Genomic DNA, 57,671 nt, shown 5'->3' with positions numbered 1-57,671 from the left:
GCGGCAGCAGGTTCCGCTGCCGGAGCCGGCACCATGGGACCCTCACGCAAAGATTCGATCCGCCGCCGATACTGCACGGCCGCGACCCCTTCTACGCGACGCAATGCTGCCGCTGCTGCCGCCAGATCTTCGTCGGCATCGAAACGGATCGCATACCACAAATGCAGCCCGAAAGCCCGGTGGCGCTCCTCGAAACGCTCCTCGTAAGGAAATATCCGTTCGAAGCGTTCGGCGCCTATCTCACAGAGCACGGCATCCATCGCAGAAACACCCGAACGGGTAAGCCCATCGCCGCTGCGGGTCGCCGCAGCCGCAGCCTCGATCCGCCCGGCCAATTCGTCAGAAACCCGAATCGCCAGACGTCCTGCTACGGCCCCTCGGGGGGGGGCCGCTGCCGTCGTGAAATCTTGAGCAACATCTCCCTCCCGATCGATTCTATCCTCGGCACATGCGGTCAGCGCAAGAAAAGCCGCGCACAGCAAAAGTTTTTTCATAAGTTGCATCTGTTTTTTCATATTCCGAAGCAATACGGAAGCGGATAAAGATAAGAATATTTTACAAATAACCGGACAAAAACGCCGAAAAAATGATTTTGCACCAATAAAAATGCCCCGCGTTTTGATATTTGAAACCGAACTTCTATATTTGTAAAAATAACTTGCAGCCGAAAATCATGGATTGCGACCGATACTTATCTAATATAATGAACAGCATCTGCAAATCCGTCTGCATCGCATGCGCACTTTTGCTCTGCGCCTGCGGAGGCGACCATAAAGCCGACATCGCAGAACCGACACCTCCCCCGCAGCCCGCAGGAAGCATCCAGGCGAAAGATTTCGCCGGAGAATGGCACCTGACGGAATGGTCGGTGGACAAGGAGTTTGCGGCTGAAGTCTATTTGCGGCTGAACGAAGACCTCACGTTCGTGCTCTACCAGAATATCGTATCGCATGGTTTCCAGCAGCTGTCGGGCACTTTCTTGTTCGACGCTGCCACGAGCGCCGTCAGCGGAGAGTACGACGATGGCACCCCTTGGGGCTACTCCTATACGATAACCCTCCTGACCGAGCAGACGATGAAATGGCAGGCCGCAGGCACGAACGACATTTCGATCTATACGCGCACAACCATTCCCGACCTGACGGTCGTCCGGTCTTCGCAGGCCGACAGCAGCTCCGTCATTCCGTTCCTCTGACCTCCGGCACGCAGGGCCTGCCGCCGCCCGCGGGCAGGCGGCAACAAGTGAAGAAACCGATGTACAAATTCACACCCATCCTTAAATCGATGCTCTGGGGCGGCAACAAAATCGCCCCTTACAAAGGAATTGCCGCCGAACAAGAACGGATCGGCGAAAGCTGGGAGCTGTCGGGCGTGGCAGGCAATGTCTCGGTGGTGGCCGAAGGGCCGGATGCCGGCATGACGCTGGAAGAGCTGCTCGCCCGAGAAAAAGAGCGTTTGCTGGGACACAAGAATTTCGAGCGCTTCGGCTGTACGTTTCCGCTTCTGGTCAAATTCATAGATGCGCGTCTCGACCTTTCGATCCAAGTGCACCCCAACGACACGCTGGCCCGCAAACGGCATGGCACCAACGGCAAAACCGAAATGTGGTATGTAATCGCGGCCGACGAAGGTGCGCGTCTCTACTCAGGATTCCGCCGACCGGTCACACCCCAGACATACGAGGCCAGCCTGGCCGCAGACACCCTTACCGAGCTGCTGGCCGCCCACCCGATCGCGGCGGGCGATGTCTTCTACCTGCCGGCCGGGCGCATCCACTCCCTGGGCGCAGGTTCGTTCGTAGCCGAAATACAGCAGACCTCCGACCTGACCTACCGCATCTACGACTACAACCGCCGCGACACCGACGGCAACCTGCGCGAACTCCATACCGAGTTGGCCAAGGAAGCGATAGACTACTCGGCCGAAGCCGAATACCGCACACAGTACGACCGGCGCCAAGAAGGCGAAACCCCATTGGTGGCCTGCCCCCATTTCAGCACCTCGCTCCTCGACCTGACCCGCCCCTATACGCTCGACCGCACGGCTTCGGATTCGTTCCTCGTCGTGATCTGCATCGAGGGGCACGGCATCCTCGCCGACGGCCAGGGACGTCGCATGCTCTTGCACCAAGGCGAAACCATCCTTGTTCCGGCTTCGGCCCGCACGTTGGAAATCACGCCCGAAGTCCCGCTCAAGCTGTTGACAAGCTGGATCGACTGACCGTCGCTCCGCCGCGGCTTCAAAGCTGCCCCCCCGATTCATACAACCGTTTTCGCCGACTCGCTTCCGGCGGGAACGGTTGCAGATTGTTCGAAAACGGCGCCTCATTCCCTCACTATCCCGCACGCAGGAATCAACAAAATGATCGTAAAAGTTTTATTTTTGACTTTTCAACAGACGACATTACGATTCAGCCGCAGTGCCCAAACCGCTCGCAGCGCCTTCCCAGCACACGGAAAACGCTTATTTTTTTAATCGCACCCGCCATTTTCAACGATTTTACGCTAATTTTTTTCTATCCTACCTTTGCCGATCGTGAAAAAAATTTTAAATTTGTAAAGGTGAAATTTTTCTGCATAACACGTCGCCCCCGGCAACAACTGCGGAAAAGAAAGTTACCGACAGAAGAAGCCGCAAAAAGAGATGGGAGTATCGCTCAAAGATATCGCCGAACAGCTGCACTTGTCGAAGACGACCGTCTCGTGGGTGCTCTCGGGACAAGGCAACAAGAAAGGAATCAGTGCCGAAACGCAGCACCGCGTGTTCCGATGCGCCGAAGAGATGGCCTACGAACCCAATCTGTTGGCCCGCAGTCTGAATACCGGCATCTCGAAAACGATCGGGCTGATCCTGCCGTCGATCTCCGATTGTTTCTATGCCCATCTGGCCCAGCGGATCGAAACGGAAGCCGAAAAGGCGGGCTATTCTTTGATGATCGCCGGCTCCAATGCCGAAATCGAGCGCGAGAGCACCATGCTGCGGCTTTTCTGTTCGAAGAAAGTGGACGGCATCATCATCGCACCGACAAAAATCTCGCAACGCGAAATCCTCCGCATGCTCGGCTTGGATTACCCGCTTCTGTTTTTCGACCGCTATTTTCCTGAAATGGAAGCCAACCATGTCATCATCGACAACAAGGAGAGCAGCTATCGACTGGTGTACCATCTCATCGAAAAAGGATTCCGCAAAATCGCCATTCTTACGACCGATCCGCATCTGCTGACGATGAACCTGCGCTACGAAGGCTACGCCGATGCGCTGGCCGATGCCGAAATCCGCATCGATCCCGCACTTTACGGCGAAGTGCCCTCCGCCGACTACCGGACGAACATCGACCGGACGCTCGACCGGATTTTCGAAACGGCACCCGATGTGGAGGGTTTCTTTTTTACCACGCATATCCTGGCCGTCGAGGCCCTGCGCTACTTCCACGACCGCGGCATCGACATCAACAGCGGCAAATACGGATTGGCGTGCATGCACGAAGATTCGCTTTTCCGCATCCTGGCCCCCAAGATGAACATCGCCCGGTTCCCGATCGAAGAAATCGGCCGTCATGCCGTGCGCATGTTGCTGGAACAGATCGAATGCAAGAGCCGCAACGCTACGTTCGTTCCCGAGTCGAAAGTTCTCTCTTGCGAAATCGATTTTCGAGATTCGTGACTTGCCGATTTTTTCGCCCGAGGTCTATACCGAGAGCCTATGCGGGCTTTCGGAGTTGCGCAGAAAATGCCGGCATCGTTTTATCCGCCCGATTCCAGCCCTACACTTTGCCGAACACCCCGAGCACTTGTTTCTACAAGTTCGCCATTCAAACGCACAATGTCGCTCCACGGATGGCATTCCTTTGCTCCCCGCTCGACATCGCCGCATCGGGCCGGATTCCGGAATCGAGGTACTTCTATCCGTAAAACAGGTAACTGCCGGATATGCGAAAATCCGTAACTTTGCAATATACAAAACCGGTCGCAGGCATTCGGAGCAAGAAAAGCCCACCGCATTCGATGCCGGACAGCCGCCGACCGGCACGAAACCCCTCTGAACCACGAAACAGCCGATAAGAACATGACAAATCTTGAATTGACCGCCGACTGGGACAAGACGTTCCCGCAGAGCGATAAAGTGAATCATAGCAAAGTAACTTTTACCAACCGTTACGGCATTACATTAGCCGCCGACCTCTACATGCCGAAAAATGCCGATGGTAAGCTGCCCGCTATCGCCGTCTGCGGGCCGTTCGGGGCTGTCAAAGAACAAGCCGCAGGACTTTACGCCCAGACAATGGCCGAACGCGGCTTCCTGACCCTCGCTTTCGACCCCTCTTACACCGGAGAGAGCGGCGGCGAACCCCGCTATGTGGTGTCGCCCGACATCAATACGGAGGATTTTTCTGCCGCCGTCGATTTTCTTGCGACAAATGACAAGGTCGATCCCGAACAAATCGGTATCATCGGCATCTGCGGCTGGGGCGGACTGGCTATCAATGCAGCAACAGCCGACCCGCGCATCAAAGCGACCGTCGCATCCACGATGTACGACATGAGCCGCGTGAACGCCAACGGCTATTTCGATGCCGATGACAGTGCCGAAGCCCGCAACGCGCTCCGCAAGACCCTTGCCGCACAGCGCACCGAGGATTTCCGTAACGGCTTTCCGAAACCGGGCGGCGGCGTGCCCGATGAACTGCCTGCCGATGCTCCGCAGTTCTTCAAGGACTACCATGCCTACTACAAGACCCCGCGCGGGTATCACAAACGTTCGCTCAACTCCAATCAAGGACGTAATGCAACGGAGGCCATTCCGTTCATCAACTTCCCGTTGATGAGCCGTGCTGACGAAATCGAGAGTGCCGTGCTTATCATTCATGGAGAGAAAGCTCACTCCCGTTATTTCGGCGAGGATGCGTTCAAGAAACTGAAGGGCGATAACAAGGAGATGCTGATTATCCCTGGCGCAAACCATACAGACCTTTATGACAATCTATCAGTGATCCCGTTCGATAAAATAGTAGATTTCTTTCAGAAATACTTGTATTAAGATTCGAGCAATCAGCAATCTCCCGACATTTTCATGCAACGAACGGCCGCAAGGCCGTTTTTTTATTTATTCGCCCGCGCATCGACACACAACGCACTAATAATCATCCGCTTACCGCCAGCCACCGGCAGACCTGCCGCCCGACTACCTCCAAATAGTTGTAAATAAGGCAAATAAGAATCGCAGAATTTTGTGCATCCCCCTTGCATAATTCAACTTAAAATCGTACTTTCGCGATAGTTTAAGCAACTTTTCCGCAGAGATACGGGCAATGGCGAAATCGGCTCCAGAACTTGATCTTTTCGCAAAAACCGCCAACAACTGCTTGATATGCAGATCATTGCACACATCAAGCAGGATTAGTCGATATGGCCATGACTGAACCAAGGAACGACAATTCGCCCGGCCGGCAGGAGACGCCCGCATCAGCAGCCGCGTCCCCGAAAACACTCCCGGCCTCCTGTTGGTTCGTGTTGCGCGATCTGAAAAGAGCCAATGCCAAAATGCCCGCCTACCGGCAGTTGTCGGAAAGTTGCGGATTGCAAGTCTTCATCCCGATGCGGTGGTGCCTTACACAAAAAAAAGGACAGAAAATCCGCGAAGAAGTCCCTTTCATCCGAGATTTGCTTTTCGTCCGCTCCACCAGGGAAGCGCTCGACCCCATCGTCGAACGCATCCGAACATTGCAGTACCGGTATGTGAAAGGCGGGGGTTATTGCCAGCCGCTCGTCGTCAGGGATGACGACATGGATCGTTTCATTGCGGCGGTCGCTGCGTCGCACGCCCCCGAATATTACCTCCCCTCGGAAATCACGCCCGGCATGATCGGCAAGAGAGTCCGCATCATAGGCGGCCCGCTCAACGGACACGAGGGCAACCTGCTGTCCATCCGCGGTCTGCACAAAAAGAAGCTTCTCGTCGACCTTCCCGGACTTCTCGCAGTCAGCGTGGAAGTCAGCCCCGACTACCTGCAACTCCTCTGACCTCGCCCATGGGCGGTTCCGCCTGCCTTGTTCCGGCATCCGGCACTGCCCGCTTCGACTGAGGCCGCAGCACCCGGCCTGCGCCGCAAAAAACGCCCATTCCTGCAAATAAAACTACATAACGATATGGCAAACAAAAAAGTCTACCTCGGCATGGTGGCCGACATCATGCACCCCGGACTGATCAACATCATCAATGAAGGGGCCAAATACGGCGACGTCATCATCGGATTATACACCGACAAAGCCGTTGCCGAGCGCAAACGTCTTCCGTTCTTGACCTACGAGCAGCGCAAAACCGTCATAGAAAACCTGAAAAACGTTTCCGAAATCGTTCCTCAGGACGAATGGAGCTACATCCCGAATCTGAAAAAGCTCAAGCCAGACTACATCATACACGGTGACGACTGGCAAAACGGCATCGACATGGAAGTCCGCGAAGAAGTTTTCAAACTCATGGAGGCACAAGGCGGCCAGGTCATCGAAATACCCTACACCAAGGGCATCAATTCCTCGGCCCTGTTCGACGAGGTAAAAACGATCGGCACGACACCCGAAGTGCGCATGAAGCGTCTCCGCAGGCTCATCGCCGCCAAGCCGATCGTCCGGATCATGGAGGCGCACGACGGTCTTTGCGGCCTGATCATCGAAAACCTCGAAGTCGAAGAAAACGGAAAACACAATGCCTTCGACGGCATGTGGTCGAGTTCGCTGACCGATTCGACGAGCAAAGGCAAGCCCGACATCGAAGCCGTCGACCTTACCACCCGTCTTCAGGATCTGAACAACATCCTGGAGTGCACCACCAAACCCATCATCTTCGACGGGGATACGGGCGGCAAAATCGAGCACTTCGTTTTCACGGTGCGCACGCTCGAACGTCATGGCATTTCAGCCGTCATCATCGAGGACAAAATCGGCCTGAAGAAAAATTCCCTTTTCGGAACCGAAGCTGTTCAGACCCAAGATTCGATCGAACACTTCTGCGAAAAGATCAAGGCCGGCAAGGATGCGCAGGTCACGAAAGACTTCATGATTATCGCCCGCATAGAGAGTCTGATCGCCGGAAAACCCGTAGCCGACGCCCTGGAGCGGGCTTTCGCCTACGTCGATGCCGGAGCGGACGGCGTGATGATCCACAGCAAACACAAATCGGGCGAAGACATCAAGGCGTTCTGCATCGAGTTCCGCAAAGCACATCCCAAGATCCCCATCGTGGTGGTTCCGACCACCTACGACCACATCCGTGAAAGCGAACTGGCCGAATGGGGTGCGAACGTGGTCATCTATGCCAACCACATGCTGCGGGCCGCTTATCCAGCCATGAAAAAGGCTGCCGAGACCATTCTTCGCAACGGTCGGGCCGAAGAGGTACGCCCCTTGTGCATGCCCATCAAGGAAATTCTCGAGCTTATTCCTGGAACCAAATAAAACCAACGTCATGGTATCTGTCGGGAAATTTTACGACCTGCTCCAATCGAACGGCATCTCGTTATTTACGGGCGTGCCCGATTCCTTGCTGAAAGATTTCTGCGCCTATGTGACGGACAATTCGCCGAAAGAGCAGCACATCATTGCCGCCAACGAAGGCGCCGCCGTCGGCATCGCCGCGGGCCATCATCTCGCCACCGGCAAGGTGCCGTTGGTCTACATGCAAAACTCCGGCATAGGCAACGCGGTAAACCCGCTGCTCTCGCTGGCCGACGAGAAGGTCTATTCCATGCCGATCCTGCTCGTCATCGGCTGGCGCGGCGAACCCGGAGGAGGGCACGACGAGCCGCAGCATGTGAAACAAGGCCTGGTTACACTACCCTTGCTGGACACCTTGGGAATACCTTGCCAGGTGCTCGACTCCGACGAAGCTACGGCACTCCGACAGGCATCCGACGTCATCTCATCCTGCAAGGCATCCTCGAAGCCCCACGCGATCGTCATCCGGAAAGGGACTTTCGGGAAGTACAAGCTCCAACGCGAAGCCCGCAACGACTACCCGCTTTCGCGCGAGGAGGCGTTGAAGATCGTGGTTTCCCGTCTGGCAGAAAAGGACATGGCAGTCTCCACCACAGGCAAACTCTCTCGCGAGTTGTTCGAATTGCGGGAGGCTCTGGGCCAGGGGCACGGCAAGGATTTTCTGACAGTCGGTTCAATGGGACACAGCTCCTCCATCGCTTTGGGCATCGCTCTCGAAAAACCCGAAAGACGCATCTGGTGTTTCGACGGCGACGGCGCTTTCATCATGCACATGGGAGCGATCTCCAATATCGGCGCCCTGGCTCCCGGCAACTTCGTGCATGTCGTCTTCAACAATGGTGCGCACGAATCGGTCGGCGGACAACCGACGCTCGGGTTCAACATGAATATTCCCGCGATCGCCCAAAGCTGCGGATATAAAACAGCCGTTACCCTGACCACACAAGAGGAAATCGAGGCGTTCTTCAATCGGCTTCCCGCTCTGCCGGCCCCCGCGTTGGTCGAATTGCGCGTCAGAATCGCATCCCGCGATGATCTGGGACGGCCGACGACCACCCCTATCGAGAACAAGAAAGCTTTCATGCAAAATCTGAAATAATGCCCAGACTGCTGCTCCTGTCCGATATCCATGGCAATCTTTCTGCTCTGAAAGCGGTCGAAAAGGATGCTTTTGCCCGATACCCGATCGACGGAATCGTGCTGCTCGGGGATATCATAAACTACGGAATGCGGCCCAATGAAACGATCGAGGAGATCCGGAAATGGGATCTTCCATTGTACGTCAATCTTTTCGGCAACCACGAAAAAGCCATCATGGACGGCGACACATCCCGTTTTTCCACAGAACGCGGCAGGCGGTTATTGGAATACACAAAAAACAAGCTCGACCAAAATGCGCTCGCGTTCATACAAGAGCGCATGTCCCGATCAGGAATGGCAGAAACAGAATTTTCAGGCAAAAAATTCTTGTTCGTCCACGGCAGTCTCCATGATCCTTATTGGGGTAAAATGGAACAGGAGATCGCACAAAACGCTGACTATGCCCGATACGACTTTGTGCTCTGCGGCCACTCCCACGTTCCGCATCTGACCGAACACTTCTATTCCGTGCAAAATCCGGACTACCGCAACAAAAAAAGAGTCGTCTTCATCAATCCCGGCTCCGTCGGCCAACCTCGGAATCACAATCCCCGCGCCCAATACGCATATTTCGACACCGACACTGAAGCCATACATTTCAATTCCGCAGCATACGACATCGAGTCCGAGCGCTCGCTTTATCCGTCCGACCTGGACGAATTTTACAGCGAGCGACTCGTACGCGGCATATAACCCCCATTATCAAGATGAAAAATCTATATGTAATAAGCGGTGCTACCGGCATGACAGGCAGCGAACTGGTGCATCAGTTCCTCAAGACCGGCGACACGGTGCTCGGTTTCGACAATTTCTTCGCAAGTTCGATCGACACCGTCGAGGATGTTGTCGGAAATCCTGCTTTCGTTTTCCACGAGTGGGACCTCGACAACTCCGAGCATATGGCTTCTCTGAAAAAAGAAGTGCTGTCGCTCAAGGAGCAGCACGGCAAAATCGTCTACATCAATTGCGCCGCAGTCGTCCACACCGAACACTTCTATGAAGTGGAACATACCTACACGACCAATGTCGTTTCGATGCGCGCTTTCCTTCAGCAGGCGGTCGAGGTCGGAGCCGCTACGTTCATCAACTGCTCCACGTCAGAGGTCTATTCCATGCAGTCATGGAACGACCACGGCGGGGTCAAAGAGGACGATTTTCTCGTACTGGCCACGGCCGAGCACAGCCAGCGCACCAGCTATGCTGTCGGAAAGCTCATGACCGAATTTTTCATGAAGGACGCCGTAGACAAAGGCCTAATAAAAGGTTGCTCCATCCGGTTTGCCAACGTATACAGCAAACACGAAAGATTTGCAAAGCATATCATACCCCACATAATCAACCAATTCATCCAAGGGGGGGGGGAACGTTACGCTTCTGGAAAACTCCAAAACGAACAAACGGACGTTCCTTCACAATATCGACAGCTGCAACGCCGTGATCGAATTGATCAATTCACCCGACGCGCTTGACGGTACGGTATACAACGTCGCTACCGACGAAGAAATTTCAATCGTCGACCTTACCCGAACGATCGCAAAAAAAATGGGAATCGAAAAGCCGGAGATCGTTTTCGAAGGTTATCGGGCCTCCGATCCCGAACGGCGTCTGCTGAACACGGACAAATTAAGATCAAGAACGCATTGGAAGCCGCAGGTCTCCCTGAGCCAGGGACTGGATCTGTGCATAGCCAGCATAAAATGAAAAGCCTCATCGTTACCGTGGCCGGAACGGCCACCCGATTCAACCGCGACACCGACGAAGACACGCTCAAATGTCTTTATCATATCGGCTCGCCCCAGAACTCGCTGCTCTATCAGATTCTCGACAAGGCCCGGGATGTCGATCAATACGTGATCGTGGGCGGGTTCCTCTTCGAAAAACTCCAACGCTTCATCAACGAAAATCTCGGAGAATTCGCCTCTGCCCTGAAACTGGTCTACAACCCCGAATACCGTACGCTCGGCTCAGGTTACAGTCTGCAATTGGGCATAGAGGCCGTTGCTCCGGCGGCCGACGAGGTCATTTTCGTCGAGGGCGATCTGTTCTTCAACGCCGCAGACTTCCACCGCATAAAAGAGTGCGCCAAGAACATCCTTACCGTGAATCGGGAACCCATAACGGCGCAAAAAGCGGTTGTCGTGTACGAAACCGCCGAAGGCCGTCTGCAATATCTTTATGACACAGCCCATAAACTTCTGGAAATCGGCGAACCGTTCCGTGCCATCTACAACTCGGGCCAAATCTGGAAATTTACCGATGTTGCCGCACTACGGCGAAAAATGCAGGCTCTGACTCCCGAACAGATCGCAGGCACCAATCTGGAGATCATCCAAAGTTATTTTGGGTCTCTCGACCGATCCGAAATCGAGGTGTTGCCTTTGGAAACTTGGTTCAACTGCAACACCGTCGAAGATTATAAAAAAGTGCACTCAATTCTTGCAAAATGAAATCCCTCGATCAGAAGCTCCAAATTCTGCAAACCAAGCTGCAAAACCCCGATTCCAAGATACGGATCATGATAATCGGTCTGGGAAGCGTCGGATCGTACTTGCTGGATTATCTCGTCAGTACGGCGAATCCGCAACTGGAAATCGTCGTCGTAGGCCGCAACTACGACAAAATGCTTTCCGACGTCAACATCGTGAAAACAGCCGCCGCAATCCGCCGGCAACTTCGATGCGACATCCGAATCGAGGGCGGCTGCAATCTGGAAGAGATCGACAGCATAGCGCATGCGATCCGGAAGTGGGAACCCGACTTCATCATCAACAGCAGCCGCGTATACGCAGGCTTGAAATATGGCACCATTTCGTGGTCGCACCTGCGGGCCTACGGCATATGGACCCCGTTGTCCGTCCGCTTCGCCCGCAACATCATGCTGGCCTATGAACAAGCCGGCTCGGCAGCCATTACGATCAACACTTCCTACTCGGACGCCGTTATCCCTTGGTTGAAATCGGCCGGCATAACCCACTTCGACTTCGGAAGCGGCAACCTCAACCACCTGATTCCGAGAATGAAGTTCCACATCGCGCAAAAATTCGGCATCGCCAACATCAACGACATAGACATTACATTGGCTGTAAGCCATTTCCACGATGTCGTCATCAGCAAGGAAGGGCATGCCGAAGGACAGGATATATTGCTCGACATCAAATATCAAGGCCAGCCCCTCGCATTCGACAAGGCCGAATTGCTCTCGGCATGCAAAATCGCCATGCCGACAGATCAGAAGCGTAACATGATGAACGCATCGAGCAATTTCGACATCATCCACTCGATCCTTACAGCTCTCGAAACCCGTTCCCGCATAAAGATACACACCCCTGGGGTCGACGGCGAAATCGGCGGTTATCCGTTCATCATCGACGGCACAGGGAAAGCCGAAGGCCATATCGACGAATCGGTCTTCACGCTCGAAGCGATGCGCGCCGCAAACCGGAAATCCATCTACCTGGACGGCATCCTCGACGTGCAGCAGGGCGAATTGCAGTATACCCCCGAACTGGTCGGGAAGGTAGCTCAGGAATTCGGAGCCGAGCTGCCCCGAAGCGTCGTTTTCGAGACGCTCGACGCAACTTGCGGCTTCCTCGTCGAACGAATCATCCGGCCCAACATCTGATGCCGGTTTCGCTCATGGCAAAATCTCTCGTCCATAACGTTGTCGCCAAGGGGGTATTGAATCTTTTCAACACCCTGCTTCCGCTCATCGTCACACCCTACATATACCGCATACTGGGGCCGCAGAACATGGGCGACATCGAATATGCCCTGACATTCTTCAGCTACTTCGGCATGTTGGGCATGTTGGGCATCTACCAATACGGACTGCGCGAAATAAGCGCCAACCGGATGAATCCCACCAAAGTCCAGGACATCTATAAAAACCTGTTTTCTATCGGACTGGTCAGCAACACCGCTTGCTTGGGGCTTTACCTGCTTTTCATAACCTTGGTCATCGAAAATCCAGCCATCAAGACGGTTTCCTATATTCTGTGCGGCAACCTCATCTCCCAAATCTTCTATGTCGAATGGGTCAACGAGGCTTTCGAGGAGTTCAGGTTCATTACCTTGAAGACTATCATCATCCGCACCTTGAGCATCATCTTCATTTTCACGCTTATAAAATCGCCCGATGATGCTTTGATTTATGTCATGATAACCGTGGGGGTAGCCATCGTCAACTACCTGGCAAGTTATTTCTACGCCACAAAAACCATCCGCCTATCGTTTAAAGAGACTTTTTCAGGGCTGAACTTCAAGAGCTACATCGTTCCATTGCTCATGATTCTGGTGCTCAACAACACCGGCATCCTTTATACGATCGCCGACCGTACGTTTCTCGGCTACGCTACGGGAACCGAAAATGTCGCTTTCTTCACGATCGGGCAGAAAATCGTGGAACTGACGAAAACACTCCTGCTCTCGATCGTTTTCGCCACCCTGCCCCGCCTGTCATTGTATCTGAAAGAAGACAAACAGCTTTACCAGGCAGGCATACTCAAAATCATGCGGCTGGTGCTCGCGCTGATCATTCCGACCGGCATAGGTCTCTTTCTCTTGTCCGAGCAGATCATCTGGCTGTTCGGCGGCAACGAGTATTACGCCGCCATACCGGCCATGCGCGTTTTCGCCCTCCGCATCATCCTGCTCGGGGTCGACAGCATTCTTTATAGTCAGATCATCTTCCTCCACAACAAGGAAAAGCGCCTGGTGCTCTACAACTTGACTTGCGGCCTGTTGAACGTCTTGCTCAACTGGGCATTCTTGTCGTTCCTGACTCCGTGCATCTCCATCCTCTGTACCTTGGCGAGCGAAATCATATTCACGACTCTTTGCCTGCTTTATATCCGCAAACACCTCAAGGTCAAGGTGGGCATTTTCCAATTTTCCACTTTGAAATACCTCCTCGTCTCCCTGCTCTTCGTGCCTATCGTCTTTACGTTCCGAAGCGTCGGATTGAGCAACCTGTACATGCTCGTCGTCTCGTGTTCGGTCTGCATACTTACTTATTTCCTGGTTCTGGCCATCCAGAAAGACACAGTATATTTGGAATTGAAATCCTATGCGTTCCGCATCTTCAACCGATGACGGAATCCGAAGCCAGCGCCGTCTGCCGAAAGCCGGCGATTCCCCGGTCCTTATCAAATATTAACAAAAGCATATGAATGTAAAACTCTCTCTGTTTGCTTCCCGTCATCACAAGAACAAATTGCTCCGGTTGCTCATAAAACCGCTCTGGAACAAATATGTCAGATACAACAAGAATTGCAGCATCCGCAATCTCCATCAGAACGGGGCCGAGGCCCTGCATATCCTCCACCAGGCTTTCTCCGAGGCCGGCATTACCTATTGGTTGGAGTTCGGCACCCTTTTGGGCGCGATCCGGGAGCACGACTTCATTCCCACCGATGACGACATCGACATCGGCGTTTTCTACTCCGACTGCAAGAAAGTGCAGGAAACCCTGCTGAAAGCCGGCTTCAGATTGAAGCGGGAAATCCGGGTCGAGGACGGGACAAAGGGGTTCGAACAAACATATATGTTCCGAAAAATTCCGATCGACATATTTTTCAACCACAAAACCGAGTCGGACGAATTATTCTTCCATTCTTTCACATTCATAAACGACGGGAAGCATCCCAAAAACGCATGCATTGTGGAAAAAATTACCATCCCCTTTACCGGAGTGATGGAATATCCGTTCAAAAACAAGGTGCTGTCGGTGCCGACCGATTACAAGGCCCATCTTCTTGCCCACTACGGCCCCGACTACATGATCCCCGATCCGGCATTCGACTACACCCAGGTGGCAAAAAACATCCACTACTATCCCATCACGGAGCGAGTGGGTATATACCGCCAATTTTAAACCGCACACCCTGTCATCCATGATCGATCTCTTCACGAAAAAGATAAAAACCAGCTATTTTATTCGCACGCTCTACTATGGAGCCAAACGGATGCAGGATAAAATCAAGTACAGCCGGGGTACTACGATAGCCGACCGCGGCTGTTCCCGGCTGTTCAAAGAGTTCGTCGGCCGCGACAACCGCATCGAGATCGGCGAAGGTTCCTATCTGGTCAAACCCCGCATCAGAATCCACGGCGACCGCAATACGATCCGGATCGGCAACAAAGTATCCATAGGTAAAGGGTGCAGCATCTGGGTCGAGGGCAACGGCATCGAGGTAAACATCGGTTCGTGCACCTCCTTTACCGAAAATGTCCATATCTGCGCACAAGAGGACGGCATGCGGATCGATATAGGCGAAGATTGCATGTTGTCCAACAACATCATAATCCGGACAAGCGATTCCCACCCGATCTACGACCCGGACACCTCTCGCCGCACTAATCCTCCGGCTCCGGTCACCATCGGCAACCATGTATGGATCGCCCCGCATTCGACGATCATGAAAGGCGTCGCGGTGGGCGACGGCGCGATCATCGGATCGCATTCCCTGGTTACCAAAAATCCCCCCCCCACAGTTTATGCGCAGGCATTCCGGCCAAGGTCGTAAGGCAGAACGTCGCATGGAGCAGGGATAAATTGTTCTGAACGCATGGAAAAAACGAGTATCGATATCAGCGTCATCGTTCCGGTCTACAAAGTAGAGAAGTATGTCGAACGATGCGTCCGATCGCTCATGGAGCAGACGTTGAAAGACAACATCGAATTCATCTTCGTCGACGACTGCTCGCCGGACAACAGCCTTGCGATCTTGCAGGAAACCATCCGGCAGTATCCCCAAAGAGAGCCGGCGGTTACCATCCTGCACCACGACCGCAACCAGGGGCTGGCCGCAGCCAGACAAACAGGATTCGCCCGCGCAACCGGGAAATACATCATCCACTGCGACTCCGACGACTGGACGGAACCGCAGCTGTACGAAACCCTTCTGCATGCGGCGGAGCAGCACCAGGCCGATATCGTGGGTTGCGCCTACTATGCCAACTATCCTGCCGAAACGGAAATCGTCGATTATCCGTTCGACGAGGAGACCCTCGACACCATCAACCGCAGCGAACCGTCGCTGCTATATTGCGCAGTTTGGAACAAACTGATAAAAAAAGAGCTGTATACCGTCAATGACATCCGATGGTTCGAAAAGATCAACATGTATGAGGACGTCGGCGTCACGACCCGGCTCAGGGCCATGTCGGCAAAAACGGTATTCGTCCACACGCCGCTTTACCACTATAACCAGGAGAACTGCAACGCCATGACGGCCCGGCTTTCGCCGGCAGCCATTTCGCAGCAGATCGAGTGCGCCGCACTCCTGGAGCGCTGGTTCGACGAACGCGGACTGACCCGATTCAAGCCGCAAATCGACGCGATCAAGTTCTTCAGCAAGCTCGGGTTGCTCGTTGTCTCCGCTTCGGCCGATCCCCGAAAATGGCGGCAGACCTTTCCCGAAACCAACGCGAACGGTTGGCGATACGAATCCATTTCTTTGGTCAACAAAATACTTATTACTTTGGTAAGATACAGGTTGACCGTTCTGTTTAACGCCATCTGCAAATTAAAGCGCATCAGAAGAAAGCAATCATGTTGATTACCATAAAGCATAAGGTACTCTTCAGCACGACCGCATGGTTTTATAGTGCAATGGTTTTCATTGCATTGTTTACCTATTTCTTCCCCATCTCCATCCCCGGCATTCCGGTTACCACCGACCGATTGCTGCAACTTGCCGGCATCGCTTATTTCGTCTTCGTTCTGAAAGGGCGTTTGCCCCGGCCTCTGGCGCTCTTTCTGCTCTATTCTTTCATCATCCTCGTTGCAATATCCGTCTCCTTGGTAATCAACGGAAGTTCCGACGATCAGACGGTCAAGCAGGCATTGAGTTCCATGATGTATGTCTTCGGAGCTTTGATCATCACAGCAGGCCTGCGGAAAATCGCAGGGCAGGATGCTTTCGGCACCCTGCTGAAGTGGGTGCTTATCGTGGCTGCCGTGCAGGCCGGTCTTTCACTGTTCCTGTTTTTCAACAAGGAGCTGCAAGCCTCGGTCATCGCATTCATCGGCGGCGATATGGGAGACCACATGCTCCACTTCAGCGCTGTTCGACTGATCGCCATAGCCAAAGGACAGATGCAATACGGCAACATGGCGGTTTTTTACGGCATCGCATCGTTCATCACGATGCTCTGGATGGGCCGCACATCGAGCATCGTCCCCAAAATTTTGTTTTTCTTGTTTTTCGTCGCCGGCATCTTGTCGGCCCGCTCCTACCTGCTCGTTCTCGGCGTCGGACTCTTCGTGCTGTTTCTCCTCAATGCCAAAAAGAGAGGCATCGCACGCAGTATCTATTATTGCATGATCGGTCTGTTCATCCTGACCGCAGTCACGATCGCCGGAATGAAATACCTCGAAAACAGCGAATACAAGGAGACCTACGAGTGGGCGTTCGAGGTGTTTCTGAACATGGCGGAAAACGGTTCGCTCGAAACCGAGTCGACCGAGGTCATGAAGTCGATGTATGTCTTCCCCGAGAAGGTCTCGACCTGGATCATCGGCGACGGGCGGCTGGCCAATCCCGACGACACGTTCTACATGCACACGGATATCGGGTACTTGAGATACCTCTACTGCTGCGGCATCATCGGCTCGCTGCTCATCTACTACGTGCAGATAAGATATTGCCGCATCGCATCGGCGCTGACCGACAACCGGGACTACAAATACTTGTTCGGCTTCATCCTGCTGTGGGCGTTCATCTATCTGACTAAGGAAATCTACAACACGGCTCAATGGATGACGCTCTTCACTGCTGCGCTGTGTATCGACAAAGAACATAAGAACCCGCTTCCATGTCCGAAATCAATTTCCTGATCGTACTCTATAAAAAGACGCTCGCCGAATCCGAGACCGTCGCTTCGATCGTCGCATGGCCCGACGCCGTAAAGAAGCGCATCACGCGTGTGATCGTGTGGAACAACTCGCCGACGTTGCTTTCCGACGAGGAGAAAAGCGAGTTCAAGGAGTCGTTGAAAAATACGGAGGTCGTCTATTCCGAGGACGGCATCAACCATCCGCTCTCGCAGGTCTACAACTCCGTCGTCGGCATGCTGCCCGACCACGGGCTGCTGGTGCTCTGGGATCACGACTCCCGGATTCCGGAAACTTTCCTGCCGGCACTGATTCAGGCCGAGACCGCGCATCCCGACGTCGCGCTGTTCCTTCCCAAGATATTCTACAACGAGCAGCTCGTCAGCCCGGCCAAACAATATTATTTCTACGGGAAGTACCTGAAGTCGGTGGCCTCCGGATTGTTCAAGAGCCGCTTCACCACAGCCATCAACAGCGGCATGGCCATTCGGTGCAGTTATCTCGCCGCCCGCCATCCGATCTACAACGAGGAGATCAAGTTCTACGGCACCGACAACGATTTCATGTACAAATATTCCCGGGACAACGAATATTTCTTCGTTCTCGACACCGAAATCAAACATACGCTGAATTTCTACGAGCAGGACGACCTGGAGAGCACCGTCCGCAGATACCGGGACATCAAGAACGGCATGCTCAAGCAGATGGCTTCCATCAATCCGGCCGTCTACCTGCTGGCGGTGCTCTACATGATTCTATACACCTTGAAATTGTGTTTCAGATTCAAGACAACCCGCTTTTTCAGATCATGACACCTAAAAAAACGATCGTCATCTCCGCGGTAAACCTCGTATCGGGCGGGCCGCTCACGATCTTGAAAGATTGCCTCGCTTTTCTGAGCGCCAGTTCCTTGTGTTCCGAGTATAGGATCGTCGCGCTCGTACACAAGCGGGAGTTGTGCGACTATCCGCATATCAAGTACATCGAGTTTCCGAACAGCCACAAGCATTGGATCAACCGCATCTACTACGAGTATTTCCATTTCAAGAAGTTGTCCAAGCAACTATCGCCCTATCTTTGGCTGTCGCTGCACGATATGACCCCCGACGTCCTCTCCGAGCGCCAGGCCGTCTACATGCACAATCCGTCGATCGTCAATCGGATCAAGTGGAGGGATTTCAAGTTCGACAAAACTTACATTCTGTTCGCGCTGTTCTATAAATACCTCTATCGGATCAACATCAAGCGAAACAATTATTGCATCGTCCAACAGAATTGGTTCAAGGAGGTATGCAGCGATTTGTTCTCTCTGCCCCGCTCAAGGTTCATCGTCGCCCGGCCCAACGTCCGCATAGCATACAAAACTGACGATGTCCGCAAGGAACGGTGCCGCACTTTCTTTTTCCCGTCTTTGCCGCGGCCGTTCAAGAATTTCGAAACCGTCTGCGAGGCGGCCCGGATTCTCGAATCGAAAGGGATCGACGACCTGCAAGTCGTCATGACCTTGAGCGCCGACCAGAATTCCTATGCCAAGCATGTCGTAGAAAAATATAAGGATGTCGCCGCTCTGCAATTCGTAGGATTGCTTTCACAGCCCGAAATGCAACAGCATTACGAATCCGCCGACTGCCTGATCTTCCCCTCCCGGCTCGAAACCTGGGGGCTTCCGATCTCCGAATTCATCGCCTACAACAAGCCCATGATCGTTGCCGACGAAGCCTATGCCCACGAAACGGCGCAGGGCGGCAACGCCGTCTCGTTTTTCAGCACGCACAATGCTTCGGACTTGGCCGCACGCATGGAGGAGGCCTGGCGGGGCGACTTCCGCAACTTCCACGAGGTAGTGCGCGAAGCCTTGCAATACCCCTTCGCAAGCGACTACGACGAATTGTTCGGCATTCTCCTGGGTGGCGACAAAATGATGCACAACCGAATAGCCAACAAATATTCTTTCGCCGACAAGATCAAGCTGGGCTTTCAATGGCTCGGCACCAAATTGTTCTATCCCGGGCAGCGCATCATCAGGCGTCCGTTCTCGTTGAGGGGGGGGGAATGATCGACCTCGGAAAACAGCTCACGACGGGAACCGGATGCCGCATCGAAGCATTCCTGACCGGCAACGACGGACATAAAAAAATCAAATTCGGCAACCGGGTGCAAATCAACGATTACGTCCACCTGTCCGCCCTCGATTCCATAGAAATAGGCGACGACGTGCTCATCGCGTCCCATGTCTACATATCCGACAACACCCACGGCTCCTATTCGGGCGACACATACGACACGCCTCCGGACGTTCCGCCGACCGAAAGGCCCTATGCGACAGCTCCGGTAAGGATCGGAGACCGGGTGTGGATCGGCGAAGGGGTCATCGTCATGCCCGGCACGACGATAGGCAGCGGTTCGATCATCGGCGCCCATTCGGTCGTAAAGGGAGTCATTCCCGCCGACACGATCGCCGCAGGTACGCCGGCAAGACCCATCAAGCGATGGAACCGCGAGTCCGAGCAATGGGAACGAATAATTTAAAATTCTGAACTTCCATGATTACAGGTTCGATAGTCACTTTTCATACCGACCGTTCGGAGCTGCAACGGTTGATCGGCTGCGTGATGCAGTCCGACATCGCACTGCTTTTCATCATCGACAATTCGAGCAACGACGAGTTGCGCGACTTCGTGGGGTGCGATCCCCGGATAAAATACATCCACAGCCTCAACCTCGGCTACGGCGCCGGGCACAACATCGCCCTGCGGCGCGCCATCGAAATGGGCGCCGACTATCACGCGGTGCTCAATCCCGACATCTGGTGGGACGGCGACGTGATCGGCGAACTCGCCCGTTTCATGGACTCCGATCCGGAAGTCGGACAAGTCATGCCCAAAATCGTCTACCCCACAGGCCGGACGCAATATTTGTGCAAGCTCCTGCCCACGCCCATGGACTTGATCATCCGGCGGTTCGTGCCGTTCGAAGGCTACCGGCGCCGGCGCGACGACCGCTACGAACTCCGCCGGAGCGGCTACGACAAGATCATGGAGGTACCCTCGTTGTCGGGATGTTTCATGTTTCTGCGCTGTTCCGTGCTCAAGCGAGTCGGTCTCTTCGACCAGCGCTACTTCATGTATGCCGAAGACCTCGATCTTTGCAGAAGAATCGGCGAGGTCTCGAAAACGGTCTTCTACCCCGGCGTTGAGGTAACGCACGAATATGAGAAAGGATCGTACAAAAACAAAAAGCTGCTCAACTATCACATCCGTTCGATCATAAAATATTTCAACAAGTGGGGTTGGTTCTTCGATCCGAAGCGCAAGGCGAAAAACCGGTCTTGCCTCCGGGAAATCGGCTCCGCAGCGAACAACTGAAATCCATTGATAAAGCACCGTTCACTTCAAGGCAAATGAAAGGAATCGTTCTGGCAGGCGGATCGGGCACACGGCTTTACCCGATTACCAAAGGAGTCAGCAAACAGCTGCTGCCCATCTACGACAAGCCCATGGTCTATTATCCGATTTCGGCACTCATGCTGGCCGGGATCCGGGAAATACTCATCATTTCCACGCCGCAGGACCTGCCGGGCTTCAGGCGCCTGCTCGGCGACGGCTCCGACTACGGCGTACGCTTCGAATATGCCGAGCAGCCCTCGCCCGACGGACTGACGCAGGCTTTCATCATCGGCAAGGAGTTCATCGGCGGCGATTCGGCATGCCTGGTGCTGGGCGACAACATCTTCCACGGCGCAGGATTCTCCGGGCTGCTGAAAACCGCCGTCCACGACGCCGAGCACAACGGCAAGGCGACCGTCTTCGGTTATCGGGTGGACGATCCGGAACGTTACGGCGTGGCCGAGTTCGACACCGAGGGCAACTGCCTTTCGATCGAGGAGAAACCCGAGCATCCCAAGTCCGACTACGCCGTCGTGGGTCTCTATTTCTACCCCAACAAGGTCGTGGAGGTCGCCTCCTCCATCAAGCCGTCGGCACGCGGCGAGCTGGAGATTACCACCGTCAACCAAACGTTCCTCCAGGCCGGACAGCTCAAGGTGCAGACCTTGCCGCGCGGCTTCGCCTGGCTCGACACCGGCACCCACGACTCCCTGGCCGAGGCATCCATCTATGTCGAGGTGCTCGAAAAACGGCAGGGGTTGAAAATCGCCTGTCTGGAGGGCATCGCCTACCGGCACGGATGGATTTCGCGCGAAAAGATGCTCGAACTCGCCCGGCCGATGCTCAAGAACCAGTACGGACAATATCTGATGAAAGTTATCGACGAACTCGACCGCTCGGGTCGCAATGCAGAATAAAAAACATGGAAGCGATCAAAACCGCCATCGAAGGCGTCGTCATCATCGAGCCACGGCTTTTCAAGGATGCCCGAGGCTATTTTTTCGAAAGCTATTCCAAACGCGAATTCGACGAAAAGGTGCAGCCCGTCGACTTCGTGCAGGACAACGAGTCGATGTCGGCCTACGGCGTGATCCGCGGGCTGCATTTCCAGCGGCCGCCCTTTACCCAGAGCAAACTCGTCCGCTGCGTCAAGGGACGGGTGCTCGACGTAGCGGTCGACCTCCGCAAAGGCTCCCCCACGTTCGGACAGCACGTCGCCGTCGAACTCTCCGAAGACAACCATCGCCAGTTCTTCGTGCCGCGGGGATTCGCTCACGGCTTCGCCGTGCTCTCCGATGTGGCGGTCTTCCAGTACAAGTGCGACAACTACTACGCGCCCCAGGCCGACGGAGGCATCTCGATCGCCGACGCCTCGCTGGGCATCGACTGGCAGATCGACCCGGCCCGGGCCATCCTTTCGGAGAAGGATACCAATCATCCGCTTCTCAAGGATTTCGATTCGCCGTTCGAATACTGACAAGCCATCTTTGTTCCCATCAGCATAGCAAAACCATGAACATTCTCGTTACCGGAGCCAACGGCCAGCTGGGCAGCAGCCTGCGCAACGCCGCCCGCAACTCCAACGACAATTATCTTTTTACCGACGTCGCCGACCTCGACATTACCGACCCCCAGGCCGTGGAGGAGATGGTGGCCGGCAACGGCATCCGGGTTGTCATCAATTGTGCCGCTTATACCAACGTCGACAAGGCCGAAGACGACCGCGACTTCGCCGAAGCGCTCAATGCCGGCGCCGTACGCAACCTCGCCCGCGCCGTCAAGGCCAACAACGGCACCCTCATCCACATATCCACCGACTATGTTTTCGGCGGCTCGCTCGGCAACACGCCCCGCACGGAGAGCGAGCCGGCCAACCCGACCGGCGTCTACGGCATTACCAAACTCCACGGCGAGGAAGCCTTGCTGTCCAGCGGGTGTTCCTGTCTGATCTTCCGCACCGCGTGGCTCTATTCCCAATACGGCAAGAACTTCGTCAAAACCATGCTCGACCTCACGGCGACCCGTCCGGAGCTGAAAGTAGTCTTCGACCAAGCCGGCACCCCGACCTACGCCCAGGATCTGGCCGACGCCCTCGTACGCATCGTCGCCGACCGCAAGTTCGAGGGCCGCGAGGGCATCTACCACTACTCCAACGAGGGGGTTTGCTCCTGGTACGACTTCACCAAGATGATCGCCTCGCTGGCCGGCAACGCCTCCTGCATCATCCGGCCCTGCCACTCGGACGAATTCCCCTCCAAGGTCGTGCGCCCCTCCTACTCCGTGCTCGACAAAACCAAGTTCAAGGAGACTTTCGGTCTCGAAATTCCCTATTGGGTCGATTCATTGAAAACCTGCATCGCAAATTTACAGAATCATGAAGCGTAACATCCTCATCACGGGCGGCGCCGGCTTCATCGGCAGCCATGTCGTACGTCTTTTCGTCAATAAATACCCCGACTGCCGCATCGTCAATCTCGACAAGCTGACCTACGCCGGGAACCTCGAAAACCTCAAAGACATCGAGGGTAAAGCCAACTATACGTTCGTCAAGGCCGACATCGCCGATCTGGATACGATCCGCCGCGTCTTCCAAGAGTACCGGATCGACGGCGTGATCCACCTGGCTGCCGAAAGCCACGTCGACCGTTCGATCAAAGACCCGTTCTGCTTCGCCCATACCAACGTCATGGGCACGCTCTCCCTGTTGCAGGCCGCCAAGGAGTATTGGGAATCGTGTCCCGAGCGTTACGAGGGCAAACTTTTCTATCACATTTCCACCGACGAAGTATACGGTGCGCTGGAACTTACCGATCCCGAAGGCATCGAGTCGCCGTTCGCTACGGCCGCTTCGTCATCCGAACACCACCTGGCTTTCGGATCGGAATTCTTTCTGGAGACCACCAAATACAATCCCCACAGCCCTTATTCGGCCTCCAAGGCGGCAAGCGACCACTTCGTACGCGCCTATCACGACACCTACGGCATGCCGACGCTGGTTACCAACTGCTCCAACAACTACGGGCCATATCAGTTTCCCGAAAAGTTGATTCCGCTCTTCATCAACAACATCCGCCACGGCAAGCCCCTGCCCGTATACGGCAAAGGCGAGAACGTCCGCGACTGGCTTTTCGTCGAGGATCACGCCCGCGCCATCGACCTGATCTTCCACAAGGGAAAGGTCGCCGACACCTACAACATCGGCGGGTTCAACGAGTGGAAGAACATCGACCTGATCAAGGTCGTCATCCGCACCGTCGACCGGCTGCTGGGCAATCCCGAGGGGCACTCCGAGCGGCTCATTACCTATGTGACCGACCGTCCCGGCCACGACATGCGCTACGCCATCGACTCCCGCAAGCTCCAGCGCGAGCTGGGTTGGGAACCCTCCCTGCAATTCGAGGAAGGCATCGAAAAGACCGTGCGCTGGTATCTCGACCACCAAGACTGGATGGACCACATCACTTCCGGGGCCTACGAAAACTATTACAACGACATGTACGCCGGACGATAAGTTCAATATATTTTCTCATTTTTAATTATTTAATTGCTATCTTTGGCTACGCCCAAGATACTCCCGCTCGGCAAAATGCAAGCGAGCTTGCTTTTGCGCTCGCTTATTCGTATCTTTAATGCAGTGGAGAATAATTGCTTGACTGCAAGCGATATAAGAAAATCATCGTGAAAAAAGGCAACGGATAAGTAAGTCGTAAAGTGTGTAAGATCACTTTATTTTCACGATTTCAAACAACTTTTTATCCTATTGCAAAAGTAATCCTTTTTGCAGAATCTGTAATATAGTATCACGAATTTATTTATCTTTTACGGCTTTGATTTGCTCGATTTCTTAGGCTGTCAATGCTCGTTTGGCATTGAGCCGCGACACGATCTTTTGCTTGTTTGAACCTTCATCCTATAAAGCACGTTAACCTACACGAATAGTCTCCGGCATCAACACTCTGAGGCTGAAGTCGCAACCTTCTGCCAAAGGTCGAGGTTGAGTGTAGGCAAATGGACATTGCATGCTGTAATACGCTATTCAAAACCCTTCGGGTTCTCCCCAAAGTGAGACTGTCGGAATATGGCAAAATGTCTTTCAATCGCTCAAACGGACTAAAAAAGTAGCCCGAAAAGTATTTGCCATTGCAGGATGCGAAGCTTTTCCTCCGAAGTTGGGAACCCCGTATTGCTATAAGCATGTTTATAGCAACGAATCATTAATGCCAAAATTTACAACTGTAAATTACATCATTCATAAGGATTCTTATAAACTTAATTATCGAATTAGCAATGGATATCGATAAAAAATGCTAACTTTGCATTGAATAAACAATGCGTTAAGGGCCTGAAATAAAATATTAACAACAGGATAGAAAAACACTTTCACTGTCTGATAGGCTTTGGTCGGCCTCGCAAAGATAGCGAAGGTGTTTTGTTTAATATACGAAATAAGTAATGGGCGCATTTAGTGAAGATAGCAGAGTAAAGTTCCCCACGCTTATACATCTTATAGGAATGGGGTATAAATACATATCTCAAAAGGGACTGTTCACTAAGTATGTGACAATTCCGAAAACGGAATCCGATGCTCTTACGAACATCTTGCTACAACCATTTTCGGAAGCTTATTTGCGGCTGAATCCTCTGTCTACACAAGAAGATGCAGACGTTATGCTTCATAGTATTCAGAAGTCGCTCAACAACGACGATCTTGGCAGGCAGTTTTATAAAGAATTGCTGCTTGACACCACAAACAAAATAATCGACTTATCTTCTTCCACGAACTTCATTCGCAACAACACGTTCCAAGTGGCAACCGAAATGACTTGTGGCGATCTGTCAAGCGACAACTTCCGTCCCGACATAACCATTTTCGTCAATGGCTTGCCTCTGGCTTTTATTGAAGTGAAAAAGGAAAACAATCATGAAGGAATCGATGCCGAGCGCAACCGTATGAAGGCAAGGTTTGCCAATCCCTGTTTCCGCCGTTATCTGAATATCACGCAAATTATGGTATTCAGCAACGATATGGAATACGACGAACAACTGAAACAGGGAGCTTATTACGCTACTATCGGCAAAACCGATACCCTCTATAATTGCTTTCGAGAGGAAGGACAAGATAGTTTCCCTATTCAGAAAAGATATAACACTGTTTCTCCCGAAGACGAGGAGATATTGCTGCGTGACAACAATGTGCCTCAATATAAAAACAATAGCGAGTACAAAACGAATTGCAAAGTCGAGACACCGACCAAGCGCATTTGTGAGAGTTTGTTCAGTTTTGAGCGTTTCTATTTCTTCTTGCGCTACGGAATAGCTTACGTAGACCATCCCAATGGATTGCAAAAGCATATTATGCGCTATCCGCAAGTATTCGCGACAAAAGCGATTGAACGACACCTTGATAAAGAGGAACGTAAAGGTATTATTTGGCATACTCAAGGCAGCGGCAAGACTGCGCTTGCGTATTTTAATGTCAAATACCTGACCGATTATTATTCTCGCCAAGGCATAGTCCCGCAGTTCTTCTTTATTGTAGATCGTATCGATCTTTTGGAGCAGGCACAAAAAGAGTTTACTCGTAGAGGTTTGAAAGTCAATTCCGTTCAAAGCAAAGAGGATTTTGTCAATCTGATAAAGGCTGGTGTGACTACTCAAAACCAAGAGGGCAGATTGGAAATAACTGTTATCAATATCCAAAAGTTCTCCAAAGACAGTCGGGCACTCGCTAAAAATGCGTATAACGTCAAGGTGAAGCGCATTTATTTTATTGATGAGGCGCACCGTAATTATAACCCAGAAGGCAGTTTTTTGAAAAATTTGATTGCGAGCGACGAGAATGCAATCAAAATAGCGTTGACGGGCACACCCATAATCGGCGAAGGATATAATACCAAAGATATTTTCGGCGATTACATCCACACATATTATTACAACGCCTCTATTGCAGATGGTTACACGCTCCGGCTCATACGCGAAGACATCGGGTCAAACTTTAAGATAAGAATGAAAGAAGCCCTTAACAGCATAAGGGTAAAAAAGCAAACTGTTAAAGAAGTCGATGTCTATGCCCATAAGAATTACGTACACCCTTTACTCGACTATATTATCAACGACTTGCAGGAGTTCCGGAGCAAATATTCCGACCCATCATTGGGTGTACTTGCTGTATGCAACAGCAAAGAACAAGCGATAATGATGTATCGGCTGTTTTTGGAAAACTATGCCGATGAATCGGAACTCGACAATTATACGGGCGAGGATGGACAAATAATCTACCGCAGTATCTCGGCTAACGAAATTGAGGTCAAAAAGACCTCACCCCGAAAAGGGCGTTATCGCGCTGCCCTTATCCTCTATGACAGCTTCGATAAATCCACCCGTTCCAAATGGATTGATTTGTTCAAAAACGGAAAAGTCGATCTGCTGATCGTGTTTCAAATGCTGCAAACAGGCTTTGACGCTCCGCGATTGAAGAAATTGTACCTGCACCGTATGGTCAAGGAACATAATCTGCTGCAAACGCTTACGCGCGTCAATCGTCCGTACAAGGCTATGAAGTTCGGGCATGTCGTGGATTTTGCCAATATCGAGGAAGAATACAGCAAGACAAATAAGGACTATCAAGAAGAACTTGAAAAAGAGGTCGGTCAAAAAAACACTTCTTCTATGGATAGGCTGTTTGTTACCATTGAGGAGGCGATGAAAAATGTCGCAGATGCTAAAGTAACTTTGGCAGACTACGACTTGACCAATCCTCAAATCTTTTCTCGCCAGCTCAATTTGGTGGACGACCTTGCCACAGTCCGTTCCGTAAGTAAAAGTTTGGAAATCCTGCGCAGTATGCAGAATATGCTAATTTCACAGGAAAGTCCGGAAGCGAAAGAGATTGTCGATATACCCGAAATATCAAATCTTATCAAAGCGGCACGCAACCGCCTTGACCTTCTCTCGTATGAGCAGAACTCGAACGACCGCGAAAGTGTGAAGCAACTGCTGAATGCCGCATTGGAAAACATACATTTCTCGTTCTATAAGAAAGGGGAAGAGGAACTCGAACTTCAAGAGCAATATAGACAATCGGTGGCTCACACTCGGAACCAATTGAACGCTTGCGTTGACCCCGATGACCCGGAATATCGGTCTATCCTCGCAGACTTCCTCGCACTTTTCAAGAAGAAAGAGATGGAATCGGAAGGTGAATTTAATATGCATGACCGCGTCCAAAACATTAACGGCATACTGAAACGCATTCGCCAAATGAACGAACGCGATGCGTTGCGGGCGATCGCCTATAATGGAGATCCCAAGTTCGTGCGTATCGAAAAACGGTTGACCGAACAGGCGAACAGAGAAGAACGGGAACATACCGAACCTCGCACCTACGCTTGGACAAAAAAGAAAGAGCAGGTGACGGCTGTCTTGCTGCTTATAAAAGAAGATGTAGACGATGCATTCTTCCACAACGAAGCGATTGTCGAAACTCCGGCTTATTTTACCAAAAACATATTGACTTACGTCACCCGCCGTTTCAAGGATGCGCAGATTTCCACGGAGCGTCCGGCTCGTAAATATGTTAGCGATGTTATTTTCAAGGAATATCAAACCATATATTGATTATGAGTATTGACATCATCAAGCAGCAGACAAAAGACCTTATCGACCGTCTGAAAAGTACGACAAACAATATCGGTCTTGGCAATAGCGGAAATGAATATACGGTTATCGTAGAGACGTTTCTATATAAGTTTCTCAATGATAAGTTTATCTATGAGGCAAAACGGACATTGCCAGAACTTGCCGAGGCGAAGGATGTTTACGAGGCATTGGAGCGACTATCCGATGATGAATACGAAGAGATGTGCGATATGATGCTCGACACCATTGTATTGAAAAAAGAGCATCTGATACCATATCTTGCCAAACGTCAGAATGAGGATAATTTTGCCACTCTGTTCGATGCGACATTGGAGGCTATTGCCGATACCAACGAGGAGATTTTCTACATTCTCAACGAGGACGAAACCCGTATTTCCATTATGAAACCGCTCTCGGAGGTAGTGACGGGAGGCTCTGCAAAGAAAAACGGCTTTTGCAAATCGTTAATCGGCGATGTGGCAAGCTTCTCTTTTGAAGCGGCTTTCGCAGCCGGGTATGATTTCTTCTCCACCATATTTGAATACCTGATTAAGGACTACAACTCCAACGGCGGCGGCAACTATGCCGAATACTATACGCCACACGCCATTGCTTCTATTATGGCTCAATTGCTTGTTGACGAGAACGAGGGTATAAAAAGCGTAACTTGCTATGACCCATCGGCCGGGACGGGCACGCTTGTCATTGCACTCGCCCACCAAATTGGAGAGCAAAATTGTACAGTTTTCACACAAGATATTAGTGATAAATCATCTACTATGCTGATGCTGAATCTCATACTGAACAGCATGAGCCATTCTCTGACGCACGTCATACAAGGCAATACGCTGAAACATCCTTATCACAAAGAGGGACACGAATTACGCAAGTTCGACTATATCGTCAGCAACCCGCCTTTCAAGCTCGATTTTTCCGAATATCATTCAGACCTCCAAGCCGACCATTACCGTGGACGTTTCTTTGCGGGTATTCCCAATATACCCAATAAGGATAAGAAAAGTATGGAAATTTACCTCTGCTTCTTTCAGCATTTGCTTTACAGTCTGAAAGAAACGGGCAAGGGTGCTATCGTTGTGCCTACCGGATTTATTACAGCCAAGAGCGGTATTGCGCTCAAAATCCGTAAACACCTCGTAGATAATAAGATTTTAAAAGGTGTAGTAAGTATGCCGAGCAATGTATTCGCAAACACAGGTACGAATGTAAGTGTGGTTTTCGTAGATAAAAATAAGACCGAAAAGCCTGTGTTTATCGATGCAAGCAAACTTGGCGAAACCATCAAAATAGGAAAGAACCAAAAGACCAATCTTCGTCCTGATGAGATAGCACAGATTGTAAATACGTTCCGAAACGAGAAAGCGATAGACCAATTTTCGGTTACTCCATCCTACGAAGAAGTAGCGGAAAAAGGGTATAGCTTCTCTGCCGGACAATATTTCGACATTAAGATTGAATATGTCGATATTACAGAAGAGGAGTTCAACAAGCGTATGGCGGACTACGAAAAGACTCTCACCGAACAATTTGCGGAAAGCCACCGGCTTGAAAAGGAGATAATGGCACAGTTGAAGACATTGAAATTTAACCAATCGTGCGATGCTTGACAGCTTGACTCAATGGGCTACGCTATTAAGTCCTATAATTAGTGTAATTGCTATAATTGTTGCGCTAAATGTTGCCCGCAGTTCTTCGAAAGATGCCCGGCAACAGATTAATGCTATTCGTCACCTGCTCGATGTGTTTGTTGCAGCCAATAATTTGGATATAGTAGAAGCACAACGAAAATATCAGCGACAACTTGCTGAATTAGACAGCCAAATTGAAGATGCTCAAATGGATGTCGATACGGTATATCCTTTTGTTGGCGGAGCAAGAATTGACCATATCATTGCTGCCCAAGAAAAGGCGGAACAAATAGAGGATCTTGCTCAACTTGTGGCAAAGCGAAAAGAGATAGAGGTAAATCTGTCTCTAATACAGGATTATATAAAAAAGGCAACGCGATAAATGGATCTTAAAAAATATAAATTGGGAGAAATTCTTGATGTTACAAGAGGTGCAAGTCTTAGTGGCGAGTATTATGCCGCTGAGGGTAAATATGTTCGCTTAACTTGTGGGAATTTCAACTATCAGAATAACTGCTTTAAAGAGAATAAGTCGAAGGACAATCTTTATTATATCGGAGACTTCAAGCCTCAGTTTTTAATGGAAGAGGGAGATATTATTACACCTTTGACTGAACAAACAATAGGGTTACTTGGCTCTACTGCTATTATTCCCGAAAGCGGTAAATATATTCAAAGCCAAGATGTGGCTAAGATTGTTTGCAAAGAGAACTTGTTAGACAAGGATTTCGCTTTCTATCTCATATCATCACCTATAGTAAAACAACAATTAAGTGTTGCGGCCCAACAAACTAAAATCAGACATACATCACCGGATAAAATCAAAGATTGCACTGTATGGATCCCTGAATTGGTAAAACAAAAACGCATAGGCAAGTTGCTCCGTACTCTTGACCGCAAAATAGAACTTAATCGGCAGATAAATCAGAATTTAGAGGCGATGGCAAAGCAGCTTTACGATTACTGGTTTGTACAGTTTGATTTTCCAAATGAGGAGGGGAAACCGTATAGATCAAGCGGTGGGGAAATGGTTTGGAATGAGAAGCTGAAACGAGAAATACCCAAAGATTGGGAAGTTACAAATATTGGCAATATCTTGGGTAAAGTGATAAGCACTCCTCGGCTTAGTACGAATGAATATCTTGTAGATGGAATATACCCAGTAATTGATCAAACCACGGAGGTTTACTATGCTGGCTTCACAGATAGGAAAGAGGCTGTAGTTGGCCAATATCCAGCAGTCATTTTTGGAGACCATTCCTGCGCTGTTAAATATGTGAATTTTCCTTTTGTTAGAGGTGCAGATGGAACACAGGTAATGTTGTCCAATAACACCAACATCTCCATTGAATATCTGTATTTTGTCGTGAAAAATATAAAGATTGGGAAAGGATATGCCAGACACTATAGTTTCTTAAAGGAACAATTAATCGTTGTTCCATCAAATATGATCGCTGAAAAATTTGAAAAGATTACGCAAAATTTGATGGAACAGATAACTCGAAACAAAAAGGAAAATCAAGCATTGGCTAAGCAGCGCGACGAACTCTTACCGCTTCTGATGAACGGTCAAGTGGCGGTAAATTCTGATTTAACGCACGATTGATTGCTATTTTACGATGAATGCTGTCTAAAACGGCAACCACTTTGTTTTGGCGTATTTTATCAATATCTTCAATAGGAATGGCTTTATATGCGGCTTTTAATTGGAGATTCTTCAATCCAGAGGTTTTGCCCTCAAAATTGAAGAAAACATCATTATTGTAAATATATTGCAAGTAATAGAACACATAGCGAGGATTCCACTTTCCCTTTACCCGAAAGGCAACGCAGAAATTGGAACACACAACAGCTCCCACCGTGTCGATTAATTCTTGCGAGATAAAAACAACGCGACCGGTTGATTGCGTAGGGCTTCCGCCGGATTTCTCCACGACAATATCACCAACTTGCAAGCATTTGGTCTCAAAAGATTGCCGATTGATATAGCGTGTAGGGATATGACTGAAATCGCTGTTATTTATGGGTGCAATATCCGCACCTCGTACGCACGCGACTTTGCAAGGCATACTCTCCGAATAGCTTTCTTCGCCCCAGTCTCCGCTAATGAATAATTCTATGGTATCTATTATGTTCATGCGTTAGCTGCAAGTCTATTTATTTTGCAACTTAAAAAACTCTTTCTGCTGCTCAATCTCGCGGCGCAGTTCTTCCTTGGTCGGCATATAAGTGAGGTATTTCGCCGCAAAAAGATGATCATTGTTATTGAGTATGGAATAATGTGCCACATCCTCGTCCGTATCGGCGCAAAGCAATAGACCTATAGTTGGATTGTGTCCTTCGGGGCGCACCAATTCATCGTACATCCTGACATACATATCCATTTGACCTACATCCTGATGACTCAATTTGGAGGTTTTGAGGTCGATCAGGACAAAACATCTCAGGTGGTAATTATAAAACACAAGATCTATATAATAGTCCTGCTTCTCTGTATGTATATGTTTCTGCCGATCAACTAACGCAAAACCTTTACCCAGCTCCATCAGGAAAGGAATCAGATGGTCGATAATACTCTGCTCCAAAGCATTCTCGGTATAGTCGGTGTTATTCTTGAATCCCAAGAACTCTGCTATAACAGGATTTTTCAGGAACTCCAGCTTGTCTTGCAGCGGCTGAGTGAGTTTGACCATTTCGTCGTGAACAACAGCCTTGTTCTGCGACCGTAGCAGACGATGATAGTATTGCGATGATATATTCCGCTGCAATGTCCGCGTACTCCACATTTCATTGGCCGCCTCGTTCTCATACCATGTACGACCATTTGTTGTAGGTTCTTGCAGAATTATACGATAATGTGTCCACGATAAGCGAATAGACGTTTTTGCAGTCAGTGATTGCAAAATATCAAAGTCCGATGCTGATTTTCCACTCACTGCGTGGAAAATGTTGTCTGGCGATTCGTCTTCTGATTTTCCACTCACTGCGTGGAAAAAGTCTGGCCATGACTGATAGAAAGCAACATAGTTATATAAATTGGTCTTTGTAAAACCTGTTTTGTATTTCTCCGTCAATTTTTTTGCCAGCGTTTTTATAACCTGATCGCCATATCCTGCCCGTTGATCTTTCAAGACCTCATGCTGGATACGCATACCCAACAACCAGTTTCGTTTGATGAGCGTTTCATTGATAGCTAAATACGCAGACTTTTGCGCTTGCTCTATGATGATACAAACGTCATGAACAAGCCCCTCTGCCACTTCCGGTTTTACGATTTCTCCCTTAGCCATTACTGTCCTTCTTTGAATACAAAGGTATTCAAATTCGGGCAATAATGCGTTAAGCGTTTAACTTAAAAATTTCTTATGCGCAATCTTCACGTTATTTTGATTGACAATTGCATAATGAAGAGTCGTATCAATGCGAACATGTCCGAGCAGACGCTGCACCTGCTCAATAGGCATTCCTTTGTCAATAGCCATAGTTGCCAACGTACGACGAAATTTGTGCGGATGTACTTTGGGTATATCCAATCGTCTACCCATTTTCCGAATACGCACCTCTACACCACCTATTGTCAGTCGATTATGCGGAGCAGACAAAGAAACGAATAAAGCTGGATTTATATCCGTTCGTTCATTTAGATACTGTTGAAGATGCAGTTTGGTGCGAGCATTAAAATAGACTACACGCTCTTTATTCCCTTTACCGAAGACAATACATTGTCTTTCGTGAAAATCGATATCCGTTCGGTTTAGCTTCACAAGCTCTCCGACACGAATGCCGGTTGATGCAAGAATTTCAATTATAGCTAAGTCGCGCTTATTGGTGCAGTTGTCGCGTAGTAGTTCTAACTGTTCATCGCTCAGCACCTCTTTCACAAGGGAATCTGTCTTCACCTTATGAATTCTCCGTACAGGGCTTTTGGCTATATAGTCTTCATCTTCGAGCCAAGCAAAGAAGCTGGAAAAAATACGACGCATATTATCAATAGTCACTTTGCTCGATTTGTGTTGTTCTTGATACATAGAGAGATATTGCCTAATATCACTTGTCGTAATATGGTGTATGGCAACATCTACAATATCAAGCAACCGTTCAATGGTATTGCGATAATATATCAGCGTTTTAATAGAGCACCCCTCTATCTTTTTTGCAGAAATAAAAGCCGACAAAAGGTCTTCTGTCTCCTCTTTTCGTTTGGCGGAATCACCGGAACTTTCCGTTATTTCCACATCCTGCAGTTCTTTAATTAGCACAGCTTTGAGTTGTGCTATCTGCCGGCAATCCAAATCACGCTGCATGGCCGCAACAATTGCCCGAATAACATTTTCTTTCATACTTCTCTGATTTAGTGCTCTAATATAATACAAGAACACTAAATCAGAATTTACCGACACTTGACCGGTCATCAAGAGCGGGAGAAGTTCGTCGCGCTGCTTAGTCAAATTTGATATTTCCTCTTGCAACTTCTCTATCTGCTCAAAGATAGGTGATATCAGTTTCTCAAATCTATCCGCAATATCTTTATTATCAGGTATGGCGATTGTGCTTTGTTGTAAATGGTCTTGCGTAATATGTCCCATCGTTGTTTTCCTTGCTTCTGCCATTTTCTTGAATACATCGACATAATCCAAAAGTTGAAAATAGTAGAATGACTTCGGGAAATCATTTGCAGATGTAACCTTAAAGATGTGCTGATTAAGTCCTCCAAGTCCATAAGCCCAGAGCATAACTTCCAGTGATGCTGACCATGAAAATAGCACATCACCATTATACACCTTTACTGACTCTGGTATATTTGACGTTACCTCTTCAGTGTCAACAGAAATACCATCGTGCATTTCTCGTATCTTGATAACAGGCAATGGCACTTCATCATCCTTTGGTCTGAATTTCTGACAAGCCAAACCATTTGTAAAAACAGCAATTTCAAAGAGGTTTCCACAATGCCAGCCAACAGGAATATTGCGTTTCAGCTTTTCATTCCAAACCATTTTACCACCACTACTTTTATACAGTTTCCCCTCCTCATTAGGAAAATCAAACTGCACGAACCAGTAATCATAGAGCAGCTTCGCCATCGCCTCTAAATTCTGATTTAGCATACGAAGGCTTTATCTCTGTTCTGTATTTCAACTCATTAGAAACATATTTCAAGTGCCTAATATTACTTTTATATTTAGAACGAGTGATTTGATAATACAACAACTATGAATTATTGGGAATCGCACGGTTAACAACTATTTTTTCTTGGTTTCTTAAACAATCCGTTAAATATTTAGGTCACTTTTTTATACTGTTCTTGATACATCAAAGTATATAGTTGAGGTTCTATAATAGAAATTCAGTTTGCTTTATAGCATCTATCATTGATTCCTTGGATAGAAGTTCGGACTACCATCGCTTTTGAAACTCTTCGGAAAGAGCGACGATTCGCTGCCCGACAGCCGCCAGTTCTCGGGTCGTATTCTCCAATTTGTAGAGCATGGCGAGTGCTTTCCGCTCCGAGAAATGGGTGTGCAACAGCTTCACGACTTGGTTGTAATTCGTTCCCACGGCTCGGAATTGAGCGTGCAGTTGCGTCAGTTTGGCCACGTATTCCAGCGTTCCGCGATCGGTTTTTATCACCCGGAACACATCGCCGAAGACCCGTGCCTTGATAAAAGCCGCCTTCGACAACAGCCCTGATTGCTCGTACATCGTCAGAAATCGGGCGTGTTCCGCATCGTTGAATCGCACCATGACACAATGCGAAGCGGTATCTGTTTTCGCGGGGCGTCCCCTTCGACCCTTGCGGGTCGGTCTGTTTTTCTCCATAATCGAAATTTTTGAGGTGAGGCTGTCGCCTCGCCGGTTGCTGAAAATTGCGATTCGTTCGTGGCGGAGCCGCCTGTCGAAAAGCGCCGACTTCGGAGGTGCCCCCCCTTGCGGGCAAGCTGTTTTCCGTTACGGAAATAGTTTCGGGTAACGGAAAACACAGCTTGCTATTTGCCCTTTGCAAATACGTTGGCTTTCGCCGTCGTTTTCTCGCCATGGCAGAACCGTGCGAGCACGGCTCTGCTCATTTGGCTTATCGAAAACGTTCCGTCCGCTCATCGGACGGACTATTGAACCGGCCGCCGTAAAAACGGGCAAGGCGGCTTCCATCTACGTCGGAATCGTTACAACGGCACAAAGATACCGACCGATTCAATTCATTGCATAATAGTCGATTGTGCCGTATAGAGCCACTTCGAAGCCACAAGCGACAAAGGGTCGAAACAGGCATGAAGTGTTCGGTCATACAATGATTCGTCCAGTCGGACAAATCATCGTATGGCTGTTTAGAGAGTTAAAATACTGATCAACCGACTGCTTGACTGAATACTTGAGTAAACATACAAATGATTGCATGCGTGTATGACCGATCAAACGATCATACAGTCATACGTTTGACTGCATGGTTAGCCGACTGAATAACCGTATGTTTGTTCATGTAACAGCATGCGTATATACCAGCATCCCAACATAACAATAATTCTGCTCCATTTATGCCAAGCGGAAGGGGACGATTCTGTTTTTCTGTTTCATGAACTTTCAACCGATCGGGAAAAATGGCAAACGAGAACTTCGATTCGTTTATGCCTTAGCGGAGCCGGTATGGATGGATTCTGTTTCAGTAGCTTAAAAGATTCGGGATTAGCTCACGACAAGATTTTTGCAGGAAACACGCTTCGGTCGAAGGACGCAAGGAAGATTTTCCGCCAAACCGCCCGTCAGTCCGATCTTGCATCCTGCAAATCCTCCGAAATACCTGCGCGAACGAAACGGAATCTATCCATACCTAATCCTGTAAAATCTTATATTTGTATTAAAATCGCCACTACAAAGTATGATTTTTGTAGAAAAATCGTCATTGACAAAAAATAATGAGTATATTTGCAAAAAGGATTGATTGAGATATGGAAACGATAAACAGAATACTCCAAGAGAAGATTACGGCACGAATCGCACCCAATAAGGCGGTATTGATTTTCGGCGCCCGGCGTGTGGGCAAAACGGTGATGATGCGCAAAATCGTGGATAGCTACCCGGGGCGGACGATGATGCTTAACGGCGAGGATTACGATACGTTGGCTTTGTTGGAAAATCGCTCGGTCGCCAATTATAGGCATTTGTTGGAGGGCATCGACCTATTGGCTATTGACGAAGCTCAGAATATCCCTCAAATCGGCAGTATCCTGAAACTGATCGTCGATGAAATACCGGGTATAAGCGTATTGGCCAGCGGGTCGTCCTCATTCGATCTGCTGAACAAGACGGGCGAGCCGCTGGTCGGTCGCAGTACGCAATTCTTGCTGACGCCCTTCTCCCAACGGGAAATCGCGCAAACGGAAACGGCGCTTGAAACCCGTCAGAACCTCGAAGCGCGCTTGATTTACGGCTCCTATCCGGAGGTGGTGATGATGGACAACTATGAGCGTAAGACCGATTATCTGCGCGATATTGTCGGGGCATATTTGCTGAAAGATATTTTGGCGATCGACGGCTTGAAGAATTCGAGCAAGATGCGCGACCTATTGCGGCTTATCGCCTTTCAGTTAGGAAGCGAGGTCTCTTACGAAGAGTTGGGTAAACAGCTTGGCATGAGTAAAACGACCGTTGAAAAATACCTCGATTTGTTGGAGAAAGTCTTTGTCGTCTATCGTTTGGGAGCTTACTCGCGGAATCTCCGCAAGGAGGTTACGAAAGCCGGGAAGTGGTATTTCTACGACAATGGAATCCGCAATGCGATTATCGGAGCATTTTCTCCGCTGGCCATTCGGCAGGATGTCGGTGCGCTGTGGGAAAACTACATCATCGGAGAACGGCGCAAGGCGAATTTCAACGAAGGGCTGCATAAGGAGTTCTACTTTTGGAGAACCTACGACAAGCAGGAAATCGACCTGATTGAGGAGAGTGCAGATAGTCTGACTGCGTTAGAATTCAAATGGGGCAACAAGATGCCCAATGTCCCGAAGGTGTTTCAAGAAGCATATCCCCATGCTGAGTTCCATGTCGTGAATAGGGATAACTATTTGGAGTTCGTATAACATTCAAAATATAGAAGCATGTATTTAAGCTGTTTGCACATCAGTAAATTCCGGGTATTCGATGATATTACCCTGTATTTCAAGAATGGAATAAATATTCTGATAGGAGAAAATAATTCAGGTAAGACTGCAATTATAGATGCTTTGCGCATATGTCTCGGATGTGGGAAACCAGACAATTATATCTATATTCAAGAAAGCGATTTACATGTCAATCCCATAGACCCAACAGAAAACAATACGACAATACAATTTGACTTAATATTTGAATTCGGCGATGCGTCAATCGAAAAAGAATGTTTCTATGATTTCATATCACAAGATAAAAACGATCCGGACAAGCAAACAATGCAGTTGCATCTGAAATTCATTCAAGAAAATAATGGAAAGAAAAAATATTTCAAACGAATAATATGGGGCGGAGATAATGAAGGGCAGCAAGTTACATATGAATCACTGCAAGAAATTTTCTATACTTATTTAAGCCCATTGAGAGATGCCGTAAGCTGTCTGCGTCCTTATTCTTACGACAATAAAACATCTCAATTATTTAATCAACTTACAAAATACAATAAAGGCGAAGAAGAAATTGAGTTAAATGAAGAAAGGAAAGATTTGCTCGCAAAAAACTTGTACCATGTTTTTGAAGATGATGCTTCGGACTGGAAACATATTCTAACAACAGGAAAAAGTAAGGTCAATGCCCATCTTGAAGGGACGGGAATAACTCGTAAACATCCCAATATAGAAATGCGTTACGTTGGACGGAAATTTTCCGATGTGGTACGAGGTGTCGAATTAAAATGTCCGGTCTACAAAACGGTCGAGGATGGTCAAGAACAAAAGTATTTTGAATTGTATCAAAATGGATTGGGCGAAAATAATCTGATTTTTACGTCTGTTGTGTTGGGTGATCTTATTAATAGATGTGAAGATAATGCATTGGAAATCTATAATGCCTTGCTGGTGGAAGAACCCGAAGCGCACTTGCATCCACAGTATCAGAATACCTTCTTCGAATATATGAATGAACTCCAAAGCAAAGGACTTCAAGTATTTGTAACGTCGCACTCTCCGACGATTACGGCAAAATCGAATGTCGATAATATTTCCGTTTTGCAACGGAAACAAAATATCGTACAATCATTTTCATTTGGCAAATTAACGGAACGTGATTATCCGGTTGAGAGCAAACGTCATTTACGAAAGTTCTTAGATACAACAAAAGCCCAGTTATTTTTTGCTAATGGCGTGTTGCTGGTAGAAGGTGTAGCGGAAGCGATTATTATACCGATTCTTGCAAAGAAATTCTTGGATCAAGAAATAGACTTATGTAAATGTGGAATCGAATTAGTTAATATCGGAGGTGTCGCATTTAATCATTTTGGGTTATTATTCAACAATGATGATGAGAGAAAGCGACTATTGTCGAAATGTGCGATTATTACAGACAGCGATCCCAAAGAAGATAAAGACAAATCCGACAGAGCGCAAAAAGCAAAGGATTTAGAGAAACATAACCTAAAAGTATGTTTGGCTCCACACACTCTTGAGCATGATTTATTCGAACAATCTGAGCGCAATAAGACTATAATGCGAGAGGTATATCGTAAGCTTCATCCTCGAACAGATGTATTGAAATCTGAATTTGATGCACAGACTTTAATGCAATATTTGGAACGGAATAATGATAAGGCTGAATTTGCATTGCAGCTTTATGACCGGTTAGAAAACGAAAGAGCATTTGATGTGCCTGATTATATCAAGGAGGCTATTTTGTTTGTAGTACCAACAAAATAATAGTATGGATATTCAATTATCAGCGCAACAACAGGCTGTTGTAGATTGCAACGAGCCGAGAATTGTCGTGAAAGCCTGTCCGGGAAGTGGAAAGACTTTCTCTGTGGCCGCACGTATGGCAAAACTTTTAGGCGAGAATAATCTGTCGAGACATCAAGGAATAGCTGCCCTATCTTTTACCAACACAGCGTGTGAGGTTATACAAAAAGAACTTAAAGAAACATTCGGTTATGCAAACATAGGCTATCCATCATTTATTGGAACGATCGACAGTTTTATAAATACGTACATATTTCTGCCTTATGCTCATTTAGTTATGGGATGCGATTGTCGTCCTGAGATCGTAGGAACCGAGTTTAATAAATGGGATGATTATGATTCGACCCAAACAAGACATATTAGAGATAAGTCCGGTAGAAATATTATTGTGTCTCGTGATGCCAATTACTATTTCGATCTTATATCGTTTGGGCTTAATGACCAATTATTGCGATTGGCCCCATATCAGGCATATCATTTCGGAAAAGCAGATTGGGATAATCCCAATAAGAAAGATGGTTCACCCAAAAAGATTATATCTGAATTGAAAGAAATGAAATGGAAACATTTCAATGCAGGCAAGGTCAATCAGGCAGATGTAATATATTTTACATTCAGAATATTAGATAAATATCCTTCAATAGCACAAAATATTGTTCGTCGATTCCCGATCTTGATAATTGATGAAGCTCAAGACACAACAGAGTTGCAAATGGCTATAATTGATAAATTTTCTCAATATGGAGCAAACTCTATTATGTTGATCGGAGATCCAGACCAAGCTATTTTTGAATGGAATACTGCCAATCCACATTTATTTATGGAGAAATATAGTAGTCCGGATTGGTATTCATTGGACTTGTCGGAAAATAGACGTAGTTCCGAGAAAATATGTCAATTGGCTAATCGTTTCTCTGGAAATGCAATGAGTTCGATAGCCAGCAATAAAGATTATATTGAAAAGCCATGTCTGAAAAGTCATCTCAGCACGCCGGAATCAGTCAATCAAATTGCTGATAACTTCATCGAAAAATGCAAAGAGATAGGGTTGAATGAATCCGAATATGCAATTGTATTTAGGGGACAAAGTTTTGGGGCAACTTATTTCGGATTAGCAAACAATGATAATTCAGATGTTGCAAGACAAAGTAGTCCGTGGAAAAATGGGCACTACGGTGTTCGAGATATTGTGTATGGGAAATATCTGATTGATCTGGGAAAATACTCGGATGGATTGGCTCTTATTGAAAAAGGTTACTACAAAACAAAAAAGCAAGTACGATATGTTCCTACAAGTATTATACGAAAAGAAATAGCAGATATGGGGTTTAGATGTTATCGAAAAAAAATGCTTGATATTATTCAAAAACTACCTTCTACGAATAACACATTGTCTAACTGGATTGCTGAACTTCAACAAAGGGGAATAAATCTAACAGTGGAACTGGATAAAGCCAATGTTAGTATTGAATCGCTTTTTAGGACATCGAATCATCAATTACGACAAGCGCGCCCTTATCTAAAAACGATTCATTCTGTAAAAGGAATGACGTTGGAAGCTATTTTAGTATTTCTTTCTAAAAAGGCTGTCCATACGAATTATACGACTATTCTGAATGATTCTGCTCGGAACAACATTCATAACAATGAAGAACTCCGTATTATATATGTAGCCTGTACACGACCTAAAAAGTTGTTATGGATAGCTGTCCCGTCAGAGGATATGGATTGTTGGAAAAAGAAATTATTTGAAGAGTAGAAACAGATGATATTGCCAAAACTTACATGGAGTTGGATCGTTTTTGGTTTGCTTCAATATCGTTGTAGGTTTTATTGCATAATTCATCTTGCTTGAATTTTGTCTTCAAGTTTCAGCTTAATGTATTACTATTGCCCTTTGGCATCTTCCAGACAATAGCGAGTGTCGTCGCTCGTTCTATGATCCAGCGTCTGAATACTTCGGCATTTTCGGATTTCAGTCGGAATGCTAATGCCATAATCATTTCAAGATCGTATCGCTCAACGATGTTTCCGTTTCGGCAGCGTGTGCGGCGAACAACGCGGTCTTCGTACAGAACGCCGCTTTTGAGAATCGCTCGGATATTCGCGCTTACGGCAGCAGTAAATACTCCGAACATATCGGCGATTTGACTTTGCGTGAGCCATACTCCGTTGGCGGTCGGGCGAATCGTTACCAGCCCGTTTTCGATCGTTATGGGTTGAGTCGTCATATACGCTTAATTCTTTATAGGTTCTTCATAGAGTTCGAGCTTTCGGCTTGCGGATAGTTCTCGCAGCTGCTTCGTATCCTCGTTCACCTTTCTGTCCGTTACATGGGCATAGATTTGGGTGGTCATCAGCCGTCGGTGTCCCATCATGCGGCTGACCGTTTCAATCGGCACGCCCAACGAGAGCGTGATATGCGTTCCGAAATTATGCCGGGCCCTGTGGAATGTCAGATTTCCAATTCCGTAAACTTTACCCAGTCGTGGCATAAGTTTTTGTAACTTATGATAGGAGCAAATCGGCAGCAGTCGTTCATCGGTACGTTCGGTTCGGTATTTCTCGATAATCCGCAGAGGTATGTCCAGCAGCCGCACGACCGATTCCGTGCCGGTCTTCTGTCGTCGGATATGTATCCATCGCACGCCATCTTTATCCTGTGTAATGTGCTTTCCCGATAGTTGTCTCAAATCCGCATAAGCCAGTCCCGTAAAGGTCGAGAAGATGAACCAGTCCCTCGCCCGTTGCAGTTCGGGATCGGCGACTTGCTCGCCGAGCAGGCGTTTCAGTTCGTCGAGTTTCAGGTGGCGGCTCCTACGCTTGGGCAGTTCGGGGTGCAGCGTAGCGTAGGGGTCGCGGCGCAGCGTCCCTTGATTAACGGCCCGCATAGTCATCTTCTTCAATCGGTAAAGATGTTCATGCACAGACTTCTGTTGCAGTCGGCGTTCCGTGCGCAGAAACAAGTCAAACGCATCGTAGAACTCTCGGTCGAGGCTGCGCAAGGTTATATCTTCCTGCCCGCATTTCTCTTGCACGAAGTCTCGCAGGTGGTTGTACGAACGCACATAGCTCTCGAAAGTCTCTTTCGTGCGGTCGATGCCGACCCGCTTGCGAAACTCCTCGTTGTGCTCCCGAAACAATGCCAGCAGGGTCAGCGGCTTCTGTCCGATGCCTTTCACAGCGTTCTTCACCAGTTCGGCCGTTACGAAACCGAGTGACAGATTGATGCGCTTGTAGTGCGCCTTGATTTCCTCCGTCAGTGCGTCGATGGCTCGGTTCACCTCGTTGGCATTGCGGCTGCGGCCGTCGGCACGCCCTGTCGTTGGGTTCCAGATTGCAGGGTCTACCGCGACTTTCGTCCCGATCTGTGCCGCTTCGGCGTCGATACTCACCTTGCACAAGAGCTGGCACATGCCGTCCTTGCGGACTTTCGTACGGTTGATATAAAACAACACGGCGAACGTGCTGCGACGTTTCATATCTTTATTCTTTTCCATCAGATAGCGATTGTAAAGCATTCTGCAATCCGTTCGTCAAGAGCCTGCGTGTCGGCATCGATTTTATTATCGGTCACTTGGGCGTAGATTTGCGTCGTATCGACACGGCTGTGTCCCAGCATGCGACTAACCGTCTCCATCGGCACGCCGTGCGAAAGCGTGATTTCCGTGGCGTAGGTATGGCGCGCCATATGAAAGGTCAGCTTACGGTCGATGCCGCAAGCAGCGGCAAGAAGTTTCAGTCCCTTGTTCAACTCCGAGTTTCCGTATATGGGAAGCAGTTTGCCGTCTGATGTCGTATCGCGGTATTTGTCTATAAGGTGAAGCGGCAGGTCGAGCAGCGGTATCTCGAACTCCACGTTCGTCTTTTCCCGCGTCGCCTTAATCCACGTAGTTCCGTCTTCTGACGTTTCGAGGTTCGCGGCGGTCAATCGGCACATATCGCCGTAGCTGATACCCGTATAGCAGGAGAACAAAAACAGGTCGCGAACAAGGTAAAGCCTCGGCACAGAAAGCGGCGTAGTCATCAGCTGCCGCAACTCCTCGCGCGTGAGGTAACGCCGTTTGCGTTCGGGACGCGGAGGCTCGTATCCGGCGAACGGATCGGCGGTGATGATGCCTGCGGCGATGGCTTTGTTGATTACCGTATGCAGACGCGACATATATAATACTATCGTGTTCGGAGCTAACTGCCGCTCCGTACGCAGGTACAGGTCGAACCTGTCGATGAACGACCGATCCAAAGCCGAAAAGGGAATATCCGACAGCCGAAGCCGCTCCGACAGGAACCGTTCGACATGTTCGTGAGCGCAACGATAAGTGTGTGCCGATTTGGCCGTGCGATTCACACCCACCCGTTTCTCGAAATGCTCGATGAACGAACGGAAGTACCCGAGCAGCGTTTCCTGCCCGAAAGCCATACCCAACAGCAGGCATTTGACCTCCTCGGCCGTTACCCGCTCGCGAACGGCAGACTGTTCGCGGTAGATAGCCAGCGCCGAAGCCCGCAGCTCGTCCAACCGACGATTGATTTCGACGGCCTCGGCGCTTTTGCCTTTGGCACGGCCAGACACCCACAGCGAACATGGCGCGAGCATCTTGGCGCTGAACACGCTTTCCGAACGGCCGATAGTCAAACGACCCATGACGGGACAACGCCCCTCGGTATTGGTTTCGTTCACATTCGTGCACCTTTTCTCGCCTCGGCATAGCGCGAACGAGTTCGCCTCTGCCCTCGGCTTACCGAAAATGTTCTTTTTGAGGTAGAACGCAACCTTTACATCCTCTTGATTCATAACTCTATTAACTGTTTGCAAAATTAGCTGGTATAGAGTTATTTGAAGTCATGAAAAACGAAGCGAAACATAGAATAAGATACTATGCCCTCACATCGGAAACCGTCTTTTCGAGAAACTCCGAGCAAAACGACTATCTTTGTCGTGGAGTTTCGTGAGAAAAACGGTGTTCCTCGAAGCGTAGAATCGTTTTCGTAGGGTGGAGGTGAGCCTTCGACTGCCTCTTTCCCGACCCGAAAAAGGCAACGGATAAGTAACGAAAACCTCGCTCTACTCCTCGAAATCCTGCTTTTCGGTCATTCGGCAAGGGACTGAGGTTCTACCCATTGCGATTCTGCATTTCAACAACTTACATTATTACGCCCCGTTCGCCCGTTTTATCCGATTTTCTTCGTATCTTTGCCCCCGCAAACAAAAAAATGTTGAAAACCATGAAACACGCATATGTATTTCCGGGTCAAGGTGCGCAAGCCGTAGGCATGGGCAAAGACCTCTACGACAACGTACCTGCAGCTAAGGAGCTTTTCGAGAAAGCCAACGAAATCCTGGGATTCCGCATCACGGACATCATGTTCGCCGGCACGGACGAGGAGCTGAAGCAAACCAAGGTAACGCAGCCCGCCGTCTTCCTCCACTCGGTCATCATGGCCAAAGCGCTGGGCGTGAAGCCCGATGCCGTCGCCGGCCACTCGCTGGGCGAGTTCTCGGCGCTGGTAGTTGCCGGAGCACTCTCGTTCGAGGACGGTCTGCGTCTGGTGTCGAAGCGCGCCCAGGCCATGCAGGCCGCCTGCGAAGCGCAGCCCGGCACGATGGCTGCCGTATTGGGTCTGGAAGACAAGGCCGTTGAGGAAATCTGCGACTCGATCGACGGCGTGGTCGTCGCTGCCAACTACAACTGCCCGGGCCAGCTGGTCATCTCGGGTGCCGTGGAGGCCGTAGAGGCCGCTTGCGAGAAAGCCAAGGCCGCCGGCGCACGCCGCGCCCTGCGTCTGCCCGTCGGCGGGGCGTTCCACTCGCCGCTCATGGAACCGGCCAAGCAGGAATTGGAAAAAGCGATCGCCGAAGCGCCGTTCCAGACTCCGACATGCCCCATCTACCAGAACGTGGACGCTAAACCCTACACCGATCCCGCCGCCATCAAGGCCAACCTGATCGCCCAGTTGACGGCTCCCGTACGCTGGACTTACATCGTCAAGCAGATGCTTGCCGACGGCGTGACCGAATTCACGGAACTCGGCCCCGGCACGGTGCTCCAAGGCCTCATCCGCAAGGTCGATGCCGAGGCCAACGTCGAATCGAAATCGACTCTCTAAAAAAATCGGCATCCGTTCCGAACAAGAAAAGCGCTGTAAACCAGCGCTTTTCTTTTTTAAGTGTCTTTTTGTGGCATAATTTTTTCCGGATTTTTTTGAAAACCTCTTGCACAATTCAAATAATGCCTATATTTGCACAGTTCGTAAAAAAGGACTTAGGATGACATCGCTTACTGAATTCTTCAACAAGCACGAGGACGAAACCCTCAAAGGTATCTCCCATAAGAACAGCCTCATCAAGCGCAATATCATCGCGCACATGGCTGTGAACGGAGAGTGCACGCTCTCGGAACTGACCAAGGAACTGCACATCAGCGTTCCGACCATTACCAAACTGGTCCAGGAACTGGTAGACGAAAACATCGTCTCCGATCTGGGCAAAGTGGAAACGCCGGGCGGTCGCCGTCCCAATATTTTCGGCCTGGCGAATTCAGCAATTTACTTCGCAGGAGTCAACGTAGGCCGCGACAACATGCGGTTCATGATTACCGATCTGCAAAACAACATCATCAAGGAAGAGAGCGACTTTTCATTCGAGTTGCAGGATCGCCCCCAGTGCATGGAACGCATCTGCACAAGCATCGAGGAGTTCATCGCCAATTGCGGCATCGAGCGGGGCAAGATTCTGGGTCTAGGTGTCTGCATGACCGGACGCGTCAACCCCGATACGGGCCGCAGCTACAAATACTTTACCTCCAGCGAGCAGTCGCTGCGCGACATGTTGGAGGAGCGTGTAGGCATCCGCGTGCTTCTGGAAAACGACACCCGCGCCCGCTGCTACGCCGAATACACATGCGGCAAATCGAAAGACGACAGCAACGTGCTTTACCTCCACATGGGCCGCGGCGTGGCGATCGGCATCGTGGTCGACGGGCAGCTTTACCGCGGCAAGAGCGGTTTCGCCGGCGAATTCGGACACATTCCGTTCTTCGACAACGAAATCATCTGCTCGTGCGGCAAGAAAGGATGCTTGGAGACCGAAGTCTCGGGCATAGCCATCGAAGAAAAGATGTGCCACTTGATCGAAAGCGGCGTCAATACCATTCTGAAGGAAAAATACGACCAGCAGAAAAGCATCCACATCGACGACATCATCGCAGCGGCGAAGAACGACGACAACCTCTCGATCGAGTTGATCGAGGAGGCGGGCGAGAAGGTCGGCAAGGCGGTGGCTTTTCTGATCAACACGTTCAATCCCGAGACGGTAATCGTCGGCGGCAACATGGCCGCAGCGGGCGATTTCATCATGTTGCCGCTCAAGTCGGCGACCAACAAATATTCGCTCAACCTGGTGTACAAGGACACCAAGTTCCGTCTTTCGAAGATGAACGAAAACGCCAACGTCTGGGGCGTTGCCATGCTCATCCGCAACAAGGTCATCGGCCTGCTATGATTCTCCAGGGGGAGAGCGTGCGGCTGCGGGCCGTGGAGCCGGACGACGTGGAAACGTTGTACCGATGGGAAAACGACCCTGAAGTGTGGCGCGTGAGCGGCACTTTGGCACCATTTTCGCGGCATGCGCTCATGCGGTTCGTCGAGGAACAGCAGTTCGACATCTACCGGACGCGGCAGTTGCGTCTGATGATCGAGAATCCCGAGGGCGAGGCCGTCGGCACGCTCGACCTCTTCGAATTCGACCCCCACAATCGTCGTGCAGGCGTAGGCATTCTGATCTACGACTCTTCGCAACGAGGCCGGGGTTACGCCTCGGATGCACTCGCCACGCTCAGGGAGTATGCCCGGGAAGTGCTGGGATTGCATCAGTTATGGTGCGATGTGAGCGTGGGCAACGAAGCGAGTCTTCAGTTGTTCCGTCACGCAGGCTTTACTTTCGCAGGCGTAAAACACGATTGGACCCTTACCCCGGAGGGCTTCCGCGACGAACTGATCCTGCAACAGATAATAGATTGAGAAACCTCGCATGGAATCATTCATCAATTTATTGTCAAAAGCTATGAAAAAAACGTTCGCTACTTTGGCGCTCACGCTGTTGGTTTCGGCAGGCGCATTCGCAGGCAACATCAAGGAGTCGTCGGTTCCGGCCGTCGTGAAAAGCTACGTAGAGAAGGTCTACCCGCGGGTATCGCCCGTCGAGTGGAACTACCAGGAGAAAGGCAACTACTACACCGCCGAGTTCAAGATCGACGGCGCCGATTACAACCTGGACATCTCGCCCGAAGGTTCGTTGATCAATTCGACCAACGAGATCGCAGTGGCCCAGCTGCCCAATGCTGTCGAGGCATACATCGGCAAGCAGTATCCCGGGTTCAAGATCAAGGAGGCTCGCAAACTCGTGCGTCGCGGTTCGACCTACTACGAGACCGACATCCAGGGTCAGAACAGCAACCAGATGCTCACTTTTTCGGAAAGCGGCAAGCTGCTCGACAAGAAGTTGTAGTCTGGAAACGGATTTTCACAATACGGCGTTCCGAAATCGTTCGGAACGCCGTATTGCTTTAAATTGCCCGTAATTGCAAAGTCAGCGGATCGAATACGAGCGCAGTTCGCGCACGAGGAGCTTTTCGCGCCCGCCGACAAGCCGGTCGACCAGCGCATGGAATCGGAGCGAATGATCGTGATGCACGGTATGACACAGTTCATGGATAATCACGAAGTCGCGCAGATGCTCGGGCAGCGTCATCAAAAAGAGACTCAACGAGATATTGCCCTTTCCCGAACAGCTCCCCCACTTCGTGCGGGCCGCCCGAACGGTCATCTTCGCATACCGCAGTCCCGTCTGCCGGGCCAGCCGCTCGATGCGGCCCGGTAAATCAGCCTTCGCCGCACGCCGCAGTTCTTCGATCCGGGCCTTCTCCTGCTCGGGCGGAAGTGCCGGTAAGAGAGCAGCCTGCCGGGCCGCAAGTCGTTCGCGGGCACACTCGACCCAAACTATTTTCGACTCCAGAAAAGCCAAGGCTTTGCGTTGGGACACCCCACGCGGAAACGACACCCGCACCCCGCCCGCCCGACTTACCCGAATGGCGATGCGCCGCGCGCGCAGCGATTGCGACAGAGTTACCTCGCCCAGCCGCGGATGGTCGAAAACGGAAATCATCGGGTCATCACGACATCGACCGCCAGCTCGGAAATTCGCAATGTCGAATCGCTCCGCTCGAACGACATCTTCTGAAAAACGACCAATAGTTCATCGTCGTTGTAAAACAGCAGGTCGTCCGCCGAATCGAGCAGCTTTTTTCCGCTCGGAATGCCAACGATTCCCGCCCGCCGCAGCTGTGCAGCCAGCAGATCGGAGACTGCGATGCTCCGGTCGGGGCGCCGACCGTCGAAGCGGAGGATAAGCGTATCGTTTCGAAAACAATAGGAATAATCGCCTGCGGCATCGTCCTGCCAAAACATATCCCAGTCGGGATAGAGCGTCGAATAACCCTCGCACGGTACGCGGCGCGAGGTCTGCATCAGATAGATGTCGTCGGTTACGGTCACAGCCTCGGTTGCGACCGCATCCTCCCAGCCGTAGACCACATAATCGCGTATCGGCTGCGGCACGGCGGCACGGATGGCGTCCATATCCGCCCCAAGACGGCGGAAAGCCGCCGTATCGCGCCACGCAATGTATTGCACCGACTCGTAGAAGCGACGGTAATCGGCCTTGAACGTCGTGTCGGCACCGAAGCGGTCGAGACGCAACCGGCCGTCATCGTCGAGAAGCTGCAACTTCCCGGCGACCTGCATAGCACGCCGCAGCTGCGAACGCACGGCCACCCGCTCGGGCTGGAGAGCCGGCACATAGGCCAGCAGCGCAAAAAGCAAGAATCCCGCAGCACACACCCAACGATAACGGCCCGAACGCCGCGAAAGGAAAAGCAACACGCAAAAGGTCATCAACAGACCGCAGGCCACGAGCCACGCGCGCGGCTCGGTAAATCCGTATTCGCCGACCCGCCGGGCGACGCCGATCCAGAAGAGAACCAGCGGAGGCAGCGCGACCAGGCTGAAACGGTCGAAAAACCAGCCGTACCGCCGCTTCTCCAGAACGAGCTGCAAGGCCTTGACGCACAGAGCCATGATGGTAAATCCGAAGACCAGATAGGCCACGCCGCCCTCGGGCAGCGACCACGTAACGAGGATTTTGGCCGTATAGAGGTAGAGGATGGCCGTATAGATGAGCAGCGCCGGAGTCACGATGTAGTCCAGCAGTATTTCGAGGATGCGGTTGCCCTCGATCTCGGCATCGCGCCACCGTTCGGCCATCAACAGAAAGAGCGACGGCGCCACGAGCGACTCGCAGAAGATCAGCCCGTACATCCACACATGCTCGATCCAGCTGCCGCGGAGTCCGAAAATGTAGGTCGTCGAAAAGAGTATAGCGGCGAAAAGTCCCAGCGCGACGTTGGCGAAAAGCTCGGCCAGCAGGAGCGAACGCACCCAGATCATGGTGTCGGCCACGAAACGCTCGTTGCGGGCTGCACGGCGGCAAAGCAGCAACGCCAGCGGGGCGAGCACGCACAGCGTGACGAGGTATTGCGTCCCGCCGACCCAATCGTGTACGCCGCTCCACACCGAAAGCGGAATCAAGGGCATCCACGACACCCAATAGACCCTGCGCCACGGTCCCCGGCCGGCCAGCCGGTTGACAGCCAGCGCCAGCACGAAGAAAATCGGCACCACCGCCACCCGGGCATACCCCTGCGACCAGCCGGCCTCGTAGGCCGCGAGCCACAAGACACAAGCGCAGAGCGCCAGAAGCAACTCCACCGGATAATTCCGTACGATCTGCATCATCCCTTCGCGGAAGATGCGGAAACAGTGTTTCAGATCGAATTTCATAGAATCAATCGTTTAAAAAATCTCCAGCCAGGAACTCGCCATTTTCAATTAATTCGCTGCCGTACGACCTCGAAAAGCATCACGGCGGCGGCCGCCGAGACGTTGAGCGACTCGATGTGGCCGATGAGCGGAATGGCCAGCTGTTCGTCGCACATCTTGAGCACCTCTTTGGAGATTCCCGTGTCCTCGGCTCCCATGACGAGCACCGTAGGCTTGCGGAAATCGGCATCGTAGAGGAGTTTGCGGCTCTTCTCGGTCGCTGCGACGACCTGGAATCCCTCGCTCTGCAACGTCTTGAGCGTGTTGCGCACCGAACCCACGCGGCACACCGGAATCGTCGTCAGCGCTCCGGCCGACGAGCGGATAGCTTCGGCGTTGACAGGCGCCGAGTTCTTCAGCGGCGCGATCAGACCATGCGCCCCGGCACACTCGGCCGACCGGGCGATGGCTCCGAAGTTGCGCACGTCGGTCACACCATCGAAAAGCACGACGAGGGGCGTTTCGTCGTCGGGCACCCGCTCCAGAATATCCGACAGCTCAACATATTCGATCGCCGCCGTCTGCGCCACCACGCCCTGGTGATTGCCGCGCGTGAGCCGGTTGAGTTTCTCGACCGGCACCTCCTGCCAGCGCAGGCGGTGGCGCGCGCAGAGGTCTTTCAGTTCCTGCATCAACTGGCCCTCGGCCCCCTTGCGGATGTAGAGCCGCTCGATCTGCCGGCCCGCCTCGATCGCTTCGGCCACAGGCCGGATACCGAAAATAAGGTTATCGTTCATATTATCAATTATTTTTTCTTGCAATCCATTCGGCCCGAACAGCTGTGCGAGCCGCGACTTCCCGACGCAAGGTTCCGCCCTGTGGGTCTGCCGACTCTTTTCGGAACCGGGTTTTCAGACAAGTTCTCCCCACCGGCTGCGTTCGCAAAGCACCCAGGCTCCCCTACTGTTCTTCCGTTATTTCCAGCTCGTACGACGCTTTCTCCCACTCGTGCATCTGGTGGTCGTAACGAGTCTTAAGTTCGTTGTAGGCCTTGTAGTCGGCCTCGTTGTATTCGGTCGCTGCGGCGAACTTCGCATCGTAGTCGGCGATGCGGCGCTCGATGTCGGCCAGTTCGGCTTCAATGCTCTCCACGGCCTTGCGAAGTTTGCGCACCTGCTTCTCTTGTTCTTTCTTCTGTTCGTAGGAGAGTTTGCCGGAGGTCGCCGCGGGTTTCTCGGAAACGCCTTTGTTTTTTTGCGGTACATCGCGCCGCTCGATCTCCTGCAACGATTCGACCTTGCGTTTTTCGAGGAAATAGTAGATGCCGCCCAAGTATTCCTTGACGGCTCCGTCGCGGAATTCATACACTTTGTCGACCATGCCATCAAGGAATTCGCGGTCGTGCGACACGACGACTACCGTGCCGTCATACTTCATGATGGCGCTTTTGAGAATATCTTTCGAGCGCATGTCCATGTGGTTCGTCGGCTCGTCGAGCACCAGCAGGTTACGCGGTTCAAGCATCATGCGTGCCATGGCCAGACGCGCCCGTTCGCCGCCCGACAGCACCTTGACCTTCTTGTCGATATCTTCGCCACGGAAAAGGAACGCCCCCAGAATGTCGCGCAGACGCGTGCGGATATCGCCCACAGCCACGCGGTCGAGGGTGTCGTAGACCGTGAATTCGCCGTCCATCAGGTCGTCCTGGTTCTGGGCATAGTAGCCGATGTTCACATTGGCCCCCAAACGTATCGATCCCTCGGTCGGCGTCAGCTGCCCGATGAGCATGCGCGCCAACGTGGTCTTACCCTCGCCGTTGCGGCCCACCAGGGCGATGCGGTCGCCCTTGCCGATCGTGAAGTTGGCGCCGCTGAAAACGTGCTTCGGGCCGAACGACATGCCCGCCTCGTTGATCTCGGCCACGATCTGCCCCGAACGCGGCGCGGGCGGGAACTTGATGTTGAGCGCTGCCAAGTCTTCCTCCTCGATTTCGAGCCGGTCGAGCCGCTCCAACTGCTTGATGCGCGACTGCACCTGGTTCGACTTGGTGGGTTTGTAGCGGAACTTCTCGATGAACTCCTCGGTCTTCTCGATCATGCGCTGCTGGTTCTCGTAGGCTGCCATCTGCTGTGCCCGGCGCTCGGCCCGCAGCACGACATATTTGGAATAGGAGACCTTGTAATCAGTCACTTTGCCCAGCGAGAGTTCGACCGTACGGTTGGTCACATTGTCCAGAAAGGCCCGGTCGTGCGAAATCAGCAGCACGGCGCCGTTGTAGTTGCGCAGGTATTCTTCGAGCCATTGGATCGACTCGATGTCGAGGTGGTTGGTCGGTTCGTCCAGCAGGAAGATCGACGGCCGCCGCAACAGCAGCTTGGCCAGCTCGATGCGCATGCGCCAGCCGCCCGAGAATTCGCTCGTGGCGCGTCCGAAGTCCTCGCGCTTGAAACCGAGGCCCAAAAGCGTCTTTTCGATGTCGGCGTCGCGCGTCTCCCCGCCGAGGATATGATAGTGATCCTGTGCGTCGTTGAGCCGATGGAGCAACTGTTCGTAGTCGGCACTCTCGTAATCGGTGCGTTCGGCGATTTCGCGCGTGAGCCGCTCGATTTCGGCCTCCAGACGCAGCACCTCCTCGAACGCCTTGGCCGTCTCGTCGACCAGCGTGGTGGTGTCGGCCACGCGCATGGTCTGCGGCAAATAGCCGATCGTACACTCTCCGTTGACCGTCACAGCACCCGACGTGGGTTGCTGCTCGCCGGTAATGATGCGCAGAAGCGTAGTTTTGCCCGCACCGTTCTTGCCCACCAGACCGATGCGATCCTTGGGATTGATAAGGAATGAAATATTGTCGAAAAGCGTCCAGCCGCCGTAGCTGACCGTCAAGTTGTCTAAAGAAATCATACCGCAAAGGTAGCGATTTATCCCCAATCCCGATGCGGCGAGCAGAAATAAATGGCCGCCCTACGCATCGAGCATCCGCATGATTTCGGCTTCGGGATCATCGGCACCGAAAATGCTGCTCCCGGCCACCAGCACATCGGCCCCGGCGGCATAGATTGCGCCGGCATTACGGGCCGAAATGCCGCCGTCGACCTCGATGAGCATTTCGAGACCCTGTTCTCGGGCCATAGCCCGCAGGTCGGCAATTTTCTGCAACGATTCAGGAATGAACGCCTGACCGCCGAAACCGGGTTCGACGCTCATGACGAGCACCATGTCGACCAGCGGCAGGATGTCGCGCAACACTTCGACCGGCGTAGCAGGCTTGACGGAGATACCCGCGCGCGCGCCGGCCCGGCGAATGCGGTCGATACAGCCCCGCACATCGTCGGCAGCCTCATAATGAAACGTGACGATGTCGGCCCCGGCCTCCGCGAACCGCTCCGCGTAACGCTCCGGCTCCACGATCATCAGATGCACGTCGAGACACTTGGCCGAAGCCTTGCGGATAGCCTTCAGCACGGGAAATCCGAACGAGATGTTAGGCACGAAGACACCGTCCATCACATCGATGTGAATCCACTGGGCGGCGCTGCGGCCGACCATGCGGGTGTCGCGGTCGAGGTGTCCGAAGTCGGCCGAAAGCATCGAAGGAGCTACGATACGGGGCATAGGGCGGATTTTTTTACAAAAATAAGAAAAATAAGATCAATGTCGAAAAGTATCTTTTCACTTGTTAAAAGAATTTCGGCAACGCCCGACCGGCGAACGCGCGCAAAAGCAAATTAAATTTGCTATTTTTGTCGGAGCCGAGTAGCAGGCAAAACCGACACTTTCAAAAATCGACGCAATCTACGGTTCGCACAAAAAACAATCGCATTTTTATGAATATGGAGACTCTTACTCTCATAACGACCATCTTGTTCGGCGCCCTCGCAGCGGCCTTGGCGGCCATCTGCAAAACACAGCGCCGCGAGACCGCACGCCTGGCGACGGAAAAGAACACGGCTGAAACAGCCCGCGAAAAAGCCGAAGAAGAAACCCGCATCCAGGTTGCGGCACGCGCCGATGCCGAAAAAGAGCTGGCAGCTCTGCGTGCCCGCACCGAAACCGAGCTTGAAGCCCTGCGCCGCCGTACGGCCGAGGAACGCGATGCCGAAAAGCTGCGCCGCGAAAAGGAGGAGGAAGCCCTGCGACTGCAATTCCGCAACTTGGCGACCGAAATCCTGGGCGAACAGTCGCAGCGCTTCCGTCAGACGAGCCAGGAGTCGATCGACCTGCTGCTCAAACCGTTCAAAGACAACATCGCCGACTTCCGCAAACGCGTGGAAGAGATCCACACAACCCATACCTCGCAACGCGGCGAACTGAAAAACGAGCTGCAACGGCTCATCGAGCTGAACCGCACCATCTCGGCCGACGCGCAGAACCTGACCGATGCGCTCAAAGGCAATTCCAAGGTGCAGGGAGACTGGGGCGAAATGCTGCTGGAAACCATTCTCGACAACTCGTCGCTGCTCAAAGGCATCCACTACGAAACCCAATACAACATCAAGGATGCCGAGGGGCGCAACTTGCGGCCCGACGTGGTGCTGCATCTGCCCGAAAAGAAAAACATCGTCATCGACTCGAAAGTCTCGCTCACGGCTTTCGTCAACTACACAGCCGCCGACACCGAAGAGGAGCGCCGCCACCACATGGCCGCGCATGTGGCTTCGGTGCGTCAACACGTCGCGGAGCTGGGGCGCAAGGAATACCAACGACTGCTCGACTCGCCGGATTTCGTCATCATGTTCGTGCCCAACGAACCAGCATTTCTTGCTGCATTACAGAACGATACATCGATCTGGGCCGACGCCTACGAAAAAAAAGTCATCGTCTCGTCGCCTACGAACCTTTTCGCACTGCTCAAATTGGTAGCCGACCTCTGGAAATACAACGACCAGGACAAAAATACCAAAGAAATAGCAGCCTGCGGACTGAAACTCTACGAACAGCTGGTGGCTTTTACCTCCTCGCTCGAAGGGGTCGGGGCGGCCCTGGACAAGGCGCGCGACGCCTACGACGACGCCCACAAACGTCTCTGCACGGGCAACGACAACATCATCCGTGTGGGCGAACGCCTGCGCAAAACCGCCCGGCTGCAAACCAAGCGCCAGCACGCTGCCCGCACGCTGGAATTGTCCGGCAGCGAAGAGGATTCGCCGGGCACACCGGGCACACCGAATCCATAGGGCGCCACCCAAAAGACACTCGGACAATATAGCACCCTAACACCGCAACAGCACGCAATCAACTATTTATAAGCGGATTTCAACATCATAGCCGTGTCGACAGCCCTTTGTCGGCAACGGAATATTAATGTCCGGTTACTTCCGGACAGCAGCGCCCCAACTTCGCCGGAGCCGACAGGCGATACCGGGAGTGGCATCGCGGGCCAACATCGCCATAAGATCGTCCCATGTTTCGATGACCCACGGAACCTGTTCGCAGCAACCCCGCAGCACTTCGACGGCCCCGATGCGTACGGCCACCTTGGAAGCCGGGTCGACGGCCCAGGCACCGGCAGTCTCGGCAATACGCCCGAGCGCATCGGCAAAATTCGCACGGAACCGCCCCGAGAGCGCCGCGATCAGTTCCGGCCGAGTCAAAACAGTTTTTTCTTCGAAGTCGTAACGACGAAATCCTTCAGATAGAAAGGTTCGAAGTAGGCAACATCCTCCGTGCGACCCGCATCGAGTGCCTGCTGGGCCAGTCGGGCCAGCCCCCGGGCGGACGGTGCCACTTCGACCAGCCGGGCGTCGGGCAGCAGGTCGGCGCACTTGCGGGCGCCGTTGCCGAAGATGACGAACGGCCGCCCCGAGCGGCGGAACGCGGCGAAACTCTCGCCGTCGACTACCTCGGCCGCCACCTCGTTCTGCGGCACACCTGCGCTGTCGAAAACCTGGGCATAGACCTCCATGCGCCGGGCGTCCACCATCGGACACAACAAAGCGCGATCCCAATCGTCGACCGACAGAATGCCGGCTTCGTGATCTTCGCGCGCCACCTCGACCAAAGCATCGAGCGACCCCACGGCGATCAACGGTTTGCCGAGACCGTAGCACAACCCTTTGGCCAGCGACACGCCGATCCGCAACCCCGTATAGGAACCCGGCCCCTTGCCCACGGCCACAGCATCCAGATCGTCGGGTGCGATGCCGGTTTCGCGCAATAGTTCGTCGACGAACAGCGCCGCCTTGCGGGCATGGTCGCGCCCCTGGTCGCTCTCGCGCAGCGACAACAGCACGCCGTCGCGCGCAATCCCCACCGAACAGATGTCGGTGCCGGTTTCCATGCAAAGAATAAGTGACATAATCTACTGCCTGTTTGCGATCGTTCGGATCATCGTTTGAAATTTTTCATCGCCTTGTCCATTTCGCGACGGGCGTCGTTCTCCTTAAGGTACTCGCGCTTGTCATAGGACTTGCGGCCGCGAGCCAGGCCGACGACGACTTTCGCCAGCCCGCGCTCGTTCAGGAACAGCCGCAGCCCCACGATCGTAAGCCCCTTGTCCTGGGCGGCACGCTGCATCTTGCCGATTTCACGGGCCGTCAACAACAATTTGCGGTCGCGGCGCGGCGCATGGTTGTTGCAGGTGCCCCAAGCATATTCGGCGATGTTGACCCCGCGGATCCACACCTCGCCCTTGTCGAAATAACAAAACGAATCGGTCATCGACGCCTTGCCCGCACGGATCGACTTGATCTCCGTGCCGACCAGGACGATGCCGGCGACCCACTCTTCGAGAATCTCGTAATCGAACG

53 protein-coding genes and 2 pseudogenes (2 of these 55 only partly in view) are annotated in these 57,671 nt (G+C 51.3%); 38 read left to right on the top strand and 17 right to left on the bottom strand.

The genetic code is table 11. From position 1 onward, the window contains the following. Nucleotides 1-494: the 5' end (the start) of a subtilase family N-terminal domain-containing protein gene (locus QZ298_RS04360; protein ID WP_296005714.1), read on the bottom strand. The gene continues 1,534 nt to the left of window position 1, outside the view; only the first 494 of its 2,028 coding nucleotides appear in the window; it begins with the start codon at nucleotides 492-494; its stop codon lies off the left edge, out of view. Between the two features lie 209 nt (nucleotides 495-703). Here QZ298_RS04360 and QZ298_RS04355 point away from each other — a divergent pair, with 209 nt between their 5' ends. The 30 genes and pseudogenes from QZ298_RS04355 (at nucleotide 704) to QZ298_RS04210 (ending at nucleotide 31,742) form a co-directional block, all read left to right on the top strand. Next, nucleotides 704-1,195: a lipocalin family protein gene (locus QZ298_RS04355; protein ID WP_296005711.1), complete on the top strand. Its 492-nt coding sequence runs from the start codon at nucleotides 704-706 to the stop codon at nucleotides 1,193-1,195. Nucleotides 1,196-1,254: 59 nt separating this feature from the next. Further along, complete coding sequence (locus QZ298_RS04350; protein ID WP_296005709.1) at nucleotides 1,255-2,220, top strand: type I phosphomannose isomerase catalytic subunit; 966 nt, start codon at nucleotides 1,255-1,257, stop codon at nucleotides 2,218-2,220. 423 nt (nucleotides 2,221-2,643) lie between these two features. Further along, entirely contained in the window at nucleotides 2,644-3,663 is a 1,020-nt protein-coding gene (locus tag QZ298_RS04345) for a LacI family DNA-binding transcriptional regulator (RefSeq protein WP_296005707.1), read from the top strand. Between the two features lie 402 nt (nucleotides 3,664-4,065). After that, on the top strand, nucleotides 4,066-5,037 hold the full coding sequence (locus tag QZ298_RS04340) for an alpha/beta hydrolase (RefSeq protein ID WP_296005704.1): 972 nt from the start codon (nucleotides 4,066-4,068) through the stop codon (nucleotides 5,035-5,037). Nucleotides 5,038-5,411: 374 nt separating this feature from the next. Continuing rightward, nucleotides 5,412-6,020, top strand: coding sequence for a UpxY family transcription antiterminator (locus tag QZ298_RS04335; RefSeq protein ID WP_296005702.1), 609 nt, complete (start codon nucleotides 5,412-5,414; stop codon nucleotides 6,018-6,020). 126 nt (nucleotides 6,021-6,146) lie between these two features. Further along, a complete protein-coding gene (aepX, locus tag QZ298_RS04330) occupies nucleotides 6,147-7,451 on the top strand; it encodes a phosphoenolpyruvate mutase (protein WP_296005699.1) in 1,305 nt (434 codons plus the stop codon). 10 nt (nucleotides 7,452-7,461) lie between these two features. Then, entirely contained in the window at nucleotides 7,462-8,589 is a 1,128-nt protein-coding gene (aepY, locus tag QZ298_RS04325) for a phosphonopyruvate decarboxylase (RefSeq protein WP_296005697.1), read from the top strand. Beyond that, nucleotides 8,589-9,323 carry a metallophosphoesterase family protein gene (locus QZ298_RS04320; protein ID WP_296005693.1) on the top strand — a complete coding sequence of 245 codons (735 nt, stop codon included), beginning with the start codon at nucleotides 8,589-8,591 and terminating at the stop codon, nucleotides 9,321-9,323. The genes aepY and QZ298_RS04320 overlap by 1 nt, the downstream gene beginning before the upstream one ends. A gap of 14 nt (nucleotides 9,324-9,337) precedes the next feature. Continuing rightward, nucleotides 9,338-10,099, top strand: coding sequence for an NAD(P)-dependent oxidoreductase (locus tag QZ298_RS04315; protein ID WP_296005688.1), 762 nt, complete (start codon nucleotides 9,338-9,340; stop codon nucleotides 10,097-10,099). After that, entirely contained in the window at nucleotides 10,065-10,331 is a 267-nt protein-coding gene (locus QZ298_RS04310; protein WP_296005685.1) for a hypothetical protein, read from the top strand. The genes QZ298_RS04315 and QZ298_RS04310 overlap by 35 nt, the downstream gene beginning before the upstream one ends. Beyond that, the gene (locus QZ298_RS04305; RefSeq protein WP_296005682.1) at nucleotides 10,328-11,077 is read left to right on the top strand and encodes a DUF6564 domain-containing protein; all 750 of its coding nucleotides are present in this window, start codon (nucleotides 10,328-10,330) and stop codon (nucleotides 11,075-11,077) included. Before QZ298_RS04310 ends, QZ298_RS04305 begins: the two co-directional genes overlap by 4 nt. Beyond that, entirely contained in the window at nucleotides 11,074-12,252 is a 1,179-nt protein-coding gene (locus QZ298_RS04300) for a hypothetical protein (RefSeq protein ID WP_296005681.1), read from the top strand. The genes QZ298_RS04305 and QZ298_RS04300 overlap by 4 nt, the downstream gene beginning before the upstream one ends. Nucleotides 12,253-12,266: 14 nt before the next feature. Beyond that, complete coding sequence (locus QZ298_RS04295; RefSeq protein ID WP_296005679.1) at nucleotides 12,267-13,721, top strand: flippase; 1,455 nt, start codon at nucleotides 12,267-12,269, stop codon at nucleotides 13,719-13,721. A gap of 73 nt (nucleotides 13,722-13,794) precedes the next feature. Further along, nucleotides 13,795-14,046: pseudogene (locus QZ298_RS04290) on the top strand (LicD family protein); the annotation flags it as partial. A 243-nt stretch (nucleotides 14,047-14,289) separates the two neighbouring features. Next, a complete protein-coding gene (locus QZ298_RS04285; protein ID WP_296005780.1) occupies nucleotides 14,290-14,502 on the top strand; it encodes a hypothetical protein in 213 nt (70 codons plus the stop codon). Between the two features lie 19 nt (nucleotides 14,503-14,521). Beyond that, a complete protein-coding gene (locus QZ298_RS04280) occupies nucleotides 14,522-15,154 on the top strand; it encodes an acyltransferase (RefSeq protein WP_296005675.1) in 633 nt (210 codons plus the stop codon). Between the two features lie 42 nt (nucleotides 15,155-15,196). Next, nucleotides 15,197-16,189 carry a glycosyltransferase gene (locus QZ298_RS04275; protein WP_296005673.1) on the top strand — a complete coding sequence of 331 codons (993 nt, stop codon included), beginning with the start codon at nucleotides 15,197-15,199 and terminating at the stop codon, nucleotides 16,187-16,189. Next, nucleotides 16,183-17,469, top strand: coding sequence for a hypothetical protein (locus QZ298_RS04270; protein ID WP_296005671.1), 1,287 nt, complete (start codon nucleotides 16,183-16,185; stop codon nucleotides 17,467-17,469). The genes QZ298_RS04275 and QZ298_RS04270 overlap by 7 nt, the downstream gene beginning before the upstream one ends. Beyond that, nucleotides 17,448-18,278, top strand: a complete 831-nt coding sequence (locus QZ298_RS04265) for a hypothetical protein (protein WP_296005669.1) — start codon at nucleotides 17,448-17,450, stop codon at nucleotides 18,276-18,278. Before QZ298_RS04270 ends, QZ298_RS04265 begins: the two co-directional genes overlap by 22 nt. Then, a complete protein-coding gene (locus tag QZ298_RS04260) occupies nucleotides 18,275-19,522 on the top strand; it encodes a glycosyltransferase (RefSeq protein WP_296005667.1) in 1,248 nt (415 codons plus the stop codon). Before QZ298_RS04265 ends, QZ298_RS04260 begins: the two co-directional genes overlap by 4 nt. Further along, entirely contained in the window at nucleotides 19,519-19,995 is a 477-nt protein-coding gene (locus QZ298_RS04255) for a DapH/DapD/GlmU-related protein (protein ID WP_296005663.1), read from the top strand. Before QZ298_RS04260 ends, QZ298_RS04255 begins: the two co-directional genes overlap by 4 nt. Before the next feature lie 14 nt (nucleotides 19,996-20,009). Then, complete coding sequence (locus tag QZ298_RS04250; RefSeq protein ID WP_296005661.1) at nucleotides 20,010-20,831, top strand: glycosyltransferase; 822 nt, start codon at nucleotides 20,010-20,012, stop codon at nucleotides 20,829-20,831. Between the two features lie 35 nt (nucleotides 20,832-20,866). Further along, nucleotides 20,867-21,769, top strand: coding sequence for a glucose-1-phosphate thymidylyltransferase RfbA (gene rfbA, locus QZ298_RS04245; RefSeq protein ID WP_296005659.1), 903 nt, complete (start codon nucleotides 20,867-20,869; stop codon nucleotides 21,767-21,769). A 5-nt stretch (nucleotides 21,770-21,774) separates the two neighbouring features. Continuing rightward, nucleotides 21,775-22,329 (top strand): dTDP-4-dehydrorhamnose 3,5-epimerase, encoded by a 555-nt coding sequence (rfbC, locus tag QZ298_RS04240; protein WP_296005656.1) that lies wholly within the window; start codon nucleotides 21,775-21,777, stop codon nucleotides 22,327-22,329. Nucleotides 22,330-22,364: 35 nt separating this feature from the next. After that, the gene (gene rfbD, locus QZ298_RS04235) at nucleotides 22,365-23,237 is read left to right on the top strand and encodes a dTDP-4-dehydrorhamnose reductase (protein WP_296005653.1); all 873 of its coding nucleotides are present in this window, start codon (nucleotides 22,365-22,367) and stop codon (nucleotides 23,235-23,237) included. Then, on the top strand, nucleotides 23,227-24,363 hold the full coding sequence (rfbB, locus tag QZ298_RS04230) for a dTDP-glucose 4,6-dehydratase (RefSeq protein WP_296005650.1): 1,137 nt from the start codon (nucleotides 23,227-23,229) through the stop codon (nucleotides 24,361-24,363). Before rfbD ends, rfbB begins: the two co-directional genes overlap by 11 nt. Nucleotides 24,364-25,304: 941 nt before the next feature. Beyond that, the gene (locus tag QZ298_RS04225; RefSeq protein ID WP_290061260.1) at nucleotides 25,305-28,469 is read left to right on the top strand and encodes a DEAD/DEAH box helicase family protein; all 3,165 of its coding nucleotides are present in this window, start codon (nucleotides 25,305-25,307) and stop codon (nucleotides 28,467-28,469) included. A 2-nt stretch (nucleotides 28,470-28,471) separates the two neighbouring features. Then, nucleotides 28,472-30,115 carry a class I SAM-dependent DNA methyltransferase gene (locus QZ298_RS04220; RefSeq protein WP_290061258.1) on the top strand — a complete coding sequence of 548 codons (1,644 nt, stop codon included), beginning with the start codon at nucleotides 28,472-28,474 and terminating at the stop codon, nucleotides 30,113-30,115. Then, nucleotides 30,108-30,518 carry a hypothetical protein gene (locus tag QZ298_RS04215; protein WP_290061256.1) on the top strand — a complete coding sequence of 137 codons (411 nt, stop codon included), beginning with the start codon at nucleotides 30,108-30,110 and terminating at the stop codon, nucleotides 30,516-30,518. Before QZ298_RS04220 ends, QZ298_RS04215 begins: the two co-directional genes overlap by 8 nt. Further along, nucleotides 30,519-31,742, top strand: coding sequence for a restriction endonuclease subunit S (locus QZ298_RS04210; protein ID WP_296005641.1), 1,224 nt, complete (start codon nucleotides 30,519-30,521; stop codon nucleotides 31,740-31,742). Here QZ298_RS04210 and QZ298_RS04205 read toward each other — a convergent pair. From QZ298_RS04205 to mobA, 5 genes and pseudogenes are all read right to left on the bottom strand, one after another. Continuing rightward, nucleotides 31,666-32,274, bottom strand: coding sequence for a restriction endonuclease subunit S (locus tag QZ298_RS04205; RefSeq protein ID WP_290460598.1), 609 nt, complete (start codon nucleotides 32,272-32,274; stop codon nucleotides 31,666-31,668). The two genes, QZ298_RS04210 and QZ298_RS04205, sit on opposite strands and share 77 nt — an antisense overlap. A gap of 15 nt (nucleotides 32,275-32,289) precedes the next feature. Continuing rightward, nucleotides 32,290-33,426, bottom strand: a complete 1,137-nt coding sequence (locus tag QZ298_RS04200) for a PDDEXK nuclease domain-containing protein (protein ID WP_286335462.1) — start codon at nucleotides 33,424-33,426, stop codon at nucleotides 32,290-32,292. Between the two features lie 57 nt (nucleotides 33,427-33,483). Beyond that, a complete protein-coding gene (gene xerA / locus QZ298_RS04195; protein WP_286335463.1) occupies nucleotides 33,484-34,476 on the bottom strand; it encodes a site-specific tyrosine recombinase/integron integrase in 993 nt (330 codons plus the stop codon). Between the two features lie 126 nt (nucleotides 34,477-34,602). Continuing rightward, a pseudogene (locus tag QZ298_RS08655) lies at nucleotides 34,603-35,133 on the bottom strand (restriction endonuclease subunit S); the annotation flags it as partial. Nucleotides 35,134-35,533: 400 nt separating this feature from the next. Further along, nucleotides 35,534-35,956 carry a conjugal transfer protein MobA gene (gene mobA / locus QZ298_RS04190; protein WP_290057233.1) on the bottom strand — a complete coding sequence of 141 codons (423 nt, stop codon included), beginning with the start codon at nucleotides 35,954-35,956 and terminating at the stop codon, nucleotides 35,534-35,536. 1,124 nt (nucleotides 35,957-37,080) lie between these two features. Here mobA and QZ298_RS04185 point away from each other — a divergent pair. Genes QZ298_RS04185 through QZ298_RS04175 form a run of 3 tightly spaced genes read left to right on the top strand, consistent with a single transcriptional unit; the run spans nucleotide 37,081 to nucleotide 41,809 of the window. Continuing rightward, complete coding sequence (locus QZ298_RS04185; RefSeq protein ID WP_296005623.1) at nucleotides 37,081-38,211, top strand: ATP-binding protein; 1,131 nt, start codon at nucleotides 37,081-37,083, stop codon at nucleotides 38,209-38,211. Between the two features lie 18 nt (nucleotides 38,212-38,229). Next, complete coding sequence (locus QZ298_RS04180; RefSeq protein ID WP_296005620.1) at nucleotides 38,230-40,011, top strand: AAA family ATPase; 1,782 nt, start codon at nucleotides 38,230-38,232, stop codon at nucleotides 40,009-40,011. 4 nt (nucleotides 40,012-40,015) lie between these two features. Continuing rightward, nucleotides 40,016-41,809: an ATP-dependent helicase gene (locus tag QZ298_RS04175; RefSeq protein WP_296005618.1), complete on the top strand. Its 1,794-nt coding sequence runs from the start codon at nucleotides 40,016-40,018 to the stop codon at nucleotides 41,807-41,809. A gap of 112 nt (nucleotides 41,810-41,921) precedes the next feature. Here the strand turns inward: QZ298_RS04175 and QZ298_RS04170 are convergent, their stop codons facing one another. Genes QZ298_RS04170 through QZ298_RS04160 form a run of 3 tightly spaced genes read right to left on the bottom strand, consistent with a single transcriptional unit; the run spans nucleotide 41,922 to nucleotide 44,845 of the window. Next, the gene (locus tag QZ298_RS04170; protein WP_296005615.1) at nucleotides 41,922-42,281 is read right to left on the bottom strand and encodes a protein-tyrosine kinase; all 360 of its coding nucleotides are present in this window, start codon (nucleotides 42,279-42,281) and stop codon (nucleotides 41,922-41,924) included. A gap of 6 nt (nucleotides 42,282-42,287) precedes the next feature. Then, on the bottom strand, nucleotides 42,288-43,550 hold the full coding sequence (locus tag QZ298_RS04165; RefSeq protein WP_296005612.1) for a site-specific integrase: 1,263 nt from the start codon (nucleotides 43,548-43,550) through the stop codon (nucleotides 42,288-42,290). Next, the gene (locus tag QZ298_RS04160) at nucleotides 43,550-44,845 is read right to left on the bottom strand and encodes a site-specific integrase (RefSeq protein ID WP_363323888.1); all 1,296 of its coding nucleotides are present in this window, start codon (nucleotides 44,843-44,845) and stop codon (nucleotides 43,550-43,552) included. Before QZ298_RS04160 ends, QZ298_RS04165 begins: the two co-directional genes overlap by 1 nt. A 431-nt stretch (nucleotides 44,846-45,276) precedes the next feature. On the opposite strand from QZ298_RS04160, the gene fabD reads away from it, so the two are divergent. The 4 genes from fabD (at nucleotide 45,277) to QZ298_RS04140 (ending at nucleotide 48,556) form a co-directional block, all read left to right on the top strand. Next, nucleotides 45,277-46,158 (top strand): ACP S-malonyltransferase, encoded by an 882-nt coding sequence (gene fabD, locus QZ298_RS04155; protein ID WP_296005611.1) that lies wholly within the window; start codon nucleotides 45,277-45,279, stop codon nucleotides 46,156-46,158. 160 nt (nucleotides 46,159-46,318) lie between these two features. Beyond that, nucleotides 46,319-47,551: an ROK family transcriptional regulator gene (locus QZ298_RS04150; RefSeq protein WP_296005607.1), complete on the top strand. Its 1,233-nt coding sequence runs from the start codon at nucleotides 46,319-46,321 to the stop codon at nucleotides 47,549-47,551. Beyond that, on the top strand, nucleotides 47,548-48,069 hold the full coding sequence (locus tag QZ298_RS04145; protein ID WP_296005604.1) for a GNAT family N-acetyltransferase: 522 nt from the start codon (nucleotides 47,548-47,550) through the stop codon (nucleotides 48,067-48,069). Before QZ298_RS04150 ends, QZ298_RS04145 begins: the two co-directional genes overlap by 4 nt. 43 nt (nucleotides 48,070-48,112) lie before the next feature. Beyond that, on the top strand, nucleotides 48,113-48,556 hold the full coding sequence (locus tag QZ298_RS04140; protein WP_296005602.1) for a PepSY-like domain-containing protein: 444 nt from the start codon (nucleotides 48,113-48,115) through the stop codon (nucleotides 48,554-48,556). Nucleotides 48,557-48,637: 81 nt separating this feature from the next. Here the strand turns inward: QZ298_RS04140 and QZ298_RS04135 are convergent, their stop codons facing one another. From QZ298_RS04135 to rpe, 5 genes are all read right to left on the bottom strand, one after another. Beyond that, entirely contained in the window at nucleotides 48,638-49,213 is a 576-nt protein-coding gene (locus tag QZ298_RS04135) for a YgjP-like metallopeptidase domain-containing protein (RefSeq protein WP_296005600.1), read from the bottom strand. Next, on the bottom strand, nucleotides 49,210-50,946 hold the full coding sequence (locus QZ298_RS04130) for a DUF4153 domain-containing protein (protein ID WP_296005598.1): 1,737 nt from the start codon (nucleotides 50,944-50,946) through the stop codon (nucleotides 49,210-49,212). The genes QZ298_RS04135 and QZ298_RS04130 overlap by 4 nt, the downstream gene beginning before the upstream one ends. Nucleotides 50,947-50,990: 44 nt before the next feature. Then, nucleotides 50,991-51,722, bottom strand: a complete 732-nt coding sequence (rlmB, locus tag QZ298_RS04125) for a 23S rRNA (guanosine(2251)-2'-O)-methyltransferase RlmB (protein ID WP_296005596.1) — start codon at nucleotides 51,720-51,722, stop codon at nucleotides 50,991-50,993. Nucleotides 51,723-51,885: 163 nt separating this feature from the next. Continuing rightward, nucleotides 51,886-53,826, bottom strand: a complete 1,941-nt coding sequence (locus QZ298_RS04120) for an ABC-F family ATP-binding cassette domain-containing protein (protein ID WP_296005594.1) — start codon at nucleotides 53,824-53,826, stop codon at nucleotides 51,886-51,888. Nucleotides 53,827-53,886: 60 nt separating this feature from the next. After that, entirely contained in the window at nucleotides 53,887-54,537 is a 651-nt protein-coding gene (gene rpe, locus QZ298_RS04115; RefSeq protein WP_296005592.1) for a ribulose-phosphate 3-epimerase, read from the bottom strand. A gap of 212 nt (nucleotides 54,538-54,749) precedes the next feature. On the opposite strand from rpe, the gene rmuC reads away from it, so the two are divergent. Then, nucleotides 54,750-56,099, top strand: coding sequence for a DNA recombination protein RmuC (gene rmuC, locus QZ298_RS04110; RefSeq protein ID WP_296005588.1), 1,350 nt, complete (start codon nucleotides 54,750-54,752; stop codon nucleotides 56,097-56,099). A gap of 135 nt (nucleotides 56,100-56,234) precedes the next feature. Here the strand turns inward: rmuC and QZ298_RS04105 are convergent, their stop codons facing one another. The 3 genes in view from QZ298_RS04105 to smpB are tightly spaced (at most 29 nt apart) and all read right to left on the bottom strand, a layout consistent with a single transcriptional unit that may run on beyond the window. Next, nucleotides 56,235-56,516: a hypothetical protein gene (locus QZ298_RS04105; protein WP_296005586.1), complete on the bottom strand. Its 282-nt coding sequence runs from the start codon at nucleotides 56,514-56,516 to the stop codon at nucleotides 56,235-56,237. Next, a complete protein-coding gene (tsaB, locus tag QZ298_RS04100) occupies nucleotides 56,513-57,220 on the bottom strand; it encodes a tRNA (adenosine(37)-N6)-threonylcarbamoyltransferase complex dimerization subunit type 1 TsaB (RefSeq protein WP_296005582.1) in 708 nt (235 codons plus the stop codon). Before tsaB ends, QZ298_RS04105 begins: the two co-directional genes overlap by 4 nt. Before the next feature lie 29 nt (nucleotides 57,221-57,249). Next, on the bottom strand, nucleotides 57,250-57,671 hold the 3' portion of the coding sequence (smpB, locus tag QZ298_RS04095) for an SsrA-binding protein SmpB (protein WP_296005578.1). Its footprint extends 43 nt past the window's final position; the window shows 422 of its 465 coding nt (coding positions 44-465); the start codon falls outside the window, past its right edge; the stop codon is at nucleotides 57,250-57,252.

Origin of the sequence: uncultured Alistipes sp. (genome assembly GCF_910580175.1) — a bacterium.
Taxonomy (GTDB): Bacteria; Bacteroidota; Bacteroidia; order Bacteroidales; family Rikenellaceae; genus Alistipes.
This window is presented reverse-complemented; position numbering and strand designations above follow the sequence as displayed.

Bases quoted from the DNA above. Each gene is read 5' to 3' on its own strand.
- QZ298_RS04275 (WP_296005673.1), top strand. From the start codon at position 15,197: ATGGAAAAAACGAGTATCGATATCAGCGTCATCGTTCCGGTCTACAAA.
- QZ298_RS04220 (WP_290061258.1), top strand. From the start codon at position 28,472: ATGAGTATTGACATCATCAAGCAGCAGACAAAAGACCTTATCGACCGT.
- QZ298_RS04150 (WP_296005607.1), top strand. From the start codon at position 46,319: ATGACATCGCTTACTGAATTCTTCAACAAGCACGAGGACGAAACCCTC.
- fabD (WP_296005611.1), top strand. From the start codon at position 45,277: ATGAAACACGCATATGTATTTCCGGGTCAAGGTGCGCAAGCCGTAGGC.
- QZ298_RS04120 (WP_296005594.1), bottom strand. From the start codon at position 53,826: ATGATTTCTTTAGACAACTTGACGGTCAGCTACGGCGGCTGGACGCTT.
- QZ298_RS04340 (WP_296005704.1), top strand. From the start codon at position 4,066: ATGACAAATCTTGAATTGACCGCCGACTGGGACAAGACGTTCCCGCAG.
- QZ298_RS04225 (WP_290061260.1), top strand. From the start codon at position 25,305: ATGGGCGCATTTAGTGAAGATAGCAGAGTAAAGTTCCCCACGCTTATA.
- QZ298_RS04215 (WP_290061256.1), top strand. From the start codon at position 30,108: ATGCTTGACAGCTTGACTCAATGGGCTACGCTATTAAGTCCTATAATT.
- rpe (WP_296005592.1), bottom strand. From the start codon at position 54,537: ATGCCCCGTATCGTAGCTCCTTCGATGCTTTCGGCCGACTTCGGACAC.
- QZ298_RS04295 (WP_296005679.1), top strand. From the start codon at position 12,267: ATGGCAAAATCTCTCGTCCATAACGTTGTCGCCAAGGGGGTATTGAAT.
- QZ298_RS04335 (WP_296005702.1), top strand. From the start codon at position 5,412: ATGACTGAACCAAGGAACGACAATTCGCCCGGCCGGCAGGAGACGCCC.
- QZ298_RS04175 (WP_296005618.1), top strand. From the start codon at position 40,016: ATGGATATTCAATTATCAGCGCAACAACAGGCTGTTGTAGATTGCAAC.
- QZ298_RS04270 (WP_296005671.1), top strand. From the start codon at position 16,183: ATGTTGATTACCATAAAGCATAAGGTACTCTTCAGCACGACCGCATGG.
- QZ298_RS04355 (WP_296005711.1), top strand. From the start codon at position 704: ATGAACAGCATCTGCAAATCCGTCTGCATCGCATGCGCACTTTTGCTC.
- rfbC (WP_296005656.1), top strand. From the start codon at position 21,775: ATGGAAGCGATCAAAACCGCCATCGAAGGCGTCGTCATCATCGAGCCA.
- rfbB (WP_296005650.1), top strand. From the start codon at position 23,227: ATGAAGCGTAACATCCTCATCACGGGCGGCGCCGGCTTCATCGGCAGC.
- rfbA (WP_296005659.1), top strand. From the start codon at position 20,867: ATGAAAGGAATCGTTCTGGCAGGCGGATCGGGCACACGGCTTTACCCG.
- QZ298_RS04200 (WP_286335462.1), bottom strand. From the start codon at position 33,426: ATGGCTAAGGGAGAAATCGTAAAACCGGAAGTGGCAGAGGGGCTTGTT.
- QZ298_RS04185 (WP_296005623.1), top strand. From the start codon at position 37,081: ATGGAAACGATAAACAGAATACTCCAAGAGAAGATTACGGCACGAATC.
- QZ298_RS04350 (WP_296005709.1), top strand. From the start codon at position 1,255: ATGTACAAATTCACACCCATCCTTAAATCGATGCTCTGGGGCGGCAAC.
- QZ298_RS04180 (WP_296005620.1), top strand. From the start codon at position 38,230: ATGTATTTAAGCTGTTTGCACATCAGTAAATTCCGGGTATTCGATGAT.
- QZ298_RS04170 (WP_296005615.1), bottom strand. From the start codon at position 42,281: ATGACGACTCAACCCATAACGATCGAAAACGGGCTGGTAACGATTCGC.
- QZ298_RS04160 (WP_363323888.1), bottom strand. From the start codon at position 44,845: ATGAATCAAGAGGATGTAAAGGTTGCGTTCTACCTCAAAAAGAACATT.
- QZ298_RS04165 (WP_296005612.1), bottom strand. From the start codon at position 43,550: ATGGAAAAGAATAAAGATATGAAACGTCGCAGCACGTTCGCCGTGTTG.
- aepX (WP_296005699.1), top strand. From the start codon at position 6,147: ATGGCAAACAAAAAAGTCTACCTCGGCATGGTGGCCGACATCATGCAC.
- aepY (WP_296005697.1), top strand. From the start codon at position 7,462: ATGGTATCTGTCGGGAAATTTTACGACCTGCTCCAATCGAACGGCATC.
- tsaB (WP_296005582.1), bottom strand. From the start codon at position 57,220: ATGTCACTTATTCTTTGCATGGAAACCGGCACCGACATCTGTTCGGTG.
- QZ298_RS04210 (WP_296005641.1), top strand. From the start codon at position 30,519: ATGGATCTTAAAAAATATAAATTGGGAGAAATTCTTGATGTTACAAGA.
- QZ298_RS04320 (WP_296005693.1), top strand. From the start codon at position 8,589: ATGCCCAGACTGCTGCTCCTGTCCGATATCCATGGCAATCTTTCTGCT.
- QZ298_RS04345 (WP_296005707.1), top strand. From the start codon at position 2,644: ATGGGAGTATCGCTCAAAGATATCGCCGAACAGCTGCACTTGTCGAAG.
- QZ298_RS04135 (WP_296005600.1), bottom strand. From the start codon at position 49,213: ATGATTTCCGTTTTCGACCATCCGCGGCTGGGCGAGGTAACTCTGTCG.
- rmuC (WP_296005588.1), top strand. From the start codon at position 54,750: ATGAATATGGAGACTCTTACTCTCATAACGACCATCTTGTTCGGCGCC.
- QZ298_RS04250 (WP_296005661.1), top strand. From the start codon at position 20,010: ATGATTACAGGTTCGATAGTCACTTTTCATACCGACCGTTCGGAGCTG.
- QZ298_RS04130 (WP_296005598.1), bottom strand. From the start codon at position 50,946: ATGAAATTCGATCTGAAACACTGTTTCCGCATCTTCCGCGAAGGGATG.
- rlmB (WP_296005596.1), bottom strand. From the start codon at position 51,722: ATGAACGATAACCTTATTTTCGGTATCCGGCCTGTGGCCGAAGCGATC.
- QZ298_RS04205 (WP_290460598.1), bottom strand. From the start codon at position 32,274: ATGAACATAATAGATACCATAGAATTATTCATTAGCGGAGACTGGGGC.
- QZ298_RS04315 (WP_296005688.1), top strand. From the start codon at position 9,338: ATGAAAAATCTATATGTAATAAGCGGTGCTACCGGCATGACAGGCAGC.
- QZ298_RS04280 (WP_296005675.1), top strand. From the start codon at position 14,522: ATGATCGATCTCTTCACGAAAAAGATAAAAACCAGCTATTTTATTCGC.
- QZ298_RS04145 (WP_296005604.1), top strand. From the start codon at position 47,548: ATGATTCTCCAGGGGGAGAGCGTGCGGCTGCGGGCCGTGGAGCCGGAC.
- QZ298_RS04300 (WP_296005681.1), top strand. From the start codon at position 11,074: ATGAAATCCCTCGATCAGAAGCTCCAAATTCTGCAAACCAAGCTGCAA.
- rfbD (WP_296005653.1), top strand. From the start codon at position 22,365: ATGAACATTCTCGTTACCGGAGCCAACGGCCAGCTGGGCAGCAGCCTG.
- mobA (WP_290057233.1), bottom strand. From the start codon at position 35,956: ATGGAGAAAAACAGACCGACCCGCAAGGGTCGAAGGGGACGCCCCGCG.
- QZ298_RS04140 (WP_296005602.1), top strand. From the start codon at position 48,113: ATGAAAAAAACGTTCGCTACTTTGGCGCTCACGCTGTTGGTTTCGGCA.
- QZ298_RS04305 (WP_296005682.1), top strand. From the start codon at position 10,328: ATGAAAAGCCTCATCGTTACCGTGGCCGGAACGGCCACCCGATTCAAC.
- xerA (WP_286335463.1), bottom strand. From the start codon at position 34,476: ATGAAAGAAAATGTTATTCGGGCAATTGTTGCGGCCATGCAGCGTGAT.
- QZ298_RS04260 (WP_296005667.1), top strand. From the start codon at position 18,275: ATGACACCTAAAAAAACGATCGTCATCTCCGCGGTAAACCTCGTATCG.
- QZ298_RS04255 (WP_296005663.1), top strand. From the start codon at position 19,519: ATGATCGACCTCGGAAAACAGCTCACGACGGGAACCGGATGCCGCATC.
- QZ298_RS04265 (WP_296005669.1), top strand. From the start codon at position 17,448: ATGTCCGAAATCAATTTCCTGATCGTACTCTATAAAAAGACGCTCGCC.